Genomic DNA, 57,671 nt, shown 5'->3' on the forward strand with positions numbered 1-57,671 from the left:
TTGAACGAGGGTGTATTCACATTGTGATACATCCTCTTTTGCATTATTTAACTATGCGATTTAGTTAAATAACTATATTGAGTAGTTTTACAACTAAAAATGTTAGTTATATTTGCGGCATTGATTATAAAAGTGGAGTATAATGAAAGAATTGACAGCAAAAGAGGAAGAGGTGATGCGTTATTTTTGGGACAAGGGGAGGTTGTTTGTGAAACAGCTCCTGGAGTTGTATCCCGATCCAAAACCACATTTCAACACACTATCCACCTACGTGCGTTCACTCGAGGAGAAGGGTTTTTTATCACATGAGTCGTTTGGTACAACTTATCGTTATTTCAAGGTGATCAGTGAAGATGAGTATCGCAATGGCACGCTGAAAAATGTGGTGAAAAAGTACTTCGGTAACTCATACCTGAGTGTGGTCTCATCGCTGATCAAGGAGCAGGATCTCACTGTGACAGAGGTTAGAGAGTTGTTGGATGAAGTGGAGAAGTTGCACAATAAACAGTGATTGCCATGGAAAATCTTCTCTATTATTTGCTTCGTGCATCAGTTTCAATGGTCCTTTTTTATAGTTTCTACAAACTGTTTTTCGGTAAAAACACCTTCCACGCTATCAATCGTTTCGTGTTGATTGCGCTAGTGCTGTTAACAGTTCTGCTTCCATTGTTCCGATTCAATTTACTCCCTGAATTGAGCAGAATGACTATTTCTGATCATCCAACGTGGGATTTGTCAAACATTCCCATAACCGAGTTTTCAAGTATGACAGCGACACAGCCGATGTTCCCCTGGAGAACGTTGCTTCTTGTTGTTTTTGTGGTTGGTTTTTTGTTTGCTGTTTTGCGTTATCTGATTGGATTTTTACAGATCATCGGTATTATTCGGAATTCGCACAAAGTAAAATTGTATGATGGTTCAACTCTCTGTTTGAGTGCCAGAGAGATTGCACCCTTCAGTTGGGTGAATTATGTTGTACTCCACTGTAAAGATATCCCGGAGGAGAATCGGGCAATCATTCAACATGAACAGGCGCATATACATTTAAAACATTCATTCGATATGCTATTTATAGACCTGTTCACCTCATTTTTCTGGTTCAACCCTTTTTCCTGGTTGTTGCGCCGTGAGATACGGTCGGTGCATGAATATCAAGCAGATGCGCAAGTGCTTAATGAAGGTGTCGAAATGAAACAATATCAACTACTATTAATCCGCAAGAGCGTGGGTGAACAAAAGTTTGCACTGGCAAACAATTTCCGTCAGCGCGATTTGCACAAAAGAATTCAGATGATGATGAAACAGAAAAGTGACAAACAGACGAAATGGAGTTATGTGGCAGCATTCCCCCTGTTGTTCCTGGTAATGGTCGCACTCTCCGTTCCGAAATTAAATGCAAGTATTCCCGATAAAGCAATTGAGAAATCACATGAGAAAGCAGTGAAGGAAGGTGAATCAATTATTCTGTCGGAAGATTTTGTTGAATTCTCCAATGGTTCTCTTGAATTGGGGAAGGTGAGAATTGTAGCAAAAGACTCAATTTCAGTATCGGGTAAAGTGAGAGATCAGGCAGACTCAACCCATACCCAGGAGATTGAGATCGAGCATACAAAAATGGAGGATGTGAAAGTGATCGGATATGGATTGATGAATCAGAAAGATCCGATTTCAATTGTCTCGGTTGATGGAGAAGGTGCTCAACCGCTATACATTCTGGATGGCGAAGAAGTTGAGTCGGTCAGTGAAATAAACCCTGACCTGATTCAGGCAATTGAGGTGCTCAAAGATTATGCTGCTACTGAGAAATTTGGCGAAAGAGGCAAAGAGGGTGTCATCATCATCACTACAAAAAAAGATGTGAAAAAGACATTTGACTTCAATGATGAAAATAATCCGCTTTTGATTCTGGATGGTGTGATTCAGGATGCTGCATTTGAACTGAATTCCGTTTCACCCGATGAGATTGAGTCGATAGAAGTGCTCAAGGGAAATTCTGCAGTGAAACTCTATGGTGAGAAAGGGAAGAATGGTGTCATCCTGATTCACCGTAAGAAAAAGGTCGAATGATGTAGTAGGTTGCCGATGAGTTCTGCAACCCCATTGCAGGACTTTGCAGGGACTTTGGCTGGTATCCCCTCATTATCCCCTCATACTTTCATGAGGAGATAATGAGGGGATAACGAATGTAGATAGGCCGAATCCTTGCCAAGAATAGGTGGATTACGCACAGCTCAAGAGGATGTCACAATTTTGCCATGGGCGTATAGGCATCGTGGTAAAAGATCAGCGTGCGTTTCTCTTTTTTTGCCTTGTCGAGGAACCGTTTCTTTTCCTCCATTGCGACAGCCACACTGTTGTCGTAGGCTGAGAGCCAGCTGAGTGCGATGTTGAGTGAGGTGGGCACCACGTCACCCGGGAAGGCATACTTCTCTCCCTCTGTTTCGAAGAGCACCACGATCTGTCCCGGTGTGTGGCCGTCGTAAAGTTCCAGCCGAATCTGGTCATCCAGCACTGTGTCTCCCAGCACGAACTGCAGCTGCCCTGCATCGTAGACCGGTTCGATGTTCTCCGCAAAGAAGGAGCCCTTTTCGAAGAGGGTGGGGTTGCGGTAGTTCTTCCACTGGGTGAGGCTCACCCGGTAGGTGGCGTTGGGAAAGGTGGGAACAGCTTCATTTTTTTCATTCAACACTGTGCTGGCACCGCAGTGGTCGAAATGGAGGTGGGTCAGGATCACATCGGTCACCTCTTCCGGTTCGTAGCCGATCTTCCGGATCTCCTCCACCATGCTCTTCTGGTTGTAGGGTTGAAAGAATTTCAGCCGCGCCTCATGCTTGTCCCCCAGTCCGGCATCCACCAGTATCCGCCGGTTGTCGGTCTCGATGAAAAGGCAGCGCAGCGACATCTCACACATGTTCTTTTCGTCCACCTTGTACTTGGCCGACCAGTACTTTTTCGGCACGGGACCGAACATCACGCCACCATCTCCCAGAAAATAACCCGATTCAATGATATGAAACTTGAGCATATTGTTGTATTTTTGTGGCAAATTTAGTGAAAAGTTTCGGGTGCATTGACACCCCTCCCCAAAACCCTCAGGAATGAAGATCCCCGACAAACAGGAAAATATAGCCGAGTACCTGCTCTACATGTGGCAGACAGAGGACCTGTTGCGTGCCTGCAACCTGGATATCGATCAGGTACAGCGATCACTGATTGATTCTGCCTATGCCACCGATGAGGAGCGGGCGAATGCGCGCGACTGGTACGAGGGACTTATCATGATGATGAAGAGTGAAGGGGTACAGCAGGAGGGTCACCTTCAAATTAACAAGAACCTGATCATCGACCTGACCGATGTGCATCTGCGGCTCCTTAAAGATCCCAAAGAGTCTGAGTACATCGCGCTTTACTACCACACGTTGCCGCACATCGTGGCTTTGCGGGCGAAGGCGGGCGACAAGCAGCTCCCGGAGCTGGAGACATGTTTCACAGCCCTCTATGGTTACCTGCTCTTGAAGCTTCAGAAGCAGGAGATCACTGGAGAGACGCAGGCTGCCGTGGCTCAGATCACCTCATTGTTGCGACTACTGTCAAAAAAGTACCAAACAATTGACCAACAGAAAGAGGAGTAAGCGATGGCCATATTCACCGGAATGAGCAAAGCGTTGGGCGGCACTGAAAAGGAGTCGCAGAAGGAACAGTACTTCTACGGGCTGGTGCAGCTAAGTGTGCTGGTCACCGGCGGTGACGGACAGCTGGGCAGTGCACTCAGGGCACTCACCGGAAGGATGAATTTGCCATTTCGTTTTTACTTCACCGATGCGGGAGAGCTGGACATCACAGATCGGTCGCAGATTGAATCATTTGTGGAGGGGCAGCAGATTCGCTATATCCTCAATTTTGCCGCCTACACGGCTGTCGACAAGGCAGAGAGTGACCGGGAAAAAGCCTATACGATCAATGCCGCCGGTGTGGAAAATATCGCCCGGGTGGCGAAACAGCATGGGGTGAAGGTGATTCATCTCTCCACCGATTTTGTGTTCGACGGCCAATCCTCAGTTCCCTACAGTGAGGAGTCGGAACCCCATCCCTTGTCGGTCTACGGTGAAACGAAGCTGAAAGGGGAGCAATTGTTGCAGGATGAGGGTGGTGAGTGGATCATACTGCGTACCTCCTGGCTCTACTCGGAATATGGTTCCAACTTCGTGAAGACGATGCTCCGGCTGATGCGGGAGAGAGAGCTGCTCAACGTGGTAGACGACCAGTGCGGCAGTCCCACCTATGCAACCGATCTGGCAGAGATGATAATTCATATCCTGCAACAGAGTGAAGCGAATGGTTGGAAGAATGGGCTCTTTCACTTCTCTAACAGGGGCCAAACCAGCTGGTACGGTTTGGCCGATGCGATCAGGAGAATGGCCGGTATCGAAAACTGCAAGGTGGTGCCGGTAACCACGGAGGAGTATCCCACTGATGCGCGTCGCCCGACCTACAGCGTGATGGATCTCACGAAGATCTGTGATAGCTTCCGGGTGGAGATACCCACCTGGGAAGAGGCCCTGCAGCGTTGCATCCAAAATATAAAACAAAGCTTATAGCTTATTGCTTATAAAGAAATGTCATTGAAAAAAGAGATAGAACGCCGGCGGACCTTCGCCGTGATCAGTCACCCCGACGCGGGAAAAACAACCCTGACCGAAAAGCTGTTGCTTTTTGGTGGTGCCATCCATGTGGCGGGTGCTGTCAAGTCGAACAAGATCAAGAAGACAGCTACTTCCGACTGGATGGAAATCGAGAAGCAGCGCGGTATATCCGTGGCCACCTCGGTGATGGGCTTCGAGTATGAGGATTACAAGATCAACATCCTTGACACCCCCGGTCACCAGGATTTCGCCGAAGATACATTCCGTACGTTGACAGCGGTGGACAGCGTGATCGTGGTGGTCGACGTGGCAAAGGGTGTGGAGACCCAGACACGCAGGCTGATGGAGGTGTGCCGCATGCGCAACACCCCGGTAATGATCTTCGTGAACAAAATGGACCGTGAGGGCAAAGATCCTTTCGATATCCTGGATGAACTGGAGGAGGAGTTGCAGATTGCCGTACGGCCGTTGAGTTGGCCCATCGACATGGGAGACAGGTTCAAGGGTGTCTACAACCTCTTTCAGAAAAGCCTCGACCTTTATCAACCCAGCAAGCAGGTGGTTACAGAATCTGTGAAGCTCGGTATCGATTCTACAGAACTGGAGAAACATCTTGGCGAAGAATTGTCGGAAAAGCTGCGTGACGATGTGGAGCTGATCACCGAAGTCTATCCCGATTTTCAAAGGGAAGAGTACCTTGCCGGGCGACTGGCTCCGGTCTTTTTCGGGTCGGCACTCAACAACTTTGGTGTGAAGGAACTTCTCGACTGCTTCGTGGAGATCGCTCCATCGCCCCGACCGGTGAATGCGGAAGAACGGACAGTGGAACCTCTAGAAGAGGCGTTTAGCGGTTTTGTCTTCAAGATACACGCCAATATGGATCCCAACCACCGTTCCTGCATCGCTTTTGTAAAGGTCTGTTCCGGCCGGTTCGAGCGGAACGTCAACTACAAGCATGTCCGCTATAACCGCATGATGAAGTTCTCTTCACCTACCGCCTTTATGGCCCAGAAAAAGGAGATCATGGATGAAGCCTTCGCCGGCGACATCGTGGGGCTGCCCGACAACGGTAACTTCAAGATCGGGGATACCCTGACCGCTGGTGAGGAGCTTCACTTCAAGGGGTTACCCAGCTTTTCACCCGAGATGTTCAAGTACATTGAGAATGCCGACCCGATGAAGTCGAAGCAACTGCAGAAAGGAATCGAGCAGCTGATGGACGAGGGGGTGGCACAGCTCTTCACCAACCAGTTCAACGGGCGGCGCATCATCGGTACGGTGGGACAACTGCAGTTCGAGGTGATCCAGTACCGATTACTGCATGAGTACGGTGCACAGTGCCGCTGGGAGCCGATCAACCTCTACAAAGCCTGTTGGATTGAGAGCGATGATGCGGCGCAGCTCGCCGACTTCAAGAAGCGCAAGTTCCAGTACATGGCGCACGACAAAGAGGGGAGGGATGTCTTCCTGGCGGAATCGAACTACATCCTGATGATGGCGCAGCAGGATTTCAAGGGTATCCGATTCCACTTCAACTCGGAGTTTTAATCCTTCGCCATGTGAACGGTCATCTGCGGGAATGGGATGTTCAACCCATGTGCAACCAATGCTTCGTAGGCCTGTTCATTCAGGTCGAAGGTGACCGGCCAGAAGTCGCTCCCCTTTGCCCATACCTTCAGCGTAAAGTCGATGGAGCTGTCATTCATCTTCACCATCCGGGCGGTAGGCTCAGGATCGTTCAACACCTGCGGGTGTTTCTCCGCGATATCGAGCAGCAGCCGTTTTACCAGTTCCACATCCGAACCATAGTCCACATTGACGGTCAGATCCACACGACGCGTGGCCTGGGTGCTGTAGTTGACGATGTTGCCGGTGGAGAGGGGGCCGTTGGGAATATGGACCGTCTTGTTGTCGAAAGTGGTGAGAGTGGTGTAAAGAATTCCCACCGATTGCACGGTGCCCGCCACGCTTTGTGCCTCGATGTAATCACCACCCCTAAAAGGTTTGTTGAAAAGCAGCATCACCCCGCCTGCAAAGTTGGCCAGGTTATCCTTCACTGCCAGACCCAGTGCCAGACCGATTGATCCGATCAGTGCGACCAGAGAGACGGTCTTCGATCCCACGATGTTGATGATTAGTATAATCAGTGTGGCGAAGAGTGCGAAGTTGAAGATCGTTAGCAGGAAGCTGCGCAGAGCACTGTCTTCCACTTTTTTATTGAGTATTTTTCTGACAAAAAGCTTGTCGATTTGTTTGATGATCCATCTTCCCAAATAGAAGATCAGCAGAGCGATTGCTACCTTTCCGAGCAAGTCGATGCTGCCGGTGAGAAACTGATCAAGCAGTTCCTCGAACTGTCCTGTTTTGATCAATTCGGCTGCGGTGGGTGATTGTTCAACGACTGGGGTTACTGACTCTGTTGTGGCGGTTTCCGCCTGTGCGAATAAGATTTCGTTGGGCATGTAGAATGTTCTTTTTGATTTTACAGTGATTCAAACAAAGATAACAATTTTTTGTTTACATTTGCCCTGATAACGTCACTTCAACCCCTCTATGAGAAAATATTATTCACTGATTATACCCTTTTTATTTTTTACTGCTTCACTTACAGGGCAGGACTACCAAGCTTGGGTGGACCATGCCGCACGCCACATCGAGGCAGACCGGCTCGACAGTGCCGCGATATCGTTGCAGCGTGCCATGTCGCTCGATCCGGTGAATGAGAACAATCCGGTTTTGCTGCTCAACCTTGGAATCATCCAGCGACAGCTGGGGCATACCGATGATGCCTTTGTCTCCTTTACGGCTGCACTGGCAAACAACCCGATACCGGAGGTGGTGCTGCACCGCAGGGCGTCGCTGCTGAGTGAGATGGGCCGCTATGATGAGGCGATTGAGGATTACAGCTCTCTGATTCATCGCTACCCTGATGATGTGGAAGCCTATTACAGGAGAGGAGTACTCTATCTGGAGCAGCATGACAGGCTCAAGGGGGAGGCTGATTTCGTGAAGGCGAATGAACTTGATCCCGATCACTTTTTCACGCATTTAAGCAAGGCACTGCTCTTCAAACTGGAGGACAACTGGGAAGCTGCGGAAAAAATCTACAGTGGGCTGATTGATTCAGAACCCAATCCTGATCCCAGTATTCTGCTCAATCGTGCCGAGTGTTACGTGCATACCGGGCAGACCTTTCGGGCATCGGCCGACCTGCGCAGCGTGGAGCTCTCACAGCGTGACAACCCCTATTTCTACTTCCTGCGGGGCCGCGTACGCCTTGATCAGTTCGACAAGGTGGCGGCCAGGGCAGATTTTAACAAAGCCAGGGAGATGGGATACGATCTGCCCCTGGTAGATGAATGGATCCAAAAAACCAAGTAATTTTTGTCACATGAAATGGATTAACCGAAACGACAGCGAAGCCAACTACGAAGATCGCAGGGGCAGGGGGCACGGGAAACGAAATGCAGCCGTAGGGGGGCTGGGGGCAATCGTGATCGCCATCATCGCCCTGCTGCTGGGACAGAACCCTTTTCAGGCAATTGACATGGTCAGCAGCATCGCACCCGGTGAATCGACCGAGATGGTAGATCCCTCACGTGCGAACGAGAATGAGGATCTGAAGGTCTTCACCCTGGGGGTATTCAACAGTGCCAACGATGTGTGGGTGGAAATCTTCCGCACACAGTTGAATGAGAATTACATCCGCCCTACGCTGGTCACCTTCACCGATGCCACGGTATCGGAATGTGGGGGTGCCACAGAGTCGGTGGGCCCCTTCTACTGCCCGGCGGACCAGAAGATGTACATCGACCTGGACTTTTTCCACCAGCTTAAATCGGAGTTCGGTGCCAAGGGCGACCTGGCGATGGCCTACGTCACCGCCCATGAGGTGGGGCACCACGTGCAGAAGCTGCTGGGGATCATTGACCAGATGAACCAGTACCGTGGTCGTATCAGTGAGACCGAATACAACAGGCTGAATGTGAAGCTGGAGTTGCAAGCCGACTTCTTCGCGGGAGTGTGGGTGTATCACGCCCAGCGGATGAACATGATCCAACTGGAGCCGGGCGACCTGGAATCGGCCATCAGTGCCACCACGGCAGTTGGAGACGATACCATCCAGAAGCGCTCCATGGGCTACAGCGTACCTGACTCATTCACCCACGGCACGGCGGCACAGCGCACCTACTGGTTCCGCAAGGGAATGGAGACCGGTGATATCCGCCAGGGTGACACCTTCAACGAACCGGGACTACTTTAATTGATAAATCAGTAAACATTCTGATTGGACTCTCTTTCCCTGCTGGTTGTCAGAAAGCATGTAACAGAAAACCCATATGGCTTGCCATATGGGTTTTCTGTTACATTAAAAGTACACCCGGCGAGAATCGAACTCGCATCGTCGGAACCGGAATCCGGTATTCTATCCATTGAACTACGGGTGCCTGAATCTTTATCTTAATCTGAAAGAGCCGTTTTCCCATTCAAAAAGGAGCGTATCACTCACCAGAAATGGTTTGATCTCCTCTGTTTGATCGTCGGTTAACCGCTCCCTGTAATACAATCTGAGCGTCAGATCTGATCCTGTTTTACCGAAGCGGGCTGAGATTGGAAAAATGTCCGGCAAAGATAAGGCATATTTGTAATTATCCGAATTTTTATTCGAAGATTTGAAGAAAATTTCTTTGGAAATCTCCGGAAGAAACAATTCCTGATCCAGTTTCTCCCAGTTAGTCGTATAAAATGAGATCCTGCTGTCGCACACCCCGGCACATACTGTATGGATGACTGAGACAATTAGTGAATCGCCGGAGAGAGGCAACAGCTTGAGTTGAAAATCAGCGACGCCGGAGGTGCGGAGGTGCAGGAAATCACTGCTCTCTGCAATCTTACTGATCTCACCCAGGGCATAGGGGACCGAGGTGTTACCGCTGTCCACCAGGAGCATGGTCTTGTTGGCTTCTGAAACACCGGGTAGCATCTCTGAGGGCATCGACCGAAACAGGTCAGCGGTTGTTTGTCCAGTAGCGGATATCGAAAGCAATAGCAAAAAATTGGTTATTAATCTCTTCATTCTGTCATGTTCAACGTTTAGTATCACTCTATTCAGGATTCTATTCTGTGGACCGGATTACTCCTGATCAACAGCAAGAGGAGGTGCAAAATAGGCCCCCACTTTAAGGATGTGTGCGATATCCCTTGTTCCGTGAATCGTCACCCTTATCTTTTCCGGTGCTACATCACCGAAGCGCAGCAAACGCTTGTAACCTATTGTGGTCCCTTCGGCCAGTGATGACCACTCTTCATTGATCCAGCCTTCAACAGTAAAAGATTCCACTCGTTGTCCTTTTCTGATATCCTCCTGCAGCATCACCGTGTTGATTGTTTCCCCCTTCCTGACAATGTATTCTCTTGAAGCACCCGTGCGGGCCTTCCATTCCAATTCACCGTCAATAAGCAACTCATTTTCGAATAGTATGGAGAGGTAGTTGCCAAACTGCCTGAGCCGCTCTACATCATTTTCATGTATTCTTCCCCGAGTGTCGGGGGGCACATTCAGAAGGAGCACCGAGTTCATGCCTACCGACTGAAAATAGATATCAATCAGTTGTGAAAGACTCTTCACCTTGTCATCCTCCTCGGGGTGGTAAAACCATCCCGGACGAATTGATACGTCCACTTCAGAAGGATTCCAATAAAGGCTTTTTGACTCCTTGATCAGTTCCCTGCTGCCCAGATCTTCAGCAGTATGTGAGATGTTCAATCGCTCATTTTCACTTTTGATTGATTCGTTTATTTCGGGATAAAGGGGAGTGACACTCCATTCAGTTTCACGCCCCAGACCGTTTTCGTTTCCCACCCAACGCACATCATCACCCATGATTGCTTTTACTGCTGTCGGTTGCAGGCTGTCAATCACGTTGTAAAAACGTACCCAATCATACTCCTGTTTCTTCCCGTTGGGGCCTTCTCCATTGGCACCGTCAAACCAAATCTCATCAATGGCACCATATTGGGTAAGCAATTCGGAAAGCTGTTTGACAAACAGCTCGTTGTATCTTGGAGAGTCACCATAGCTCTCGGCATTGCGGTCCCACGGTGAAAGATATACGCCGAACTTCATGTCAAATTTGTTGCAAGCATCTCTTACTTCGCGCACCACATCTCCCTGACCATTGCGCCATGGTGATGCTGCAACTGAATGTGAAGTGGTTTGGGTGGGCCAAAGACAAAAGCCATCATGATGCTTGGCGGTAAGGATGATCATTTTAAGTCCGGCCTGTTGTAAGACAGTTACCCATTGCTCTGCATTGAAATCGGTGGGGTTAAACAGTGCAGGATCTTCATTGCCGTCACCCCATTCTTTTCCTGTGAATGTGTTCATTCCAAAATGAATGAAGGCTGTTAATTCCAGCTGCTGCCATGCATACTGCTGCTGCGTAGGAACGATGTATGCCGATAGCTTGACTTTCTGATCGGAGGTGAGAATATCGGGAAAAGTAAGTTTCTTCTCAAAGTAGGTATTGGCTTTTTGGTTGCAACCTGTGGTCAGCAACAGCAATGACAGTAATCCAAACACGAAATTATTCCTCATATGGCTCATGATTCGTTCAACAGAGAACAAAGTTACGACATTTGATCTAATATCGTACAAAAAAAAGCCACCCCTGGTGGGATGGCTAAGCCGATCTGTTGTTTTTCAGCTTATTGATTTTGTTAAATCGGCAGCTTACTCAACAACTTCTACAAGACTGTCGGCAGCAGCGACGGCAGCCGCTTCTGCAGCTTCGATAGCAGCCTGGATGCTGTCAGCCTGTACTTTCGCAATGCTGTCCAGACGAGCAGCTTCAATCAGACTATCTTGTCTGGCTTTTTCGGCCTGAACCTGAGCATTGTTGCAAGAAACCAACCCCAGTGTTGCTACAACGGCAACCAAGAACAATACTTTTTTCATTCTTTAATGATTTTAAACGATAAATAAATTTGTTTCTCAAAAAACGATGCAAATGTACAGCAAAAACATGTTATGCAACATATTCTCGTGGGAATTTATAGTTAAATATCATTAAATAACGAGTTGTTGTCACTTATTCGTTCCAATTAAGCTCAGAACCATCAAAAATAATTCATTTAACTGTATAAAAAACGCTTGATGCTTTTCTTGGGTGTTTTTTCAAATTCATTCTCTACCAATTCTATATGGCTGATTTTTTCGTAGTTGGCAGCCGATTTATTGAGAGTGACCCTGTTTTCTTCCATGATTGAAGCAAGCTTTTCCCGTGTGATCTGGTCGGCAGTGATAGCTGCCATATCGGGATAGACCAATGCTACAAGACGGAAGTCACGCAGTACTACCACACTTTCAGCTACATAAGGCAGGTTGTTGAGGCGCGATTCTATCTCTTCCGGATAAACATTCTGACCGTTGGCAGTCAGTAACATCGTTTTAATTCTTCCCTTGATGAAAAGTCGCTTGCCCACCATGATGCCGGAATCGCCTGTCTTCAGCCATCCGTCGTCAGTGAAAGCGGCAGCTGTTGCTTCCGGGTTCTTGTAGTAACCTTTCATCACATTCTCACCACGTACCTGTATCTCTCCCGGTATTTTATCCGGTTCCGGTGAATCGATGCGTGCCTCCATGATCCCTTCCAGGACAGACCCGCAGGAGGTGGGGATAAAATCGTAATGGTGGTCGTAGGAGATGAGTGGCGCGCACTCCGTCATGCCGTATCCCACGGAAAAAGGAAATTTCATCTTATGAAAGAATGCTTCCACCTCCGCATTCAGTGCAGCTCCACCGATGACCACCTCGCGGAAGTTACCCCCCAATGAGTGAACAAGGGATTTTTTGATCTTCGATAAAATCAGCTTCTCCAACCCCGGGATTTTCATTGCGACCTTCACGACCGGTTTGTCAATGATCGGTAGGATCTTCTTCTTGTATATCTTCTCAAAAATCAAAGGTACCGACATGATCAATGTGGGTTTTACCTCCTGCAAGGCACTAATCAGGTTCTGAGGGCTGGGTATCACTCCGAGCATGGTGCTGTGAACCCCAGCAGAGAGTGCATAGAGAAAATCAAAGGCACATCCGTAGACATGGGCCATGGGTAGAAAGGCAAGGTTTCTCTCACCGTTGAAGAGCAGGTCCAGCTTGTGTGCGTAGGTTACATTGCCGGCGAGATTGTTGGCCGTGAGCATGACCCCCTTGCTGAATCCGGTGGTGCCTGAGGTATAGTTAATGCAAATCACCTCCTCGTTGCTCACGTCTGCATAACGAATATCATCTTTGCTAAAACCTTTCGGGTAATTTCTCGTGAACAGATCATCGAGTGAATTGATAATTTCGCTCACTTCCTCACGCTCAGATTTGAGCAGCGAGAAATGGGGTATTTCAAATACCGGCACCTTGATATGCTCCTTATTCAGTTTGTTCCAGAGTGATTCGTTTACAAATACAAGGCGTGAATCTGAATGTGTGATGATCTCCTGCATGCTCTCCGGGCTGAACTCGTGGAGGATGGGAACGATGACCGCTCCATAGGTGATGGTTGCCATGAAAAGAATCGACCAGGAGGAGTGGTTCTTACCAATCAGTGAGATCTTATCTCCCTTCTCAATTCCCAGTTCCCTGAAAAGAAGATGCAGCCGTGCTATTTCACGAGCCAGCTCACCGTAGCTGTAGGTGGTGTTTTCCTTGAAATCGGTCAGGGCAGGCTGTTCCCAATTATTTTTAAAGCTATTCTCGTAAAGTTGAATGAAATTTTGTTCAATCATGATTGCACATTTATGCTAAATATGTGCAAAAGTACAACCTGAATTTCAGATTACAAAACAAACTGGTGTCGAAATGGCAATAAAAATTGTAATTTTGTGGGCTGAAGTACCAAAAAAGTGAAATTATCCTGTTCGGAGGGTCTATCACAGCTGATTCCAGTCGGACATTTTTTACGATTATGATCGATCAAACAGTTTTTCAAAATAAGAGAGCAGCATATTACACGCTCGGGTGTAAGCTTAATTTTGCCGAAACATCGGCCATCGGACGGCAGCTGCTGGATGCGGGTGTAACCCGTGCACGCAGGGGCCAGCAGGCAGATATCTGTGTGATTAACACCTGTTCAGTAACCGAGTTGGCCGATAAAAAGGGACGACAAGCCATTCGAAAGGCTATTCAGGAGAATCCATCTGCATTTGTGGTGGTTACAGGTTGTTATGCACAGCTCAAACCGGAGGAGATCGCTCAGATTGAAGGGGTCGACCTGGTGTTGGGTGCGGAGCAAAAGCTCGATGTGGTGAAGTATCTCGATGATTTGCACAAAAAGGAAAAAGGGGAGGTTGTCACCTCCAAGACACACCGCATTCGTTCTTTCGTGCCGTCGGTCTCCGCCGATGACCGCACGCGTTATTTCCTGAAGGTGCAGGATGGGTGTGACTACTTCTGCTCCTTTTGTACCATTCCCTTTGCCAGGGGGCGCAGCCGCAACGGCTCCATCGCCGATCTGGTGAAGCAGGCTGAACAGGTGGTTCAGGAGGGTGGCAAGGAGATTGTGCTCACCGGTGTCAACATTGGTGATTTCGGGCGTACCACCAAGGAACCCTTTATTGATTTGCTGCATGCGCTGGACAAGGTGGAAGGGATCGAGCGGTTTCGTATCTCCTCCATCGAACCCAATCTGCTTACCGATGAGATTATCACCTTTGTGGCTGGCTCCCGCCGTTTTGCGCCTCATTTCCACATGCCGTTGCAGGCCGGATCAGATGCCGTGTTGCAATTGATGAAACGCAAATATGACACAGCGCTCTTTCGCCACAAGGTGGAGATGATTAAACGCATACTGCCCGATGCTTTTATTGGAGTAGACGTGATTGTAGGTGTGAGGGGTGAAACAGATGACTACTATGAGGAGAGCAAAAGGTTTATCGAGTCGCTCGACATGTCGCAGCTACACGTCTTCACCTACTCCGAGCGTCCCGGTACGCAGGCGCTGCAGATCGATTATGCAGTAGATCCCAGGAAAAAGCACGCACGCAGCAAGATGCTGCTGGATATCTCAGATGAGAAGTTGCATCGTTTTTATGCTTCCCAGCAGGGAACACCGAGAAAAGTGCTTTTTGAACATACGAAAAGGGGGGGCAAGATGCATGGCTTCACCGAGAATTATGTGAAGTTGTATGTTGATTATGATCCGTTGCTTGTAAACCGTATTACTGAGGTCACTGTTGGTGCATACAACGATGAGGAGATGGCCATGGAAGCGATTTTCTGACGATGGAGGAGCAAAAGGAAAATATCGGTGTCCGGTTGTTGGTAGCAATAGCAAGTTTTCTTGCTCTGCTTCCTTTTCCGCTGCTCTATTTTTTATCTGATCTGCTCTTTCAGGTCGTCTATCATCTGGCAAGATATCGACGGAAAATGGTGCGAAAGAACCTCTGCAATGCATTTCCGGAGAAAAGCGAGCGAGAGATCATCATCCTGGAGAAAGCTTATTATCGTCATCTCTGCGACTATTTTGTGGAGACAGTGAAAACCCTTCAACTGTCGGAAGAGGAGATGAAGGAGCGAATGCACTTCGAAAACCCGGAGCTGCTGAACAGACTGATGAAGGATGGTTCTTCCTGTCTGGTATGCCTTGGGCACTATGGCAACTGGGAGTGGGTGCCCTCCATTCGGCTGCATCTCATGCCTGGGGTGGAAGCGGGGCTGGTCTACAAGCAATTGCATTCTTTACCCTTCGATCAACTGTTTCGTCAGATCAGGGGACGATTCGGTTCCTTGCCCATTGAGAAGAGGAGTGTTTTACGCACGCTGGTACGTAAAAAGAACGAGGGGCAGACAATCGTGGTGGGATTCCTTTCCGATCAGCGCCCTCCCCGCGTCTCAGACAAGTACTGGACGACCTTCCTGAACCAGGATACACCGTTGCAGACCGGGATGGAAAAGATTGCAAAAGGCCTCTCCATGTCGGTGGTATACCTTGACATTGAAAAGAGGAAACGTGGTTTTTACACCGGACGGTTTGTGACGCTTACGGAGGATGCCTCTCTCGAAGTGAAAGATTCCATCACGGAAGCATATGTGCGGTTGCTCGAGAAGACGGTACTTCGTGCACCGGCGTTCTATCTCTGGTCACATAATTTGTGGAAGTTCAGAAAAGATGAATAAAACATCGGTCATCATACTCAACTGGAACGGTAAGAAGCTGCTGCAGCAGTTCCTGCCCTCTGTCGCTGCTCATACAACAGGGGAGGATTGCCGTCTGATCGTGGCCGACAATGGATCTTCCGATGATTCAGTGGCGTTCCTTCAGGCAGAATTCCCCCATGTTGAATTGATATGCTTTGATCACAACCATGGCTTCGCCGAAGGGTACAACAGGGCGATAGAACAGGTCGACTCCGAATATGTGATCCTGCTGAACTCAGATGTGGAAACAACAGAAGGCTGGGTCCAACCTTTGGTGTCCTATCTCGATGCCCATCAGGGTGTCGCAGCCGTTCAGCCGACGATACGTTCGTTTCATCAGAAAAGTCACTTCGAGTATGCCGGTGCCGCAGGTGGTTATATCGATCGTTACGGTTATCCTTTTTGCAGGGGACGAATTCTGGAGACTGTTGAACCTGACCGGGGTCAGTATAGGGATGAAATCCCTGTTTTTTGGGCCTCGGGTGCCTCTCTTTGCATCAGGAGAAGTGATTATTTAAATGCCGGAGGACTCGATGGTCTCTTCTTTGCGCACATGGAGGAGATCGACCTCTGCTGGCGACTCAATGCTCGGGGCAGGGGGGTGGTCTCTGTACCCTCTTCCGTGGTTTACCATGTTGGAGCTGCTTCGCTCAGCAAGGAGAACCCGCGAAAGTTGTACCTTAATTTCCGCAACAACCTGCTGATGCTTTACAAGAATCTGCCCCGCAAGAGATTGATCCCCACATTTTTTGTCCGGTTCATCTTCGATTTCATGGCTGCTGTTCATCTGCTGATACAGGGAAAGTTTCGGAGCAGCATCTCTGTCGTGAAAGCTTATCGTGATTTCCTGACAATGAGATTTTCCTACAGCCATAAACGGAGGGAAAACATGCGCCTGACCACCAATATAAACCTACCGGGAACCTACCGGAGCAGCATCCTGATGGCATATTACCTCCGCAACAAGCGCACCTATGGATCGCTTTTCAGCAAGAAATAAAATGCTATTCGAAATGAAAGCTGAGGGTGATCATCCGCTGGGTGGCCTTCGTGAGAGATAAGGTATATTTTATCAGATCTTCTTCCTTGAGGTCGCTGCGTTCTCTCTCCAGTATATCGGTCAGTCCGAAGCTGAACTTCAGCTCGGGCGAAAGTGTGAAGAGGGGAAGGTAGAAGCTGCATCCCGCACCAATCTCTACTCCTCTGTCGAACGATTCAAGCAGTACCGCTCTGTTTTTCTTTCTTGCAAGCTCGATACTGCCATATCCTCCCAAAAGGAGGTAGGGTTTGTAATTGTTGATTCTGATCCCGGCGATCTTCAGGTGAACGGGCAGGGTGAGGTAGTTGTTGCGAAGGCTTTCCTTATATTCTTCCCCCGATTCCTGTTCACGAAAGAGCAACTCCTTGCTGCCCAGGTTCAGTGTGGGAAGCATTCTCAGATTCAGGTGCCGGGAGAGATAGAGATCACCGATGATGCCTACCGTAAAACCGGGCGTGTAATCCGGAATCTCCGAAAACCATACCTCACCATCCCCGCTTTGGTATCCGGACTGCGTGAGAATCAGATCCTGGGTATGCATGCCTACGGTGAATCCCAGGTGGAACAGTTGTTGATCGGCATAGGGCCGGTGCTGCAGGCTTCGTTGCTGACCGTAAATGATCAAGGGAACAGAGAGCAACAAACTTAATATGAAAAGGTGTAAGGCTATCTTCATACCTGGTTTAAACGAGTGGCCCGGACAGATATTGTGTGGTGATGTGGAAAGATATGGGGATTCTTTTTTCATTATTCAAAAAACTTTCTACCTTTGCAATAACAATCAAATCCAATTACATTAACTTAACTAATTATTCATTATGGCTTACGTTATTACTGAAGATTGTATTGCTTGCGGAACATGTATCGACGAATGCCCTGTTGATGCTATCTCGGAAGGTGACATCTATGTGATTGATCCCGAAATCTGTACTGACTGCGGTTCTTGCGCAGAGGTATGCCCCACCGAAGCAATTCATCCGGCATAAATAGACGGATATCTTATCTGTTAGGGAAACAAAAAGAGGCTGTCTCATCATAAAACATGAGAGGGCCTTTTTTTTGTTTTAATGTATTTTCTGTTTATCCCATTTTTAGGACGAGACAGGGTTCTCGGTGCCTCTAGCCTTATTGCACCTTTATACCACCCTTATACCCACTCCAATATTTATGGGAGTGGGTATAAGGGTACAATTAGCTTAGAATAAAAGAAGAGCTTCCAAAAACAGGTGGAAAACCTGCAATTCTGAGACGGCCTCATTGTTGCATCAGCCTGAATGGACAAAAAAAAGACGCCCCCGAAAGGGGCGTCTTCCTATTGATAGTGTATGGTTATGCATTCACAGTGTTCATGTGCGCTACCAGGTCGAGCACCTTGTTGGAATAACCCCACTCGTTGTCATACCAGCTGATCACCTTCACGAAGGTGGGGCTGAGCTGGATGCCTGCCTTCTCGTCGAAAATGGAAGTGCGTGCATCACCGATGAAATCGCTTGATACCACATCTTCGTTGGTGTATCCGAGGATGCCTTTCAGTTCGCCTTCAGAAGCTTCCTTCATGGCAGCACAGATCTCAGCATAAGAAGTCTCTTTGGCCAGACGTACGGTCAGGTCAACTACTGATACGTTGAGGGTGGGAACGCGCATGGACATACCTGTCAGCTTGCCGTTCAGTTCAGGGATCACCTTGCCTACAGCCTTGGCTGCACCTGTGGAAGAGGGGATGATGTTGGCAGAAGCTGCACGGCCGCCTCTCCAGTCTTTTGCAGAAGGACCGTCAACAGTCTTCTGGGTAGCAGTGGTAGAGTGTACGGTGGTCATCAATCCTTCCAGTACGCCGAACTTGTCGTTCAGTACCTTGGTGATGGGAGCCAGGCAGTTGGTGGTACAAGATGCGTTCGATACGAACTGCTCACCCTTGGTGTAGGTCTTTTCGTTCACACCGCAAACATACATGCGGGTGTCATCCTTTGAGGGAGCAGACATCACCACATACTTGGCACCTGCGTCGATGTGACCCTGGGCCTTGTCCTTTGAGAGGAAGAGACCGGTTGATTCTACCACATATTCAGCACCAACGGCGTCCCACTTCAGATCAGCCGGGTTTCTTTCAGCAGAAACACGGATGGTGTTTCCGTTGACAACCAGGTTGCCATCTTTCACCTCTACCGATCCATTGAACTGGCCATGGATGGTGTCGTATTTTAACATATAAGCGATGTAATCTACATCGAGCAAGTCGTTGATACCTACAATCTGGATATCATTTCTGTTTTGAGCTGCACGGAACACCAGGCGTCCAATGCGACCGAATCCGTTAATACCTACTTTAATCATACTTTATTGAATTTAATTTGTAAAAGTGTTCTTGTCGAAAGTCGTTTATATTTTAGACATAATACAACAATGTTTGCGATATTATGTACTTACCGGTGGTCTGAATCGATCCTAAAAACCATCTTATTGTTTGCGTTACAAAAATACAAAATCTTTTCTTTTTAACGAAATATTTTTGCCAAAAAAGGGTAAAATTGCAGATTGCCGCAAAAAATGTAACCCCTTGGCAGCAAATGGTGAACAAAATGGGAGGCAGAATCATTTAAAGGAGACCAATGCGAGAATGAAGAAGTGGTGCGTAACACTTTGTTATTAATTTACACATGACTAAAAACCGTCTGAACGTGAAACAACTGAACCTGAAACAGAAGCTAAGGGTGAATGATGATACCCGTAACTTCTACAACGGGGTTTTTATCGATCTGGGTGAGCTGGTGATCTTCACCGGCAATGTAATCAGGCAGTTGTTTCAACCTCCTTTTGAGCACCGTGAACTGGTGAAACAAGGCTTTCTGCTTGGCAACAAATCTTTCGCTCTGGTAGTGGTCACCGGCTTTATCATGGGCCTGGTACTCACCATGCAGATGAATCCCATACTATCCGATTTTGGCGCACAGACACTGTTGCCGGGGGTGATTGCCGTTTCCATGGTGCGGGAATTGGGGCCGGTAATCACGGGACTGATATGCGCCGGCAAGATCAGCTCCGGTATCGGCGCGGAGATAGCAGCCATGCGGGTGACGGAACAGATTGATGCGATGGAGGTTTCCGGTACACGTCCCCTCAGTTACGTGGTCGCCTCACGTGTGCTGGCTACCACCATTGTGGTGCCGGTACTGGTGATTCTTGCCGACGCATTCAGCCTCTTGGGGGCCTTTTTAGCAGTCAACATCTTTGAAGAAACTTCGACCACGCTCTTCATGAACCGTGCTTTCTCCATGCTGGGATTTATCGACCTTTTCCCGGCCACGCTCAAGACGGTGCTGTTTGGTTTTTTTATCGGTCTGATAGGTTCCTACAAAGGTTATACCGCCGGCAGGGGTACCGAGTCGGTTGGACAGTCTGCTAACTCAGCTGTGGTGGCCTCTTCGCTCACAATCTTCGTAATTGACCTGATCTTTGTATTAATCACCAGTATCCTGTAACATCTCATGGAGAAAGAAAAAGTAATTGAAATTGAGAAGCTGTACAAATCATTCAGGGAGAAGCATATCCTGAGGGGTATTGACCTGACACTGCACAAGGGTGAGAACCTGGGGATCGTTGGTAAGTCGGGTATTGGCAAATCGGTGTTGACCAAGTGTATTGTGCGACTGATCGAACCTGATGCCGGTCGTATCAACGTCCTCGGAACGGATGTAGTGACCTGTGACGGGGAGGAGCTCAATGAACTCCGGAAGAAGGTAGGATATCTCTTTCAGGGAGGGGCGCTTTACGATTCAATGAGTGTGCGCGAGAACCTTCTGTTCCCGGTGCGAAGGACCCAGTTTGTAGACCGCAAGCTTGATACGGAAGAGCTGATTGAACGATCGCTGCGCAGTGTGGGTCTGCTTGATGCCATCGACAAGATGCCCTCGGAACTATCGGGAGGGATGAAAAAGCGTATTGCCCTGGCGCGGACGTTGATCCTGAAACCACAGATCATCCTTTACGACGAACCCACTACAGGGTTGGATGCGGTTACATCGGGTGAAATCAGTGAACTGATCCAGCAGATACGAGAAGAATACCAGACGGCTGCCATCATCATCACCCACGACATGAAGTGTGCGCGGATTGCCACTGACACGATCCGCATCATGAAAGAGGGCCTTTTTCTAACCGAAGGAACTTACGATGAGCTGAGTCGCTCTGATGATAAAGAAATACGGAACTATTTTGTATAACATAAACCATAACATATCATAAGATGAAAAGAACCAAACAGGCACTGAGGCTTGGCATTTTTGTGGCATCAGCACTGATGTTGTTTGTAGTGGCGATATATCTGATTGGAAGTAAGCAGAACCTATTTTCATCCAATACCGACCTGCATGCTTCCTTTAAAGACATCCGCGGATTGATGCCGGGCAACCTGGTTCGCTTTGCGGGCATCAACATCGGTACGGTAAAGGATATCCGCATCGTAGCGGATTCCTCCGTGGTGGTCACCCTCTCCGTTCGTGACCAGTATACTGACTTCATCTATAAGAATTCGCAGGTGCAGATTGGACAGGAAGGGCTGATGGGAGGTAAGATCGTGCTCATCTCCACGGGTGATCCGGCCACAGGTAAGGTGGAAAAAGATGATTACCTGCCGGTAGCCGATGGCCTCGACATCCAGGCAATGATCGCCCAGGCAACCGAGATGCTGGAAGAGGCAAAAGAAACGGTGGCCAGCCTACATTCAATTGCAGACAAGATGGATCATGGGGAGGGGGATATCGCACGTTTACTCAATGAAAAGTCGCTCACCACCGGATTCGAAACAGCCACGAACCGACTGAACGAGTCACTGACAGATATCAACAACATAACAGGTAAGATCAGCAACGGTGAAGGTGATCTTGGAAAACTGATTCAGGGTGATTCCATCACCACGGAGGTGAATCGTATCATGGCCGGCCTGAGTACTACAACCCGGAGGGCAGACTCGTTGGTGAATGAGTTACATCAGACTTCTTATTCGCTCAATCATGGTGAAGGCGTATTACCACGGCTTCTGCACGACAAAGAGATGGGTTTGAATGTGGATACGGCGATAGCAAAGGTTGATCATGGAGTTGTACAGGTAACGCGTGCGGCTGAGACCATTGCCAACAGCTGGATCTTTCGCCTCTTCTCCAAGAAGCGAAAAAAACAACCAGAGGCAGGTACTTCGTTAGAGGAGATACGGGTGAAGCCTGGTGATACCCTTCTGATAAGGCATGAGGGGACGGTAGCCGCAGAGAGCAATGAGTAATATCCTGTTAATGGTGAATATGTTTAAACAATTTTTAGCATAAGTGTGTTATATAGGGTAAACTTGGTAGAAACTTTTTCTTACACTAAAATATCATTGTTATGGGAATTTTATCTTGGATTTTATTGGGGCTCATTGCCGGTGCAATCGCAAAGGCAATCCGTCCGGGCAAGGATCCCGGAGGCTGGCTGGTAACCATTCTGATCGGTATCGTGGGAGCTTTTCTCGGCGGTTGGATTGGTTCTTTCCTCGGATGGGGTACAGTAGATACGTTCAGTTTGAGAACGCTTCTGCTGGCTATTGGCGGATCATTGATCGTACTCTTCATCTACGCGGCCATCAGCAAGAGACGCTGATACATAACAGGTGAATCATTGAATTGCACCAGTCGGCATTACCGGCTGGTGTTTTTTTATTGAAGAAGGTCAGACCACTCCTTTTTTATCTCCAGGTTTATGCAAGATGACCTCAATCTTTTCAGTGGTCACCAGGCACCCGTATCTTACCGAGTCCAGGATTGGTTTAATCTGCTCAATGAACCGTAAAATATCAATCTCTTTGTCTATGATTTCGATTGCTACCGGCAGTTTATCACCCAATTCCCAAAACTTGTATGAATGAATGACCGAGCTGGTGCCGTACCCAAGGATACCTTTCAGCACGGTTGCACCTGAGAGACCCTCTTTTCTGGCCTCGAAGACGATCTGCTCATAGAGCAAACCATTCCCGTATCTGTCAGTGCTACTGAGATAGATACGCAATAACAGTGCAGTTTCATTTTTTTCCATGTCAGATTGATTTGATGATGAGACGTCCCAAAAAGACTGCGGTAAGTCCCAGGAAGAAGCTGAGCCCCGAGTAGGTGGCGAACCGCATGAACTCGTTGTTCTGTAGGAGGATAAAGGCATCGTTGGAGAAGGTGGAGAAGGTGGTGAAGCCACCGCAGAGACCCACGGTGAGGAAGATGCGCCACTCGGGGGTGAGCAGGTTGCCTCTCTCAGAGAGTCCGTATAAAATGCCAATAAGGAAGCTACCCAGGATGTTCACGGTAAAGGTGCCCCAGGGAAAGAGACTCTCCATATGCAGTTGGAAATAGCGGGATACAAGGTAGCGGAGAGCTGTACCGATAAAACCTCCCAACCCGACGATCAGTAATGATTTGATCATTTCACTTCTTTTTTATAAGGATGTCTATTCCCAGTTGAGTAACCGCCGCTCACCCGTGAGCCCCCTGATCTCCGTCACATCCTGGCTCACCTCCACAACCCCTTTGTAGGAACCATTAGCACTTCTCAGCGCGAAATAGCGGATCAGCACGAAACGACCCCTCATGGTGATCCAGAAGTCGGCATGGTCGCGCTCTCCTTTGCGGAAGGCTTCAATGATCTGTTCCACCACGTGCACGCTTTCCGGCGGGTGGCAGTTCTGTACCAGTCGTCCCACGATGGCCGGTGAACGGGGAAAGAGACGATCCTCTCCCCGGTTGAAATACAAGACTTTGTCATGCTCATCTACCACCGTAATATCGACCGGCAGGTTGTTGAAAACCAGCAATGCCTGCCCGGCAGTCATCCTGCCGGTCTCCGAAACGATGGAGCCTGGAATCTCCGGCAATGGCTGACTTTCGGTCTCCATTGCGTGAAGGTCTGGTTTTTGGGGTGGATCGATAAAGGGGAAGGGGTAGTCAAAGCTCTGCAGCATCATCTTCTGCCAGACAGGTGTATCCACAGTTTCCGATGCTACAGGGAAGATGATGCTATCCTCTTTCTGGATCATTCTGAATACGAGGGAGTAATATTTTCCCAGCAAGCGGTTGAAGTCACTCCATTGCGAAGCCTCCTCCTCCAGCATCGCAATCACCTCTTTCAGGGTTCTCCTGATGTCATCATGCAGCGACCACATCACCTGCAGGGGACGATAGCTCTCCCACACCTCTTCCAGGTAGGGAAAGAGGATGTTCTCTTTTTTTATGTAGTGTGCATCGAAAGCCTGAAACTCCCGGAAACGGGGCAGCAGCTCTGTCTTCATTCGGCTGAACGCTTCAGCCTCCATACCGCGGCAACCTTTCAGAATTTTCTTCACCCGGTTCAGCCGGAAGGCGAATGCTTCATTTTCGAGCATCAGCGTGTAGAGAAAGGTGCCCTCAGATGGTTTTTTCCAGGGATAACTGTTCAGTGATTTCGTGAAGACATTGATCACCCTCTCCACATCCTGCTTGATCTCACCCGGTGTGATGCCCATCTGAAGTTGCTTTTCCTCCATTTTTAGCATGTCATGCGGGGTCATGTGATCGATGGCATCCCTGTATTTCTCAATCAGTGCCTTGCCATCCTCACCGTTCATGATGCCCAGCGAGAATGCCAGCAGGTCGCTCAGTCGTTTCTCAGAATTGTTGATGAATTCAGACATAAAGACATTCGTTTTTGTTGGGTATGGCTACTTTACAGTTGATACAAAGGTAATATGAATCTATTAAAATGATACAACGAGGTTAATTAAATTGAACATGCCTTGACGGACTTTTTCATTTTACAATTCGTATATTTGCCTCACGATAAGTGTTTGTTCAATATTAACCATCATAAAACATTTCTCCATGCAAGTTCCAAAAGTGTATCTCTACGGCACAATCCTCCTTTTTGCTCTTCTTTTCAATTCATGTGGCAATGGGGGTCAGGCAGAACCAAAACTGACTCCCATTGATTCCATCCGGTTGAGCGACCCGTTTATCCTGGCAGACAAGGCTACGAATAGTTACTTTATGACCGGAACAGGAGGAATGGTGTGGAAAAGCAGCAATTTGAAGATGTGGGAGGGGCCTTTTCATGTCACAGAGGTGGACAGTAGCTCATGGATGGGCCCCCGGCCGATGATCTGGGCGGCTGAACTGCATAGCTACAAGGACAAGTATTACTATTTTGCCACTTTTACCAATACCGACATCAAGATTGATACTGTGGCGGGAAACGTGATCGACCGACGTGCAAGTCATATCTTGGTCGCAGATAAGGCTGAAGGGCCTTACAAGCCGATGAGAGATTCGGTCTACCTGCCTGCACACATGCCAACACTCGACGGTACATTCTGGGTGGATGCTGATGGAAAACCTTATATGGTATATTGTTACGAGTGGCTCCAGAACCTGAACGGAACAATTGAAAAGATTGAACTGAAACCGGATCTGAGCGGTTCAGTGGGTGAGGGACAACTGTTGTTTAAGGCCAGCGACTCACCCTGGAGCCGGGAGAAGGATGAGGATGGCCAGGATGTACCCAACAAAGTAACAGATGGCCCTTTTTTATTCCGGACAGGATCAGGCAGGCTGGGCATGCTGTGGACCAGTTGGGTCTACGAGGTTTATACACAGGGTGTGGCTTATTCGGAAAGCGGAACACTCGATGGCACCTGGATCCAGGAGGAGGAACCGGTGACACCTCCCAACTTCGGCCATGGAATGCTCTTCCGGACATTTGAAGGTGAAACGCTCATGGCGGTACATAGTCACAAGGAGGTAAATGGCAGATACCACCGCGTACCCCGCTTGTTCCAGGTTGATCTTTCCGGTGACAAGCTTGTGGTAACGGGAGAGTTTGTGCCATGAGTTGAACCAAACCGGATATTTGTTTGTTTCGTTTACTGTGCCGGGCTGAAAAATGCCCTCTCCCAAAACTTTTGACAAATGAGCAATATCCCGGTTTCCCCTCCCAAAAAAGGTTTTATAGGTTTCATCGAAAAAGGCGGTAACGCCTTGCCTCACCCTGCCATCCTCTTTGCAATCTTTGCCCTGCTCACTCTTTTTGTATCAGGTGTCGGGTCATGGCTTGGCTGGTCCGGTATACACCCTGCAACGGGTGAGTCGGTTGACGTGGTGAACCTGCTCTCGCGGGAGGGGTTGCATCGTATCCTGCTAGAGATGATCGACAGCTATACAGGCTTTGCCCCGTTGGGCATTGTGATGGTGGCGATGCTCGGTATTGGTGTGGCGGAAAGCAGCGGACTGATCGGCACCGGTGTGAAAGCACTTCTGGTGAAGGCACCCCGCAGCATCATCACCCTGATGGTGGTCTTTACCGGGGTGTTGTCGAATATGGCTTCCGACATTGGTTACATCCTGATCATCCCACTGGCAGGTACCATCTTCCACTCGCTGGGCAGGCATCCGCTGGCCGGCATGGCTGCCGCCTTTGCCGGTGTGAGCGGAGGCTTCAGTGCCAACCTGTTGATTGGTACCATCGACCCTCTGTTGGCGGGCCTCTCCACAGAGGCAGCCAACATCATCGACCCCGGTTACTACGTGATGCCGACGGCCAATTATTATTTCATGGCTGTCTCCACTTTTCTGATTACCTTCCTGGGTGCCTGGGTGACCAATCGTTGGGTGGAGCCGCGATTGGGTAAGTACCGCGGCGAGGTAGCCCCGGAAGAGATTAACCCACTCACGGATGCGGAAAGAAAAGGTTTGCGCAACACCGGTATCGCGGCTTTGCTCTGGGGGGGGCTCATCCTGGCAGGAATCCTCCCGGAGAATGGTCTGTTGAGGGGTGCCGACGGTACCATCCTTCACTCACCGCTGCTGAAAGGATTCATTGCCTTTCTCTTTCTGAGTGCCTCCTCCCTGGGTGTTGTCTATGGTTACACCGTAGGTGTTTTCCGGAAATCGGGCGATGTGATCGACGGGATGAGCAACAGCTTCAAGTCGCTGGTATCCTTCCTGGTGCTGGTCTTCTTCGCGGCACAGTTTGTCGCCTGGTTTCAGTGGAGCAACCTGGGGGTGCTGCTGGCAATCAACGGAGCCGATATCCTGCAAAGCCTGAACATCGGCTTGATACCGCTGGTGATTCTTTTCATCCTCTTCTCCGGTTTTATCAACCTCTTTATGGGGAGTGCCTCCGCAAAGTGGGCCATCATGGGACCGATTTTCATTCCCATCTTCATGCTGCTGGGCTACTCTCCCGAGCTTTCTCAGGCGGTATTCAGGGTGGGGGACAGCATCACCAACATCATTTCGCCAATGATGAGCTTCTTTGCACTGATCATTGTCTATTTCCAGAAATATCAGAAAGATAGCGGCTTCGGAACCATCATGGCCAACATGTTGCCCTATTCCATCGCATTCTTTGTGGGATGGGTGCTGCTGATGATTCTCTGGGTCATCCTGGGACTACCCCTGGGACCTGAGTCGCCAATCAACTACATCCCCTCCTGAATCAGTGCAACTGCTGCTTTCTCACCGGTGGGAGCATATCACTCTTTATCTCCAATCACCGGTGGAAGTAACCGGTCTTGTCTGAGACAAAGTGCAGGTCGATCTGCGGGAAGGGGATGGAGATTCCGTGTTCAATAAACTTTTCGTTGATGATCTTGCGGATGTCAGACTTCACGTTCTCGATGCGGAACACGTTGTCGCTGAAGAAGAGCAGTTCAAAGTCGAGCGAGGAGCTTCCGAAATCGACGAACCGGGCAATGACAGACGATTTGTCAGAGATGTCCTTGTGATCAAGGGCGCTCTCCCTGAGTACTTTGATTACCAGGTCCACATCGCTGCCGTAGGCCACTCCCACCTTGATGCGAAACCTTGTTTTGCGGTCCTGGTGGCTCCAGTTGACTACCTTGTTGGAGGTGATCAGCGAGTTGGGTATGATCACCGAAATGTAATCACGGTCTATTGCTTTCGATGTTCGAAGTCCGATCTTCTCGATCTGCACAACATCATCGTCTATCTCCAGCACATCCCCCACGTGAATCGATCCCTCAAACAGGAGGATTATGCCCGATACAAAATTATTGAAGGTGGTTTGAAGACCCAGGCCGATACCCACAAGCAGTGCTGCTGATCCTGCCAGGAGCGCGTTCAGTTTGACTCCCAGCTCCTCCAGTACGATCAGGATTGCTACAATCCAGACAAAATACTTGATGATCTGAAAGAGGGAGTAAAGGTTGCCCCTGTCGTAGCGGTTCTCGATCTTCTTGCGGAACAGCAGCTTCCTGATCAACGAGAGGATACCCATGGTAGCCAGGATGATCAGTGCCATGGTGATGATCTTACTGTTGGTAAACGAGTACTCCCCGATGCGGAAGATCTCATACTCAATAAAGTCGCGTAACTTTTCCATCCTGTTTGTTTGTTGTTTATCGGTTACATGTTCAAAGGCACCGGCTGAAGAAATTTCTTATCACGCAGTAAATATAGTGAATAAATTCAAAAACGACTGTGTCATTCAATATTCCATCCTTTTCACTATCTTTGTGCTCCGTTTTAGGGGTCAGTGTGAAGAAGTTGATTTATAAGTATTAAAGCCGGTGAATGACACTTCTGCTTTCCGGACCCCTAATCTGTCATAGCAAGAAAACAACAAAAAATAGATTCAATGTCAGACGATAAAAAGATTATTTTCTCTATGGTGGGGGTCAGCAAGACTTTCCCGCCCCACAAACAGGTGTTGAAGGATATCTACCTCTCCTTCTTTTACGGTGCCAAGATTGGCATCATCGGGTTGAATGGCTCCGGAAAATCGACCCTGCTGAAGATCATCGCCGGTATCGAGAAGGAGTACCAGGGTGATGTGGTTTCCGATAAAAGCTTCTCGGTTGGGTACCTGGAGCAGGACCCGAAGCTGGACGACAACAAGACGGTAATCGAAATCGTGCGCGAAGGGGTGCAACCCATCATGGACCTGCTGGCAGAGTATGAGGATATCAACCTGAAGTTCGGCCTGCCGGAGTATTATGAGGATGAGGAGAAGATGAACAAGCTGTTCGATCGTCAGGCGGAGCTGCAGGATAAGCTGGATGCTGCCGATGCCTGGAGCATCGATAACCGCCTGGAGCGAGCCATGGATGCCCTTCGCTGTCCTGCTGAAGAGGAACCGATTCGTCACCTCTCAGGAGGCGAACGTCGCCGTGTGGCACTCTGTCGCCTGCTGCTGCAGGAGCCGGATGTGCTGTTGCTCGACGAACCTACCAACCACCTTGATGCCGAGTCGATCGATTGGCTGGAGCAGCACCTCCAGCAATACAAGGGTACTGTGATCTGTATCACGCACGACCGTTACTTCCTCGATCATGTGGCGGGCTGGATCCTTGAGCTGGACCGCGGTGAGGGGATCCCCTGGAAGGGGAACTACACCTCCTGGCTGGAGCAGAAGACCAAACGGATGGAGCAGGAGGAGAAGCAAGTGAGCAAGCGCCGCAAAACATTGCAACGTGAGCTGGAGTGGATCAACCTGGCTCCCAAGGCGCGACACGCCAAGGGGAAAGCACGTCTTAACTCCTACGAGCAGCTGCTCAACCAGGATCAGAAAGAGCGGGAGGAGAAGCTTGAGATCTTCATCCCCAATGGTCCCCGCCTCGGCAACAAGGTGATTGAGGCCCAGAATGTGGCCAAGGCATTCGGCGACAAGCTGCTGTTCGACAACCTCAACTTCATGCTTCCTCCCAACGGCATCGTCGGAGTCATCGGTCCCAATGGTGCAGGTAAGACCACGCTCTTCCGCCTGATTGAAGGGATGGAACAACCGGATAAAGGAACCTTCGAGGTGGGTGAGACCGTGGTAACCGCCTATGTGGATCAGCAACACGAGGCGATAGATCCCAATAAAACAGTATACCAGGTGGTTTCCGACGGTGCGGAGTTCATCCGCGTTGGCGGTAAGGAGATCAATGCACGTGCTTACCTCTCCCGCTTTAACTTCACCGGTGCCGACCAGGAGAAGCTCTGTGGGGTGCTCTCGGGTGGAGAACGCAACCGTCTTCACCTGTCACTCACCCTCAAGGCTGAGGCCAACGTGCTGCTGCTTGACGAACCTACCAACGACATTGACGTGAACACCCTCCGTGCGCTGGAAGAGGGGCTGGAGAACTTCGCCGGTTGTGCCGTGGTGATCTCGCACGACCGCTGGTTCCTGGATCGTATCTGTACCCATATCCTCGCGTTTGAGGGGAACTCCGAAGTATTTTACTTCGAGGGATCCTACAGTGAGTATGAGGAGAACAAGAAGATGCGTCTCGGCAACGTGGAGCCGAAGCGTGTACGCTACAGGAAACTGTAACATATTGTTTATTATCTTTGTGGCTTCTGATCTGAACCCATTCGTGCTACTGAACAGTTGAGTCAGGAATAGTACGAAGCGTAAACCAAAAAGAATGAGAAAATCGATATTTGTTGTACTGATTCTTTTATTTCAGACGACACTCTACGGTCAGCATACCCTTTACAAGGGAAAGGTGATTGATGCGGTCTACCGCACACCGGTACCCTATGCCTCTGTTTTTGTTGAATACACCCAGTTTGGTGCGGTCACCGACAATGTGGGTGAGTTCTCATTCCGGGTACCCGATTCACTCCGCCACCACCGTATTGTAGGCGTAGGGGACGGATATCCCATTGCCTACTTCTCTTCCAATGTGGATGAACCTGCAGCCATGATCATCGCGTTGCAACCAAGTGGTGCAGCCAACGGTGCTGTATCACCATTGGGCGGAAACCCGGGGGAACAGGGCGCTTTTGGTTCTTTACTCAACAAGGCGTTGCAGATGGTGCTGAACGACTGGATACCGCTCGGTGATCCTGAGACCAACAAGTTCGATTTCGGACGTATCCAGACCTTTCCCACCTACAACCCCATAGAGGGTGTGCGTCTCAGAGCAGGTGTTGCCTCCAACTCCCGACTCAGTCCCCATCTCTTCCTGAAAGGATACCTGGCCTACGGTTTTGGGGATGAGCAATTCAAGTACCGTGGTGAGGCCACCTGGTCGTTCGACAGAAAAGCCTACCACGAGGAGGAGTTCCCCAAGAACAACCTCAGCCTGGTATACGAAAATGATCTCTACTCACCCGGTGAGATGCACCCCCGTTCACCGAACAACCTTCTGCTCATCACCTACCGCCGTTCGGAGAATCAGGCCACCTACCGCAACTTTGCGGAGCTCAACTACGAGAGAGAGTACAAGAATGGTTTTGCCCAGACGGCTTGGGTGAGAAGGACAAGGATGGTGCCGCAGGGTAGCTTACAATTCGAAAACCGGATTGACAATTCGTTTATTCAGGACGATGCGTTATTAACCTCCGAGTTGGGCGTGCAGCTGCGTTTTACTGTGCGTGAAGCATACCGTCAGCAAAAACGCAAACGACGTCCCATCGAGATGACCAGTCCCGTTTTCTTCTTCTCCCACACAGTGGGGCAGTATGAATCCATGGGTGAGGAGAAACCCTATCATCGCTCGGAGTTCTCTGCACAAAAAAGGTTCCTGCTGGGAACAGCCGGTCGCCTCGATGCCGTGGGAGAGGTGACGAAGATATGGAACGGGGTGCCCTTCCCATTGTTGGTCTATCCCAACCAGCGACAGCGCCACCACATAGAGAACAACGCATTCTTCCTCAACCGTGCCCTCGAGTTCATGGCCGATGAACAGGTCACCCTTCGTACCACCTTTGTGGGTGAGAATCTGTTGCTCGCAAGAGTACCCTTCCTCGACAGGCTGGGACTCCGTGAGTTGCTCTCGCTAAGAGCTTCCTACGGACGGCTGAGCGACAAAAATGACCCTGAACGTACACAGGAACTATACAGGTTTCCCGCAATATCGCATCGTTATGGTTCCGTCCCATACATGGAGGGAACCATCGGCATCACCAATATTCTGGGACTGTTGCGTGTGGAGTATGTGCACCGCTTTACCTACCGTGATCACCCTGAAGCACTGCTTGGCAAGGTGAGGGTAGATGTAACCCTGTAATGCAGTATCAAACTAATCATTTGCAGACACGCATGAGTATCCGGGTCAACAACATCAGAAGAAATGTTGGTTCCATCTGGAGCAACCTGTTCTGGAAGAACCCGCCCCATCTCTGGGCGCTGAAAGTTTCTCTTTCCATTGCCTTCCTGCTGCTCCCGGCAGAGTTGCTTCTGCACAACTCCTTTGTAGGCACCACGCTCGCCCTGGGTGTCGTGGCCATGGCCCTGGGCGAGACCGACGTCCACCCACGGGGCAGGATGAAGTCGGCTGGCATCGCACTGCTGCTCTTCCTGCTCACCAGTGTCATCACAGAGTTCACCCTCCCTTATCCTGCACTCTTTACCATCGTGCTGGGCATCATGGCGTTTGTCCTGGTGCTGGTCGGTGGCATCGACTCCCGTTTACAAGGAGTCACTTTCGGAGCCTTGCTGATCCTTGTCTACACCATGCTGGGTGCTGGCAACAGCGACAGTTGGTTTCACCAGCCGCTGCTTCTCACCGCCGGGGCACTCTGCTATTCGGTGGTCTCAATCCTGTTGCTCTATCATCGTCCCTACCGGTTGTTGAACGATCATCTCTCCTACGGCTTCCGCTACCTGGCGGAGTATATCGAACTGAAAGCAAGTCTCTTCCCCAGCAACCCCACGATGCAGCGTTCCATCCGCACCCAGCTGGCACAAAAGAACACCCGTCTGGCACAGCAGATTGAGGTTTGTAAGAATGATCTTTACAGCTATTCTGAAGAGAGCAGCCCCGAAACACAACCGCTGTTGAGCGATTATTACAGGAAGTGGTTCCTGCTGCAGGAGATGCAGGAGCGGGCCATCTCCAGCCACGAGCAGTATGACCTGCTGTCGGAGCAGGTGAAGAACAACGAGCTGATTGAGGGCTTCGGACAGTTGATGCGGGAACTGGCAAAAGCGATTGCTCAATATGCGGAATCAATAATTAGTGGGGAAGCATACCGCCATCCGCTGTCGTTGCGGTGGACCGTCACGGCCATGCAGCGGATGCTGGAGGATGACAAGGATGAATCGCATTATCTGACACTCTCCCTGCTGATGCGTAACCTTACCGGACTGGAAAAGAGCCTACGGGAGGATCCGGGGACGGTTTCCCCAACCGATCTTTCCGCTTTCTACAACCGCAAACCTGAGAGAAAAGGGCTGCGGGAGCTCTTCACACCCACCCACCCGCGCTTTCGGTTTGCCGTACGGCTCACCCTCGGGTGGCTGCTGGGCTATGGGATGATGCAATTGCTCCACTTCGAGAAAGGAGCCTGGATCCTGCTCACCTCACTGATCGTTTTTCAACAGACCTACAGTGCCACCCGCATGCGTCTTTTCCACCGTGTGCTGGGCACACTCCTGGGTGTCATCCTCGGGGTAACCCTGGCACAGCTGTTGCCCACCCAGGCAGGGCATATATTGCTGTTGCTTGGGTCCATCTATACTTTTTTCTACTGGCTTAGGAACAACTATACCATCGCCGCCATTTTCATTACCACCTTCGTCCTGGCGGTCTTCAACCTACTCACCAGCCAAGGGGTGGAGGTGATGCTGCCCCGAATCATAGACACCCTCATTGGCGGAGCAATTGCCTACCTGGTAGTTCGTTTCGTTTGGCCCGACTGGCAGTACAAACAACTTCCAACATTGCTGCATACGGCGGTGGTGAAGAACAAACGCTATTTTGAAAGCATCTATGACGGCTCTGTCAGCGAAGAGGAGTATCAGCACAACCGGCGTACCGCCTACAATGCCGACAACGCGCTCACCTCCGCCTGGAAAGGTATGCGCCTGGAACCAAAGCATACCCGCCTGTACCAGGAACGGGCATTCAACCTGACCAACCTGAACCATGCATTGCTCTCCTACATCTCCGCTTTCGGGGTACACAAGCATACCGAAGATCTCACAGCGCAAGAACGATCATTCTGTCACAATGTGAGCCGGGTACTGCATCACGCCTCGGACCTGCTGACAGGCAATGTAGACCAAACGGAGATGGAAGCACTGCTTCAGGAAGCCAACTGCTGGGAAGAACGCATCGAGGAGCTGCAGCAGGACAAGGCCAACCGCAGGGCAGGGTTAATCTACAACATCGCCCATGTCTCCCGTGAGCTGATGATCGAGACAAAATCAATCGTGAAAGAGGAGAAGTGAAACATTGGATGATTTGAATAGACAACCGCACGCGCGCCTTTCAGCGGCTGAGGTTTTAAAAGCGTTTCGTTGTTTCAGGGCGAAACGTTTTTTTGTGTTATCTTTGTATCTTCTTATGAACATTTGCAGATGGTAACGATATTAGGCATAGAATCTTCCTGCGACGACACCTCAGCAGCGGTGATACGCGATGGGGTGATCTGCTCGAACGTGATTGCCGGACAGGCCGTGCACGAGCGCTATGGAGGCGTGGTGCCCGAGTTGGCATCGCGTGCACACCAGCAGCACATCATCCCGGTGGTGCACGACGCCTTGCAGCAGGCGGGAATTGCCAAAGAAGAGGTGACGGCTGTGGCATTTACCCGCGGACCTGGATTGCTAGGTTCACTGCTTGTGGGTACCTCTTTCGCAAAAGGGTTCTCCTCCGCACTTGATATTCCGATGATTGAGGTGAACCACCTGCAGGCACACGTGTTGGCACACTTCATCAAGGAGGATGAAAACGATGCCGACCAGCCCTCCTTCCCATTCCTCTGTCTGCTCGTCTCGGGTGGCAACTCGCAGATCATCCTTGTGAAGTCGCACAGCCAGATGGAGATCATTGGACAGACCATCGACGATGCCGCCGGTGAGGCGTTCGACAAGTGCGCCAAGGTGATGGGACTAGGCTACCCCGGGGGGCCGGTGGTCGATCGCCTGGCGAAGGAGGGCAATCCGAAACGGTTCACCTTCAGCAAGCCCAACATTGCCGGCTACGACTACAGCTTCAGTGGACTGAAAACCTCATTCCTCTATTTCCTGCGGGATGAGCTGAAGATGAACCCCGATTTCATCGAACAAAACAAGAACGACCTTTGCGCCTCATTGCAGCAGACCATCATCGACATCCTGATGAACAAGGTCTACCATGCCGCGAAAGATCTACACATCAAAGAGGTGGCAGTGGCAGGTGGTGTCTCGGCCAACTCGGGACTGAGAAGTGCCTTTGAAGCATACAGCAGGCGTTACGGCTGGAAGATTCATATTCCCAAATTTGCCTTTACCACCGACAATGCCGCCATGGTCGCCATCACGGGTTACTACAAGTATCTCCGCGGTGAGTTCTGCGGACCGGAGGTGTCACCCTACGCGAGAGTCTCCATTTGATATCAGCAAACAAACAATTATCCAGATAGTATGACTGAAAAAGAAAACAATGTCGTTGAGGAGAACAAGAAGAGCCTCAATTTTATCGAAGCGATGGTAGAAAAAGACCTGGCTGCAGGGCGTAACGATGGTCGTATACAGACCCGTTTCCCGCCCGAGCCGAACGGTTACCTGCACATCGGCCACGCCAAGGCCATCTGCATCGATTTCGGCATTGCACAAAAATATGGAGGGGTCTGCAACCTCCGCTTCGACGACACCAACCCGGTAAAAGAGGATGTGGAGTATGTCGATTCCATCATGGAAGATATCCGGTGGCTCGGCTACAAGTGGGGCAACGTTTACTACGCTTCCGACTACTTCCAGCAACTGTGGGATTTCGCCGTGAAGCTGATCCGTGAGGGCAAAGCCTACGTCGACGAACAGTCGGCCGAGGAGATCGCCCGCCAGAAGGGTACACCTACCGTGCCCGGCACCCACAGTCCCTATCGCGACCGCCCGGTGGAGGAGTCGCTTGCCCTCTTCGAGCAGATGAACAGCGGCGAGATCCCCGAGGGGAAGATGGTGTTGCGTGCCAAGATCGACATGGCTGCCTCCAACATGCACTTCCGCGACCCGATCATCTATCGCGTGATCCACATCCCGCACCACCGTACAGGTACCACCTGGAAAGCCTACCCGATGTATGACTTCGCCCACGGGCAGTCGGATTACTTCGAAGGGGTGACCCACTCACTCTGTACGCTCGAGTTCGAGGTGCACCGTCCCCTCTACGACTGGTTTATTGACCAGTTGGCCGACAGCGAGTACCGTCCCCGTCAGACCGAGTTCAACCGACTCAACCTCACCTACACCGTGATGAGCAAGCGCAAGCTGCTCCAGTTGGTACAGGAAAAGCTGGTCTCCGGATGGGATGATCCCCGCATGCCCACCCTTACCGGGATGCGCCGCCGCGGTTTCACACCTGAGGGAATCCACAACTTCATCGACAGGATTGGCTACACCAAGTATGATGGCATGAACGATATCTCTCTGCTGGAACATGCCGTGCGTGAAGACCTCAATAAGAAGGTGATGCGTGTCTCCGGTGTGATCGATCCCGTGAAGCTGGTGCTCACCAACTACCCGGAAGGGCAGGTGGAGGAGATGGAGGCAATTAATAACCCCGAGGATGACTCAATGGGCAGCCGCAGTGTCAAGTTCACCCGCGAGCTCTGGATTGAACGGGACGACTTCATGGAGGAGGCGCCGAAGAAATATTTCCGCCTCACACCGGGTAATGAGGTGCGCCTCAAGAATGCCTACATCGTGAAGTGTACCGGCTGCAGCAAAGATGAGCAGGGCAACGTCACCGAGGTGTACGCCGAGTATGATCCACAAACAAAAAGCGGAATGCCGGAAGCCAACCGCCGTGTGAAGGGTACCATCCACTGGGTATCCATTCCACATAGCCTCGATGCCGAAGTGAGGCTCTACGACCGTCTCTTTATGGTGGAGGACCCCTCGGCCGAGAAAGAGAAAGATTTCCGCGAACTGATGAACCCCGAATCGCTGATCGTCAAAACAGGCTGCAAGGTGGAGGCATCCCTGAAAGAGGCGAAGCCACTCGACAGCTTCCAGTTCCAGCGCATCGGCTACTTCAATGTCGACAGGGATTCCACTGACGGCAACCTGGTGTTCAATCGCACCGTGGCGCTCAAAGACTCCTGGAAGAAACAGAATGGCTGAAACGCCTGAACGGCTCTTACGAGCCATAAACAGAAGATAAAGCATGGATGAGAACGATATCGATATCACTGACCTGATTGAGAGGTACGAGCAGATGCGCGCACTCGGCAGGAAAATCTACCTCGATGCCGATGAGTTCGCCATCCTGGCGGAGTATTACAACGCTGAGGGTGACAATGACGAGGCAGAGCAGCTGATCCGGGAAGGACTGTCGATACACCCCGGAAATCCCGTGCTCATGCTGCTGCGAGCCAAGGCACTGGTCTTCGCGGAGCTTTATGAAGAGGCGCTCGACTACCTGCGGTTGATTTCAGATGAGGGTGGAGTAGAATATGCCCTGCTCCGCATCGAATCACTGATGCATCTGGAACGGTTCGACGAAGCGGATGAGCAGATAATGGATACGCTGGGCGAGGAATTGATGGCCGAAGAGCATAACTACTTCATCACCGAGTTGGCATACCTGTACAACGATGTGGATTTGTACAGCTTTGCAATTTACTTCCTGGAAGAAAGCCTAAAGTTCGATGATTCCAATGTCGATGCCATCGTTGAACTGGCATACGCCTACGAGATGACAGGTGAACTGGAAAATGCCATCTTGCAGACCAACCACCTGCTTGACATTGATCCCTACTCCTACGACGCATGGTCCAATATCGGCAAGCTCTACTCCATGAACGGCCAGTACGACAAGGCGATCGATGCGTTCGACTTTGCCCTCACCATCGTTGAAGATGACCTGCCGGTGATGAAGATGAAAGCACTGTCGCTCTACCTGAACGACAACACGCCTGAGGCGATAGCCATTTTTCAGCAGTGTCTGCAAAAGGCGCCCGACGATGAGTCACTCTATGACTCCCTCTTTGAAGCCTATGAGGTGATGGGGCAGTATGATGAGATGATGAAACTGATGGACATGAAAGCGGCTAACTTAGGGTTGCAAGGAATTCCCGCCAAACGTGCTTTCGTACATCTAAGCCGGGGGGAGACCGACAAGGCCAGGGAGTTGTTTGAGCAAATCCCCGAAAGCGACAGAGAGACCCTCGATTATTACATGCTGGAGGGTGAACTGGCATTCCACGACGATGATTTTAAACGTGCCGAAACAGCCTACATGAAAGCGGCACTCATCTCTGAGGGGAATGAGGAGATCCTCGACCGCCTCGCCAACATCAGCGTGGCACAGGAGAAGTTTGAACAGGCGGCTGCCTACCTGGTGGAGTTGCTGGAGATCGCACCTGATTTCCCCACTGCCAAGTCGCGACTGGCATTCGTCCGCTTCGAGATTGGCTCCAAGGAGCCATTTGATCAGATCATGGCGCAATTCTCAGATGAGGAGCTCCGTTCCCTTCTCACCCTTCTCTCCGGCAGTGGTGCTGAGGAGTATCCGTCGTACAGCCGAGAGAAGATGCTCACCCGCCTGAATGAGGCACGCGAAAACCGGGTGCTCTTCAAAAACATCAAATACTAGCTTTTTTTTTATTAACTCTACGTGTTATGAGGTTTGTAACCCCATTTTCCTTTTTGTGTCTCTTGCTCATCACATTTTCCTGCAAACGGAATGTTGATACCGTTGATCGGCACTCTCTCCCGCTGATACCGATGCCGAACAGCGTAACCCTTACCGGCGATTCACTCGATGTTGCCCGGGGGTTTAACCTCCTCAAAGCGGAACTGCCGGAAGAGCACGCCTTAAACATACGCTCCTACCTTGAACAGATTTCTTTCCCGTTGAGCGATAAGGGAGTACCTGTCACACTGGTGATCACAGCGCATCACCCTGAGTTTGCTTCAAAAGAGGGATATGCACTGACAATCGACCGTGGTGGGCTAAAGGTGGAGGCCATCTCCCAGGCAGGACTCTTCTATGGCCTCCAGACTGTGATACAGCTCTCCGGGACAACCAACCTGTTGCCAACGCTGGAGATCACCGATGAGCCACGCTTCCCCTACAGGGGTTTCCATTTTGATGTCTCGCGCCATTTCTACTCCATCGAATTTCTGAAAAAACAGATAGACCAGATGGCACGGCTCAAACTGAACCATTTTCACTGGCACCTCACCGACGGGCCCGGCTGGAGACTACAAATCAAACAGTATCCGGAACTGACCGGCATCGCTGCCTGGCGCACCCACGACTCCTGGAAGGAGTGGTGGGCATCCGGGCGGAGATACCTCCCCGAAGGTACCCCCGACGCATATGGTGGTTATTATACCCAGGAGGAGGCGCGTGAGCTGGTGCACTATGCTGCCGAGCGGCAGATCACCATCATCCCGGAGATTGAGATGCCGGGTCACTCCGAGGAGGTGCTGGCGGTATACCCCCATCTCTCCTGTACCGGAACCCCTTACAGCAGCAGCGAGTTTTGTATCGGCAACGAGGCTACCTTCAGCTTCCTGGAGGGGGTGCTGGATGAGGTGTTGACCATCTTCCCCTCCCGGTATATCCATGTGGGGGGCGACGAAGCTTCCCGTGAGCACTGGAAGCATTGCTCCAGCTGTCAATCGAGAATGAAGCAGGAGGGGTTGAAGGATGAGGCAGAGCTGCAGAGCTACCTGATACGTCGTGTTGAACAATACCTGCACGCCCACGGACGGAAGCTGATTGGCTGGGATGAGATCCTGGAGGGGGGTGTCGACAGTAGTGCCGTGGTGATGGCCTGGCGTGGCGAGGAAATCGGTATCAGGGCCGCAGAGAAAGGTCACCGGGTGATCATGACCCCCGGTGCATATGCCTATTTTGACAGCTACCAGGGTGAACCGGCGAGCCAGCCGGAGGCGATCGGCGGTTTTCTCCCCCTGGAGAAGGTCTATGGTTATAATCCGGTGAGTGACACGCTCTCCGCGATCACTGCCGGCCGTATCAGCGGGGTGCAGGCGAATCTCTGGACTGAGTACATCGGCAGTGAGGAGCATGCGGAATACATGATCTACCCACGACTGTTGGCGATGGCCGAGGTGGCCTGGACCCTTCCCGTCGGCAAGAACTGGGAGGGTTTTCGCAGGAGGGTGAACAGGGAGATCCCGCGACTGAAGCAACGGGGGTACCATCCCTACGAACTGAGCCGGGAACCGCATGTGACCTTGATGAACGACACCTTGCAGCAGAAAATCCTGATCGATCTCTCCTCGGAGCTCGATCCGGTGGAGATTCGTTTTACAACCAACGGGGAGACACCCGATGCGGGCTCAATACTATATGAATCACCCATTGAGGTAGGCGACTCAGCCTTTCTGCAGGCACAGCTCTTCCGCAACGGAGAGGCAATCGGTGATGTCGTCTCAGGCCGCGTGGATTACCACAAGGCGATAGGCAAGAAGATGATCTACCACACTCCCTTCAGTCGTTACTACCCCGCAGGGGGCGTAAAGGCACTGATCGACGGACTGCCCGGGGGGTTGTCACACGGCGACGGACGCTGGCAGGGGTTCAACCTGCAGGAGATTGATCTGGAGATTGACCTGCTGGAGGAGCTTCCCCTGCACTCACTGCAGCTGCGTTTCCTCCAAAATGGCAATGCCTGGATCTGGTTTCCCCGCGAAGTTACACTACTTGTCTCCGGTGACGGTGAAACATACCGGGAGCTGCAACGGTTTGAGAACAATCTTTCCCAAGACCTTGAGGGAACACATTTTCAGCCGTTCCATTGGAGCGGCACCACCACGGCACGCTTTATCCGGCTGAAGGTCTTTTCCAACGGTAACCCCGGCGGCTGGATCTTCCTCGATGAGATCGTTGTCTGGTGACGATGAATGGTTCAAGATGGTGGTGAAAGGTTACTGACCCGCCGAAGTGAGCTGCTCCTGGCTTTCTCTGGTATGCACCCACATGGTTACCGTTCCTTTTCGTACTGGTACACCGCCTTCCGGATTCTGTCCATGATGGCTCTGCCCACGCCATGCTCCTCAACCGGCTCAATGTAGATCCGGCTGATTTCAGGGTCATCTTCCATCGCATGCAACGCGGAAAAGAGATGGGCCGCCACCTCCAGGTAATTGTGGTCGCCCGAGGTGTAGATCAATCGTTGGCAAGCCGGTAGTTGCAACGGAATTCCATGCAGGATTACCCCGGACGAGGGCGACAACTCCTGCTGCTGCTGCGGATTGAAAAGATAAAGCGGTTTGGTGGGTGAGTAGTGGCTTTTCAGCAAACCGGGAGCAACGATCTTCTCTGTCTTGCCCTCCTGTAGCACAAACTGTCCGGGAAAAGCGGCTTCAATATCCTGCAGGGTGATTCGGCCCGGCCGGAGCAGTGTGCAGTGGTTCCCCTCGAGCGAGACGATTGTCGATTCGATGCCCACGGTAGTCTTCCCTCCATCCAGTACCTGATCCACCTCCGGCAGCTGCTTCCTTACATGGGCGGCGGTCACCGGACTCAAATGGCCGAACTTGTTGGCACTGGGGGCGGCTACCGGACAACCGGCGCTGCTAATCAGGGCCAGCGCTACCGGGTGATCCGGCATCCTGACGGCCACCGTCCCCAATCCCGAGGTAACGATATCCGGAACCCGCTCGCTCTTGGGCAACACCAGCGTAAGCGGGCCGGGCCAGAACTTGCCGGCAAGTCGCCTTGCCAGGTCGGTAGGTCCACTGGTAAGCAGCTCCAACTCGTCTATTGAGGCGATGTGCACGATCAGCGGGTCGAACGAGGGACGCTCTTTCGCCGCGAAGATGCGCGCTACGGCAAGTGGATCGAGAGCATTGGCACCAAGTCCGTAGACTGTTTCTGTGGGGAACGCCACCAAACCACCCTCACGGATGATGGCGGCAGCCCTCTCAATCTCCTCACTCTTCATCATCACCATTTACATAGGTATATTGGTAATCCATCGGGATGATCTCAAGGTACTCCTCCACGCTGCCACCCCGCAGGCAGGTCTCGATGATCCGCCGTCCGGTGGGATGAAGGCCCGGTACTAGGTATTTCTGCAGCTCCGTGCGGAAAAAGTCGTACAGGATCTCGGCACCCGCATCGTAACCCGCGTTCTCCACCTCCGTCTGCTTGTGCACCTGCAGGAAGCGGGAGGGGATCTTGGCCCCTTCAATGGTGAGGTAGTTCAACTCAAAACCGAGCAGCGGACAACGGGCCGCCTGGTACTGGTCGTGACGCAGCTTGGCATTGCCCCTGCGGGTGAGGTATTCACGCATCAGCAGCTGCGGTTTGAAGCCCACCTTCCAGGCGCCGATATACTGGTTGGGGGTCAGCGTGTAACGCACGCGGGGAGTGTGGATGATCTGCTCCAGCAGCAGGTTGGCGTGGGTAATCATCTCTCCCGTGGCGAAGGGCCAGTAGGAACCGACACCCTCGCTTCCCATTCCGCCACCATCCACGATGCTGGGGTTGGCATGACCGCGCGGTGCTGCCAGTCGCCAGAGCCATGCCAGGGCAGGGGGGAGGATGTGGAACAGACCCACGATTCCGTAGGTGGGGTTCTCTTTTGTACAGGGCGGGGTGCGTACTCCGAAGCTGCGGATGTCAACCGTCACGGGTTGACCCACCACGTTGGGCACTATCTCCCTGGGCACGATTACACGAGGGTTGGGACAACGTTTGCCGGGACTGTCCTCCGTATGATCCCAGATCAGGGCGGTGCCGCCGGGAATTGATTCGATGTTCAGGAAGAGCAGCGGCTCCTTGGGTTTGATTGTCAGCTTCTCCAGAAACGGTTCATCGCCATAGTCGGTGATGCCGTCCACACGAATGAACCAGCCGTTCTCTGCATCGGTGACGGACAGCTTGCCATTGTTCTTCTGCAGGGAGGGGTGACACAACGCCATATCGTCGGTCACCGGGTTGAATGAGCAGAAGAGGGGGAAGTTGATCAGTCGCCTTTCGCCGGTGAGACTGTTGGAGCCAATCAGCACTTGTCCATTTTCCTCCCGCACGATGTTCTGCAGCATCTCGCTCTTGCCACCGCCGCTGGCACCCTCGTGCATGAAGGTGGTGATGTTGTCGTAGGGACTCACAACCTGCACCGTGGAGCAGTGGGCGGTGATCCACCCTTCCCGCTCACCCTTGGTCAGCAGGGCGCCGTAGAGCCCCTTCTTGGCGCTGGGTCCCGGGTAGAGGTTGTAAGAGAAGATCTCGTGCAGCTCCTCGGAGCGCTTGTGTACCACAATCTGCTTTCCCTGGAAATGGGTGTGGCGGAAGGTGGGTGCCACATAGATGGCCGATTCGATGGCAAACCCTTCAGGCAATTCCTCAAGTGGGATGATCTGTTGCAGCATGGCCAGTCCCAGGGCAAAGAAACCGGCATTTGCCGGAACGATGGCAACCCCCCCCGTGCCGATGCCGTCGCGTCCGGCGAAGTAGAAGAAGAGAGCCAGGTCCTGCGACTGCAGCCAGGCGATGGTCTCCTTTCGCAGCAGATCAAAGTCGTAGCCCATCTTGTCGCTGAACCGCTCCTTGTCGCTTGGCAACTTGTCGCCGATCAGCATGGTGTCGGGATCTCTGCGGCGCATGTAGGGTTCGGTATAGTTCGCCGAGACACCGTTCGAGACCCTGTGAACCACCGCTTCGGTCACACTGCCGCGGTCCGGCAGGCTGTATGCTACCTCAAAACTCTGGCTGTCACTGCCACCCACGGCGGCAGTGGCCAGCTCTGTCGTATTGTTGAAAACCTGAAAAGACCTGCATCCCGTGAGAATTTCCACAGCGTCTGCAGGCAAAGCTATGTTTTTTGTTTCCAGAAGTTGAAATAAATGATTCATCGTTTGTAATTTGAGGAGTTGATAACCTAAATATTGGCTGTAAAGATAGTGATGATAGTTTATTAATTAAGCGATGCTTAATTTTTGTACTCCATGTTTCAGAAGTTTGCCGGCGATTGGATCCAGAGCATCTCGCTGATTCCGTCGTGATTGTTGACAGCATCCCTGGGAGTCTTCGCGCTGAAGCTGATGCTGTCCCCCTGATTCAGGATATATTGCTTCTCGCCGAGGGTGAATCTCACCTCGCCGGTGAGTAGGTGACAAAACACCTCTCCATGGGTGCCGGCGAACAGTTGCTCTATGCCCGATCCCTTGGCGAACCGGAGCAGGTAGGAGTCCATCTGCTTGTTGGTGTCGTTGTGCGAGAGCATGTAGACATTGGTGCCGGAGCTGTTCCCTTCGCTGTGTTTCATTTCGCTGCGCTTCACAACAGGGTTTTCCGCGCTCGCTTCATTCTCGCCAATCAGTTCGCCGACGGTGGTGCGGAGCTGTTCTGCAATGCTCTTCAATGTGATGACGGAAGGGAAGGACTTCGATTTTTCAATCTGTGAGAGGGCGCTGGCGCTGATGCCCACCCTCTCCGCCAGCTCCCCCAGGTTGAGGTTGCGCAGTTCTCTTTTTCGCTTGATTCTTTCGCCGATACGGTTCATGTTTGAAAATTTTGTGCAAAGTTACACTTTAAATTATTAAGTACAGCTTAATTTGATGGATTATTTTCGATGTTTTTGCTCCTGAGTGCAATTTCGTGGTGACATTCACGCTTTATTTAGAAAAAATAACAAATTCTCATGCAAGGAATTCCTCCTCTCCTGCTTTTATGATTGAAACAAATGAATTCGTAACATTTAAAACAACAAGATTATGAAGATTACCCATTTACTTTTTGCAACGGGAATATTGCTAACAATGTTAATCCTGCCCTCGTGTCTGGACGACGACGATGATGTGAGTCGTCTCTATCCCAACGCCCTCGTGACTGTAAAGGAAGCAGCAGACGAAACAGTCTATTTCCAGCTGGATGAGACTACCACCCTGCTGCCGGTGAACATCACCTCACACCCTTTCGACTCAAAAGAGGTGAGGGCTCTTGTCAATTACGAGGAGGTGGACGACTCCAGTGAGGAGTATGATCAGGCCGTCAAGGTGAATTGGATCGACAGCATCCGGACAAAACCGATGGCACCCAATCTGGGAGAGGATAATGATAATGAATATGGCAATGACCCCGTGGAGATCGTATCCGACTGGGTGACAATAGCTGAAGATGGCTATCTGACCCTTCGTTTCCGAACAATGTGGAGCCAACTGGGAATCACCCATTACGTGAACCTCATCCCCACCAACAATCCCGAAAACCCCTACGAGGTGCAATTCAAGCACGATGCCAATGGCGATGTATCCGGCAGGGTAGGAGACGGACTGGTCGCCTTCAGGCTGGATCAGCTTCCCGATACGGAAGGAGAAACAGTGAAGCTGAAGCTGATATGGGATTCGTTCAATGGAGAGAAATCGATGGAATTTGATTACCGCACTCGCACTGCCACACCGGCATCTTCAGCCATTGCCGCCGCGAGAAGCGTGATACCCCTGAAGTAAACCGATTGCTGAAAGGGATAGACCTTTTCAGCATCCTTAAATTTTTTTATCACAAAAAAATGAGGGTTGGTTGTACATTTGCACCATGTGCAACCAACCCCTTTCATCGGTTGAGGGGCACCAGTAATCAGTCCGGAGAAGATTGGTCAATGATTGAAAAAGAAAACAGTGAGCGGGAACTTGTTCGACAGATCGTGCAAGGCAACAGATTTGCCATGAAGCGGTTTTACGATGACTATGCCGGGTATCTTACCGCGGTATCTGCCCGTTACATCTCAAACAGGGATGATATCAAGGATGTATTGCAGGATAGTTTTCTGAAGATTTTCAACGCCATACATATGTTTGAATACAGGGGAGAGGGATCGTTGCGGGCATGGGCTTCACGCATCGTGGCAAACGAATCACTGAGGCATCTCAGCGCAAATGAAAAGATGCAGTTCATGAGTTTACCCGAGGAAGAGTTGCCCCTTGCGGCAGAGGAACCGGAGCCGGACTTCGACGACATTCCCCTCCCGGTCATTCAGGAGATGATCCATTCGCTTCCCCCCGGCTATCGTACCGTCTTCAACCTTTATGTATTCGAGCAGAAGAGTCACAGGGAGATTGCTTCCATGCTGCACATTGCAGAAAGCAGTTCCGCTTCGCAACTGCACAGGGCCAAGGGCATACTGATGAAAGAGATAGAGTTGTACCGCTTAAAGAAAAAGCACGATGAACGATCAATGGCAAGATAAACTGCGCAACCGGATGGTGCTGCATGAAGAGCCTGCACCGGAAGGGTTGTGGGAAGGGATTGAGCAGCGCATCCCTGTCGGGAAGATGCCCGTGGCAGGTGTAGTCGGCACCCGCCGGCACCTGTGGCGATGGCGTGCAGGAGCAATGGCCGTTGCCGCTGCCGTTGCCATCCTGCTGATATTCGTCGTGCGCTTCAACACTGCTGACAACCGGACCGGCGAGTTATTTACCGAAGAGAAGGTGACCACTCCGCCGCAGGTGCAGCCTACCACAGTGGAGATCACACCTGTTGAAAAGAAGGCGGAACGATTCTTCGTCTCAGCTCGAAGCAGACCTGCAGCCACACCTGAAACAGCCTTGGCTGAAACCGAACTTCCTGTTGACGGGCAGCCAACCGAAGAAATCGCGACGAGTGATAGCGAAAATGAAAAGAGCACCATTGAAACTGAAGAAGAGGAGGAGATCAGTTTGGGTACCGACCAGTTATTGGCAATGAATGAAAACAGAGATCAACAACCATCCTCCAAATGGCAGAGCGGCCTCTCCATGTCCAATATCCCCGGCGGTACATCTGATACCTATACCGGATACGGTACCCTTGCCCTGACAGAAACGGTGGAAGAGCAGTATTATTTTCTTGCCAACGACACCCGGGAGCGGGCATACACCGATGTGAGACACCATCAACCCATTACCCTCGGGCTCACCTTGCGGTATAATATCAACGATCGATGGAGTGTGGCCAGCGGGGTAACCTATTCGCTGTTATCATCGGAACTCCGCGCAGGAAGCGGCAATTATTATTACGACGACAAGCAGACGTTGCATTTCATTGGCGTTCCCCTGAATTTAGCCTATACCTTCTGGCAGAGTCCCAAATTATCGGCCTATCTCTCAACCGGCGCTCTTGTCGAGAAGAACGTTGCCGGACGCCTGACCTCAAAATACTACATCGACAATCAGCTGGAAACCACTACCCGGGAGAAAATATCAATGCATCAACTGCAATGGTCCGCCAATGCCGCCATCGGTCTGGGATATCGAATTTCGAACCATGTAGGGCTCTATGCCGAGCCCGGCATCTCCTATTATTTCAGAAACGGAAGTCATTTAGAGACCATTTACAGTGACAACCCGTTCAACTTCAATCTCCAGATCGGTCTGCGATTTACATTGGGAGAATGATATTCTGTTCAAACGGCTCATATTCTTTTTCAAGGCAGGATGAATCCTGCCTTTTTTGCCCCTTTTGTAACCGTTCAAAGCCTGTTCTTGTTCTAATCTCGTTCTAATCTCGTTCTAATATGGTTCTAATCTCGTTCTAATATGCGTCTAACAGCTTAAAGCAAGAAAGGACTCAATTCCGAACGAAATAAGAACTATTCAGGAACCGTCACAAGCGAAGAATCTTTGTCAATCGCTGTTACCAACAATCAATGCCATGTATGCCCATTCGCGGACTTTGACGGACAATGACGGACAATGACGGACAATGACGGACAATGGCGGACAATGACGGACAATGGCGGACTTTGACGGACAATGGCGGACATTCGCGGAAAAACAGGGATTTTGACGGACAAATGAAGCAAATCAAACCCTTTTCTTGGATTTCTGAAAGGTGTTATTTTACTTTGTGTTTCAACAGTATCTGTTTGACAATGAGTAATTATTTATAAACCTATTAAAAGAGATGAGTTATGGCAATTTCAAAAAATGGTTTAACGGGCGGTGTCTCCGGTAAAATTGGGAACGTAGTTGGCGTAAATAGAAATGGTAGCTTTTATTTTCGCAGTATGCCAGTTGAGACAAATGATCCTAGGACGGAGAAGCAGGTTGTGCAACGGAGTAGATTCTTAGTGACCCAGTCGTTTTTGCGCACTTTCTCACCCTTTCTTCGGATAGGCTTCCGTTTCGAAGCAATGGGAATGAAAAGCACCTTCAATGCCGCCATGTCTGTCAACATGCAGCATGTCATCAAGGATGAAGACAACGGTTATGCAGTTGATTATCCGAATATCCTTGTCTCGAAGGGGCTGCTTGGGGCATCTGAAATCACAGGGGCTACCGTCGCGGAGGGGGTGCTCAATGTGACGTGGAGCCGTGTCAGAACCGGCAATGCAAGCTATGACGATGAAGTGATGATGCTTGCCTACAACCCTGAAAAAAATGTTGCAGTATACGACCTGCATGCCGGCAAAAGGGAGCACCTGGAGGCTCGGCTTGCCTTACCGATGAGTTGGGCAGGCGACCGCGTGGAGAGCTATGTCGCATTCACGTCGGCCGATCTTACGCAGGTTTCTGACAGCCTCTACGCCGGCCGGCACCCGGTTGAGGTGTAACTGTAGATGGGAAGGCACCATACTCTATTATGCGCTTTTTTTCTTTAATATTTTGACAATTCGGCTATAAATGATTTCTGCTAAATTCCAGTCATAACCATTAAAATTAGTTGTATTGTTGAATTGAATAACAACCATATCCAAGTCTTTGTAGTATCTTGCAATGCTCTGATAGCCTGGAAGTAGCCCGGTATGTTCATAAACGTAAATTGAAGAATAAATTTCCTGTTCACCTTCATTAAACACCGAGCCATCATTTAATGCACGTAAGAATATGCCCACATCTTTTGCTGTAGCAAGCATTAAGCCAGTATTTTCATATTTAAAATCTGTTTCAACACCAACATAATAGCCGCTCATTACATCATCCATGTTTACTTCATTAAGCGAACCAAAAGTGTTTTTCAGCCCAAGTGGAATCAATATTCTCTCCTTGATATATTCTTGGTGGGAATAGCCCAAAGTCTTATCAATAAGGTCCTCTATCAACATATAATTGGTATTTGAGTAACCATAATCTTCACCTGGTATAAAGACGGCTGGCAAATCCAGGGCGTATTCAAGAGTTTCTTGTCTGTTTTTTGGAGGCTTTGTCCAATAATCAGGATGGTCAACAAAATTTGGAATGCCACTCCGATGCTGCACCATCATTCTCAAAGTAATCTTGTCTGAATATTCAATACTTTCCGCAAGTTCCGGAAAGTATTCCGCAAGTGTCTTATCCAAAGACAAACGCCCTTCTTTAACTAATTTTGTAGTAGCAACCGCGATATATAATTTTGTAATACTCGCAATTTTGAATAATGCTTGCGGGTAGGCAGGTATTTTCTTATTTCGGTCATGCCAGCCAGCTGCAAATAACTCAGGAGGTTTTCCTGTTTCGTCCACATAAACAATCATTCCATCAAATCCATAATTTATTCCTTCGTTGAGTTGTTCTTGAACTGTATCAGGTAGTGGCATTATCCATGCTCTTACCAAAATCCATGGTACGAAGTATAATGAGCTTATGCTGGCAATAATAAATAGGATTCTGAGTATTCGTTTTATCTGTTTCTTTTTCATAATATCAGTCTATTTCAGTGCAATGCCGTTTGTTAAATTGCGCATAACGGTTGGCGGTATAAAATCGTTGTGCATTTTGTAACAAAACCTGTCATCACGCTAAAGTGCTGAATATATGCTATATAGTTCAAACATATCACTGTCCGCACAATGATTTAGGACCAGGTGTTTGTAACAGTTGTTCCTTATAAGTTCTCATGAATAGAGTTTTCAATATCCTGTATATCAAAAGGTTTTTGAAAATACTTTTGAATTAGTCCCGCCTGTAGCGCATCCTGGATTTCTTCCGTTATTTCAAATCCTGTCAAAATATAATACTTCTTTTCAGGGTATTTTTCTTTCGCTATCTTTATGAATTCAATCCCGGTCATTTTAGGCATCTTCATATCACTGATGACGACTTTCACATCCGGATGTTTATCTAACAACTCCAACCCCTCAAACCCACTAGAACCTGAATAGACTTCAAAATTAACGGAGAAATTAATTTCAAACAGCATCACATTCACCTCTTCGTCGTCAACATAGATAATCTTTGCTTTCTTGCTCATGATATATTGGCTTTGGTATTATAACTTTTACTGTAGTTCCTTTTCCTTCTTGCGACTCAAATATAAGTTTTCCTTTGTGCTCCTTAATAATATTGTATGTGATTGACAAACCTAATCCCGTACCTTCTCCGGGAGCTTTGGTTGTAAAGAATGGATCGGTGATATTTTTCAGGTTTTCTTTGGGAATACCCAAACCGGTGTCGGCAATGGCTATTAAGACATCAGATTCATTGTCTTCCGTTTTTATTGTAATTTCGCCTTCTGATTCAATTGACTGGACTGCATTTACTATTATATTTATAAACACTTGATGTAAATGCCCTACATTTCCTTGAATCACTATTTCAGATGCTGAAAAATCTTTTTTGACAGTAATATGTTGTTTTATAAGGTTATTCAACATAGTCAGGGAGTTCTCCAATATCTCATGCACATTACATTTCTCGGTATACGAATCGCTTTTTCTACTGAACTGATTTAATCCATGAACAATAGCAGAGGAACGGTCAATGCCAATCTTCATAGCGTCGATCAATTTCCCTACTTGCTCAGGGTTATCTGAAAACGTATTTTCCCTATAATGGCGCAGCAAACCGACATAAGAACCCATAATATAATTCAAAGGGTTGTTAATTTCATGAGCGACCCCCGCAGTTAATATACCCAATGAAGCCATCTTTTCAGAATGTAACAATTGAGCTTGTGTCTCCCTGAGGTGTTTTATGGCTGTTTCCAGTTCCTCCGTACGAAGTTTGACCATCTTCTCAAGCTGATTCTGGAATTCCTTCAATTCTTTTTCTAAATTTCGACGTTTATTCAGATGCTTTTTTATGAAAAAAAATAAACCTATTGCGGTAATAATTACATAAAACCATCCTTTATATGTTTGGAATTCGCTTAATCTGCTACTTTCATTTATCAGTAAATAGAGTATCTTATCTGAGAATATTATCCACAAACCTCCAATCAGCAGGTATAAAATGGTAATGCTGTATTCAAATCGAAGTAACTTCATATAATGATAAATTTTCCCCAAGGTACAACTATTCTTGCAAATTACATTTTTTATTCATTTGTTATTTTAACACAATTTTTTTTCAGTTGGTGGAAACGGTTGGCGGTATGCGCAGTTGCCGCTTTGGAGCGCTCGCTTGTCGAGTTACTAGAAAGATTGTCGAGTTAACAGAAAGATAGCTAAACGACCCAACATTAGCATCCCTTCGGCCAGGCAATTGTGTATGACTGCTAATTGTGTACATGGCATTTATTTATTTCATCTCTTTTAAAATCTAATCCTTTGTCACTGGAAAATCTTCAAGATCCAATATCATGGAACATATCTCTATGTCAAACCATTCTACAAACATTTTGTATGTTCTATTATCAGGCCATGCTTCTTCGTCGGTATACCAATCATTTAGTTCATTTATAAATATTTTCTCATAGTTTCTTCTGACCCACCTTAAAACCGCTTCAATGTTATCCATTTCTCTCACTAAATAGATATTATTCTCATCCTTAGACGATGTTGGTTTATCTTCAGGAAATACAGAATTCAACCAATCGTAAAAAGGTTTTTTTGGTCTTACTATTATCGCATTTCTATCTATGGAATCATAAAAATACGGTATTGGTTCAAAATCCATAATTGTGATTTTTTTAGTTGCAAGTTTCTTTTTTTGCCTTGAGCCTAACGGTTACGTATATGAAACGTTTGGTATTTCGAAGCGATTTCCTGTCAAGATACAACAAATTTTAATACGAGCTAAAAAGCTCGATAAACCACTGACTGCCAAATGTTTTATATACGATGTGTGCGCCCTGCATGAGCAGAGCGCACCTGCTGCAAGCAACAGTAAAATTTCAAAATTACAAATAATTTTGGTTAAACAATGCTCTAAGCAGGTGTATTTTTCCAGAGGGTGTAAGTCCCTTATGCACGGGGTCGTGCCCGAAGCATTAGCAAGTCGCAAGCTGGTTGTTGGTGACGACAGCAGTGAAGGAAGCGAGACTGCAAAATCCGGTACTGACGAACAGAAACGGTATATGAGGCATAATTGTCCTGGGTAAGCAACCACATCATTGTAACGCCCAAAAGGTAGTTTGTGGACAGATATGTAGATACCGCAGGGATTGGAGGAAGGAAAAAGCTCTTACCGGGGGAGATCTCTAAGCAGTAAAATGTAATGAGAAGTCAGCCGAGGTCATAGTAATTACGGAAAACGAGCCGGCAAGTGATAGAAATCCAGAGAGTCGGAGGTCTCACGAACGTAATGAAGGACTGAACGTTAAGAAGTTTTTAATGCGACATGGATTTTCAGCAATGAAATAGCCTGTAGCAAGCGAAACAGGGCAAGAGAAGATGATTAAATTAGCAAACAAAAACGAAATGGAATTGATCGAGCAAGTGATTAACCGTCACAACATGATGCGTGCATTGCAACAGGTCAGGCAGAACAAAGGTTCGGCAGGAGTTGACCGGATGCCTGTAAGCGAACTATACGACCACCTGACAAAGAACAGGGAAAGTATAGGGCAATCATTGTTAAATGGCACTTACCTGCCACAACCCATTTTGGGGGTAGAGATACCCAAGGGAAATGGGAAGACACGTCTTTTAGGTGTGCCTACCGTGGTTGACCGAATGCTTCAACAAGCCGTAGGGCAAGTTTTAGCCAACCGGTTCGAAATGGAATTTGAGGATTACAGTTATGGATTTCGCCCGAATAAGAATGCCCTGCAAGCGGTACTCAAAGCATTGGAGTATATAAACAATGGTTATCAGGATATAGTAGACATTGACCTGAAGAGCTTCTTTGACGAAGTAGACCACTGCATTTTGCTGCAATTGTTGTATCGCAAGGTAAAATGCCCGCTTACGCTGCGTCTTATCCGCAAATGGCTGCGAGCGCCGATTTTAATCAACGGGAAGTTAGTCAAACGCCGAAAAGGAGTACCACAGGGCAGTCCGCTGAGCCCGATTCTCTCCAATATCATGTTAGATGAATTGGATAAAGAATTAGACAGACGTGGATTAAAGTCTGTCCGCTATGCTGACGACTTTAGCATTTATTGCAAAAGCCAATGGCAAGCCCGCAAAACAGGCAACGAGATCTTTCTCTTTCTAAAGAGTAAACTACACCTGCCTATTAATCGGGAGAAAAGTGGAATCCGTCGCCCCGTAAACTTTTCGCTATTAGGATATGGTTTTGTGCCCACTTACAAAAAGGGGGAAAAAGGCAAATACCAGCTGGTGGTAAGCGGCAAAGGATGGAAAAACCTGAAACTAAAACTCAAAGCCATCACCCGAAAAACCACACCCGCCAGTTTCGATGAGCGTATCCACAAACTGAAAGAAGTACAGCGAGGCTGGCTTCAATACTACCGCATGGCAAGTATCCAGGAAAAACTCAAAGATGTGGATGGGTGGGTGCGTAACCGGTTACGTTGCTGTATCTGGAAACAATGGAAGAAATCCGAACGAAGACGGAAAAACCTGATACGTTTGGGCGTTGACCTTGAACACGCATACAGCCACAGCCGTAGCCGAATGGGTACATGGGCGGTCGCCTGTAGCCCTATTTTGAAAACCACCATCACGGTGGAACGTCTGCAACAACGCGGTTACGAACCTATGTTTACTTATTATCAGAAAATTGCTCCATTTCTTAACGAACCGCTGTATACGTGAACCGTACGTACAGTGGTGTGAGAGGCTCTCCCCGTCAGCCAAGGCTGGCGGGGCAGTCTACTCGATTGGGGGGCTGGGCTTTATTGTTCAAGTCGGTTAATTTCAATCCTTATTTCTTTAATAATTTCAGGATTCATTATCACCTTTTTACCATTTGCTTTAGACGAGAAAATGTAAAATACTTTGCCACCAAATTCCTTTTCAAATTTTTCGTGCGTTTTTTGCTGCAACCCTTTCTCCTTAAAAATTTGGGATAGTTGAATTCCTTGATTTACGGGCTTAATTTGTAAACCAATATACTTTTCTTTAATTTTTATGAAAAAGTCAACATTGTAGAGTCTGTCCCATTTGTCCGGGGCTGGTTCTATTTTGTAACTAAGTTCTTGTTCGAGCTGACCATAAATTGTTTTAATTTCAGTCCAATAGCCATCAAAGGTTCTGTCGATTACGAGTTGAAGCATATAGTCTATACAATCTTGCTCTGTGATTTCTTCAACTTCTGCTGAAATTACTTCTGTGATTTTAATGTAAAGTTTTTTTCCAAGTTCGATAATGTGTTCTTTTGAACGAACATTTGAAAAATAGTATTCTCGCCACTCTTCCAATGTTTTTGGCTCGCATTGTCTTATGCTTTCTGATGTTGGTCCAACATTTCTTTTAAAGTTCAGTTGGAAACGATTCATCGCGCTATTTAAAATCCATTCTTTTGCCATTATTATAAGTTTGCTTCTAAATTGTTTGCTCTATCATTAATTTTTTGTGCTCTACGTCTAAGAGACTGAACATATCTCCTTATCTCATCAGGATTATTTTCAATCCAATAACCTGCTGGATTAGCCGTAGAGCTTTTTATCAAATGTCCGTGTTGTATAGCAAAAGAAATAAGACCACGAGCAGCAACTTGATTTCCTGTAATTGGAAAACCGTGCTGCTGATTCAGTTGGCGTTCAATTGCAAAAGCTGTTTGTGCATGAGCTCGCCCTACTCTAAGTATGGCAATCAAATTATTAATATCATTCTGTGTGTATGCCATTTGAGTAAGATAAAAATTTGTCTTTGTATTTAAAATCAATTTGTGTATCAGGTTCAGCAAAACCTTCTTTTATTAAATGTGCATTCAAAAAAGTTTTATTCTTTAAATATAGGTAACACATTAAATTATTCTGTTCATCATATTTTTTTTCGTCAAATTTCATAAAAACCTTTTGCCCTTTTGTCTTGTCGTAAAGAAACTTTTTGGCAGAACCATTTGAAGTCTTGTTTTCTTTTACCCCAATAAGTCTGACTACAAGGTCGTTATTGAGTTTAACTAACTCAGGACTAATGATTTCTTTTACCGTGTAATAATCTTCTCGTTGCCCACTATTTTTATCGATTTTTGAGCCAAATTGAAGCTTTTTGGGGTCAATCTTTTTATCAAGGTTTTGAAAATCAACGAATCGATAAGGTAAGTTTTTAAACTCCTTTTCTGTGTCAATGTTGATGATATCTTTTAAAAACTCATATGTTGTTCCTGCAATATCAGCTTGGTTTATGTTTAATTTGTTTTTTGCAACTTCAATAAATTCAGGATTAATCTCATAACCAATTGAGTTTCGTTCCAAATTCCTTGCAGCCAAAGAGGTTGTTCCACTACCCATAAATGGGTCTAAAACGGTTTCGCCTTTAAAAGCAAACATTTTTATTAATCTTTTAGGCAACTCTTCTGGAAACATAGCGATGTGTCCATCTTGTTTTGCTCCACCAAAATTCCAATGACCTGCGAAATATTCTTTCCATTCTTCGGTAGTCATTTTAGATTGTTCTTTTATCTCTTTGGATACCTTTGATTTGGAAGTGCCTAATTTTTTAAAAATTAAAATAAACTCATAGTCAATAGAGAGAATTCCATTTCTTGGTGTCGGAAAACTTCCCATTAATGATGCTCCACCAGTTGTATTTGTAGTAGTTTGTTTTTGCCAAATAATAGCTCCCATATAATCAAATCCGATACTCTCACAGAATTTAATTATTTCAGTCCGAATTGGAATAACTTTATAACGTCCATAGTATACAGCCCTTGCAAATTGGTCACCTATATTTACACATAGTCTGCAACCGTTGTCAAGAATCCGGTAACATTCTTTCCAAACAAGATTGAGGTTATTTATATAGGTTTCATAATCTTCGTGATAGCCTATTTGATTCTCTGTTCCATAGTCCTTTAGCTGCCAATAAGGTGGCGAGGTTATGACTAAATGAACAGATTTGTCGGGGACAAGATTCATTTGTCGACTGTCTCCATTTATTATTTTATGTGTCGTCTTCACTTTAAATTTCTTTTTAATTGTTGTTGTCTGCAAAGGTAGTCATAATATAAAGTTTTCTGCTCGATTTCTCGGGTTTCTTAGCCTTGCACCCAACGGTTGGGTATATGAAACGTTTGGCATTTCAAGGCGATTTCCTATCAAACCGTTGCTATGTTTATTAAATGTACCGTCCTTAAAATCAGCACTATCCGCCAAATGTTTTATATACCGTGTGTGCGCCCTGCATGAGCAGAGCGCACCTGCTGCAAGCAACAGTAAAATTTCAAAATTACAAATAATTTTGGTTAAACAATGCTCTAAGCAGGTGTATTTTTCCAGAGGGTGTAAGTCCCTTATGCACGGGGTCGTGCCCGAAGCATTAGCAAGTCGCAAGCTGGTTGTTGGTGACGACAGCAGTGAAGGAAGCGAGACTGCAAAATCCGGTACTGACGAACAGAAACGGTATATGAGGCATAATTGTCTTGGGTAAGCAACCACATCATTGTAACGCCCAAAAGGTAGTTTGTGGACAGATATGTAGATACCGCAGGGATTGGAGGAAGGAAAAAGCTCTTACCGGGGGAGATCTCTAAGCAGTAAAATGTAATGAGAAGTCAGCCGAGGTCATAGTAATTACGGAAAACGAGCCGGCAAGTGATAGAAATCCAGAGAGTCGGAGGTCTCACGAACGTAATGAAGGACTGAACGTTAAGAAGTTTTTAATGCGACATGGATTTTCAGCAATGAAATAGCCTGTAGCAAGCGAAACAGGGCAAGAGAAGATGATTAAAAGAGCAAACAAAAACGAAATGGAATTGATTGAGCAAGTGATTAACCGTCACAACATGATGCGTGCATTGCAACAGGTCAGGCAGAACAAAGGTTCGGCAGGAGTTGATCGAATGCCTGTAAGTGAACTATACGACCACCTGACAAAGAACAGGGAAAGTATAGAGCAATCATTGTTAAACGGCACTTACCTGCCACAACCCATTTTGGGGGTAGAGATACCCAAGGGAAATGGGAAGAGACGTCTTTTAGGTGTGCCCACCGTGGTTGACCGGATGCTTCAACAAGCCGTAGGGCAAGTTTTAGCCAACCGGTTCGAAATGGAATTTGAGGATTACAGTTATGGATTTCGCCCGAATAAGAATGCCCTGCAAGCGGTACTCAAAGCATTGGAGTATATAAACAATGGTTATCAGGATATAGTAGACATTGACCTGAAGAGCTTCTTTGACGAAGTAGACCACTGCATTTTGCTGCAATTGTTGTATCGCAAGGTAAAATGCCCGCTTACGCTGCGTCTTATCCGCAAATGGCTGCGAGCGCCGATTTTAATCAACGGGAAGTTAGTCAAACGCCGAAAAGGAGTACCACAGGGCAGTCCGCTGAGCCCGATTCTCTCCAATATCATGTTAGATGAATTGGATAAAGAATTAGACAGACGTGGATTAAAGTCTGTCCGCTATGCTGACGACTTTAGCATTTATTGCAAAAGCCAATGGCAAGCCCGCAAAACAGGCAACGAGATCTTTCTCTTTCTAAAGAGTAAACTACACCTGCCTATTAATCGGGAGAAAAGTGGAATCCGTCGCCCCGTAAACTTTTCGCTATTAGGATATGGTTTTGTGCCCACTTACAAAAAGGGGGAAAAAGGCAAATACCAGCTGGTGGTAAGCGGCAAAGGATGGAAAAACCTGAAACTAAAACTCAAAGCCATCACCCGAAAAACCACACCCGCCAGTTTCGATGAGCGTATCCACA

52 protein-coding genes and 1 tRNA gene (1 of these 53 only partly in view) are annotated in these 57,671 nt (G+C 48.8%); 30 read left to right on the forward strand and 23 right to left on the reverse strand.

The genetic code is table 11. From position 1 onward, the window contains the following. Positions 1-142: 142 nt before the first annotated feature. Both JS578_12180 and JS578_12185 read left to right on the forward strand, forming a co-directional pair. A complete protein-coding gene (locus JS578_12180; protein ID QRX63597.1) occupies positions 143-511 on the forward strand; it encodes a BlaI/MecI/CopY family transcriptional regulator in 369 nt (122 codons plus the stop codon). A gap of 5 nt (positions 512-516) precedes the next feature. Then, complete coding sequence (locus JS578_12185; GenBank protein QRX63598.1) at positions 517-2,067, forward strand: TonB-dependent receptor plug domain-containing protein; 1,551 nt, start codon at positions 517-519, stop codon at positions 2,065-2,067. A gap of 175 nt (positions 2,068-2,242) precedes the next feature. On the opposite strand, the gene JS578_12190 is transcribed toward JS578_12185, so the two are convergent. After that, a complete protein-coding gene (locus tag JS578_12190) occupies positions 2,243-3,025 on the reverse strand; it encodes an MBL fold metallo-hydrolase (GenBank protein ID QRX63599.1) in 783 nt (260 codons plus the stop codon). Between the two features lie 73 nt (positions 3,026-3,098). Here JS578_12190 and JS578_12195 point away from each other — a divergent pair, with 73 nt between their 5' ends. Genes JS578_12195 through JS578_12205 form a run of 3 tightly spaced genes read left to right on the forward strand, consistent with a single transcriptional unit; the run spans position 3,099 to position 6,191 of the window. Beyond that, a complete protein-coding gene (locus tag JS578_12195) occupies positions 3,099-3,632 on the forward strand; it encodes a DUF4924 family protein (protein ID QRX63600.1) in 534 nt (177 codons plus the stop codon). A gap of 3 nt (positions 3,633-3,635) precedes the next feature. Continuing rightward, positions 3,636-4,598 carry a dTDP-4-dehydrorhamnose reductase gene (gene rfbD, locus JS578_12200; GenBank protein ID QRX63601.1) on the forward strand — a complete coding sequence of 321 codons (963 nt, stop codon included), beginning with the start codon at positions 3,636-3,638 and terminating at the stop codon, positions 4,596-4,598. A gap of 18 nt (positions 4,599-4,616) precedes the next feature. Beyond that, a complete protein-coding gene (locus JS578_12205) occupies positions 4,617-6,191 on the forward strand; it encodes a peptide chain release factor 3 (GenBank protein ID QRX63602.1) in 1,575 nt (524 codons plus the stop codon). On the opposite strand, the gene JS578_12210 is transcribed toward JS578_12205, so the two are convergent. Continuing rightward, positions 6,188-7,105: a mechanosensitive ion channel gene (locus JS578_12210; GenBank protein ID QRX63603.1), complete on the reverse strand. Its 918-nt coding sequence runs from the start codon at positions 7,103-7,105 to the stop codon at positions 6,188-6,190. The two genes, JS578_12205 and JS578_12210, sit on opposite strands and share 4 nt — an antisense overlap. A 91-nt stretch (positions 7,106-7,196) precedes the next feature. On the opposite strand from JS578_12210, the gene JS578_12215 reads away from it, so the two are divergent. Further along, entirely contained in the window at positions 7,197-8,024 is an 828-nt protein-coding gene (locus JS578_12215; protein QRX63604.1) for a tetratricopeptide repeat protein, read from the forward strand. Between the two features lie 10 nt (positions 8,025-8,034). Then, a complete protein-coding gene (locus JS578_12220; protein ID QRX63605.1) occupies positions 8,035-8,907 on the forward strand; it encodes a zinc metallopeptidase in 873 nt (290 codons plus the stop codon). Between the two features lie 112 nt (positions 8,908-9,019). Here the strand turns inward: JS578_12220 and JS578_12225 are convergent. From JS578_12225 to JS578_12245, 5 genes are all read right to left on the reverse strand, one after another. Then, positions 9,020-9,091, reverse strand: a tRNA-Arg gene (locus JS578_12225). A gap of 8 nt (positions 9,092-9,099) precedes the next feature. Further along, positions 9,100-9,720, reverse strand: coding sequence for a DUF3256 family protein (locus JS578_12230; protein QRX63606.1), 621 nt, complete (start codon positions 9,718-9,720; stop codon positions 9,100-9,102). A gap of 57 nt (positions 9,721-9,777) precedes the next feature. Further along, positions 9,778-11,241 (reverse strand): alpha-L-fucosidase, encoded by a 1,464-nt coding sequence (locus JS578_12235; protein ID QRX63607.1) that lies wholly within the window; start codon positions 11,239-11,241, stop codon positions 9,778-9,780. Between the two features lie 135 nt (positions 11,242-11,376). Next, positions 11,377-11,601 carry a hypothetical protein gene (locus JS578_12240; protein ID QRX63608.1) on the reverse strand — a complete coding sequence of 75 codons (225 nt, stop codon included), beginning with the start codon at positions 11,599-11,601 and terminating at the stop codon, positions 11,377-11,379. Positions 11,602-11,777: 176 nt separating this feature from the next. Next, on the reverse strand, positions 11,778-13,424 hold the full coding sequence (locus JS578_12245; protein QRX63609.1) for an AMP-binding protein: 1,647 nt from the start codon (positions 13,422-13,424) through the stop codon (positions 11,778-11,780). 179 nt (positions 13,425-13,603) lie between these two features. On the opposite strand from JS578_12245, the gene mtaB reads away from it, so the two are divergent. The 3 genes from mtaB to JS578_12260 are packed head-to-tail and all read left to right on the forward strand — an operon-like array spanning position 13,604 to position 16,834. Then, positions 13,604-14,917, forward strand: coding sequence for a tRNA (N(6)-L-threonylcarbamoyladenosine(37)-C(2))-methylthiotransferase MtaB (gene mtaB / locus JS578_12250; GenBank protein QRX63610.1), 1,314 nt, complete (start codon positions 13,604-13,606; stop codon positions 14,915-14,917). A 2-nt stretch (positions 14,918-14,919) separates the two neighbouring features. Then, the gene (locus JS578_12255; protein ID QRX63611.1) at positions 14,920-15,813 is read left to right on the forward strand and encodes a lysophospholipid acyltransferase family protein; all 894 of its coding nucleotides are present in this window, start codon (positions 14,920-14,922) and stop codon (positions 15,811-15,813) included. Next, positions 15,806-16,834 (forward strand): glycosyltransferase, encoded by a 1,029-nt coding sequence (locus JS578_12260; protein QRX63612.1) that lies wholly within the window; start codon positions 15,806-15,808, stop codon positions 16,832-16,834. The genes JS578_12255 and JS578_12260 overlap by 8 nt, the downstream gene beginning before the upstream one ends. A gap of 4 nt (positions 16,835-16,838) precedes the next feature. Here the strand turns inward: JS578_12260 and JS578_12265 are convergent, their stop codons facing one another. Beyond that, complete coding sequence (locus JS578_12265) at positions 16,839-17,549, reverse strand: PorT family protein (GenBank protein ID QRX63613.1); 711 nt, start codon at positions 17,547-17,549, stop codon at positions 16,839-16,841. A gap of 142 nt (positions 17,550-17,691) precedes the next feature. Between JS578_12265 and JS578_12270 the strand changes: the two genes are divergently transcribed. After that, positions 17,692-17,859, forward strand: a complete 168-nt coding sequence (locus JS578_12270; protein ID QRX63614.1) for a 4Fe-4S binding protein — start codon at positions 17,692-17,694, stop codon at positions 17,857-17,859. A gap of 343 nt (positions 17,860-18,202) precedes the next feature. Here JS578_12270 and gap read toward each other — a convergent pair whose 3' ends face one another. Then, a complete protein-coding gene (gene gap / locus JS578_12275) occupies positions 18,203-19,207 on the reverse strand; it encodes a type I glyceraldehyde-3-phosphate dehydrogenase (protein ID QRX63615.1) in 1,005 nt (334 codons plus the stop codon). 323 nt (positions 19,208-19,530) lie between these two features. Here gap and JS578_12280 point away from each other — a divergent pair, with 323 nt between their 5' ends. From JS578_12280 to JS578_12295, 4 genes are all read left to right on the forward strand, one after another. After that, positions 19,531-20,352 carry an ABC transporter permease gene (locus JS578_12280; GenBank protein ID QRX63616.1) on the forward strand — a complete coding sequence of 274 codons (822 nt, stop codon included), beginning with the start codon at positions 19,531-19,533 and terminating at the stop codon, positions 20,350-20,352. A 6-nt stretch (positions 20,353-20,358) separates the two neighbouring features. After that, the gene (locus JS578_12285) at positions 20,359-21,093 is read left to right on the forward strand and encodes an ATP-binding cassette domain-containing protein (GenBank protein QRX63617.1); all 735 of its coding nucleotides are present in this window, start codon (positions 20,359-20,361) and stop codon (positions 21,091-21,093) included. Positions 21,094-21,116: 23 nt separating this feature from the next. Continuing rightward, a complete protein-coding gene (locus JS578_12290) occupies positions 21,117-22,148 on the forward strand; it encodes an MCE family protein (GenBank protein ID QRX63618.1) in 1,032 nt (343 codons plus the stop codon). Positions 22,149-22,249: 101 nt separating this feature from the next. Continuing rightward, complete coding sequence (locus JS578_12295; protein QRX63619.1) at positions 22,250-22,504, forward strand: GlsB/YeaQ/YmgE family stress response membrane protein; 255 nt, start codon at positions 22,250-22,252, stop codon at positions 22,502-22,504. 69 nt (positions 22,505-22,573) lie between these two features. Here the strand turns inward: JS578_12295 and JS578_12300 are convergent, their stop codons facing one another. The 3 genes from JS578_12300 to JS578_12310 are packed head-to-tail and all read right to left on the reverse strand — an operon-like array spanning position 22,574 to position 24,557. Next, positions 22,574-22,936: a DUF190 domain-containing protein gene (locus JS578_12300; protein QRX63620.1), complete on the reverse strand. Its 363-nt coding sequence runs from the start codon at positions 22,934-22,936 to the stop codon at positions 22,574-22,576. Position 22,937: 1 nt separating this feature from the next. Then, positions 22,938-23,315 (reverse strand): fluoride efflux transporter CrcB, encoded by a 378-nt coding sequence (gene crcB, locus JS578_12305; protein ID QRX63621.1) that lies wholly within the window; start codon positions 23,313-23,315, stop codon positions 22,938-22,940. A 24-nt stretch (positions 23,316-23,339) separates the two neighbouring features. Continuing rightward, positions 23,340-24,557 (reverse strand): DUF438 domain-containing protein, encoded by a 1,218-nt coding sequence (locus JS578_12310; protein QRX63622.1) that lies wholly within the window; start codon positions 24,555-24,557, stop codon positions 23,340-23,342. Between the two features lie 187 nt (positions 24,558-24,744). Here JS578_12310 and JS578_12315 point away from each other — a divergent pair, with 187 nt between their 5' ends. Beyond that, positions 24,745-25,749, forward strand: a complete 1,005-nt coding sequence (locus tag JS578_12315; GenBank protein ID QRX63623.1) for a family 43 glycosylhydrolase — start codon at positions 24,745-24,747, stop codon at positions 25,747-25,749. A 78-nt stretch (positions 25,750-25,827) separates the two neighbouring features. Next, entirely contained in the window at positions 25,828-27,354 is a 1,527-nt protein-coding gene (locus JS578_12320) for an AbgT family transporter (GenBank protein ID QRX63624.1), read from the forward strand. Between the two features lie 55 nt (positions 27,355-27,409). Here JS578_12320 and JS578_12325 read toward each other — a convergent pair whose 3' ends face one another. Continuing rightward, on the reverse strand, positions 27,410-28,261 hold the full coding sequence (locus JS578_12325) for a mechanosensitive ion channel (protein QRX63625.1): 852 nt from the start codon (positions 28,259-28,261) through the stop codon (positions 27,410-27,412). A gap of 255 nt (positions 28,262-28,516) precedes the next feature. On the opposite strand from JS578_12325, the gene ettA reads away from it, so the two are divergent. The 7 genes from ettA (at position 28,517) to JS578_12360 (ending at position 40,669) form a co-directional block, all read left to right on the forward strand. After that, a complete protein-coding gene (ettA, locus tag JS578_12330) occupies positions 28,517-30,196 on the forward strand; it encodes an energy-dependent translational throttle protein EttA (GenBank protein ID QRX63626.1) in 1,680 nt (559 codons plus the stop codon). Positions 30,197-30,290: 94 nt separating this feature from the next. After that, positions 30,291-31,880: a hypothetical protein gene (locus tag JS578_12335; GenBank protein ID QRX63627.1), complete on the forward strand. Its 1,590-nt coding sequence runs from the start codon at positions 30,291-30,293 to the stop codon at positions 31,878-31,880. After that, complete coding sequence (locus tag JS578_12340; protein QRX63628.1) at positions 31,880-34,045, forward strand: FUSC family protein; 2,166 nt, start codon at positions 31,880-31,882, stop codon at positions 34,043-34,045. Before JS578_12335 ends, JS578_12340 begins: the two co-directional genes overlap by 1 nt. A 129-nt stretch (positions 34,046-34,174) precedes the next feature. Then, positions 34,175-35,191 (forward strand): tRNA (adenosine(37)-N6)-threonylcarbamoyltransferase complex transferase subunit TsaD, encoded by a 1,017-nt coding sequence (tsaD, locus tag JS578_12345; protein ID QRX63629.1) that lies wholly within the window; start codon positions 34,175-34,177, stop codon positions 35,189-35,191. A gap of 30 nt (positions 35,192-35,221) precedes the next feature. Further along, the gene (locus tag JS578_12350) at positions 35,222-36,919 is read left to right on the forward strand and encodes a glutamine--tRNA ligase/YqeY domain fusion protein (GenBank protein ID QRX63630.1); all 1,698 of its coding nucleotides are present in this window, start codon (positions 35,222-35,224) and stop codon (positions 36,917-36,919) included. A 43-nt stretch (positions 36,920-36,962) separates the two neighbouring features. Further along, on the forward strand, positions 36,963-38,393 hold the full coding sequence (locus tag JS578_12355; protein QRX63631.1) for a tetratricopeptide repeat protein: 1,431 nt from the start codon (positions 36,963-36,965) through the stop codon (positions 38,391-38,393). A 131-nt stretch (positions 38,394-38,524) separates the two neighbouring features. Then, positions 38,525-40,669: a family 20 glycosylhydrolase gene (locus JS578_12360; protein QRX63632.1), complete on the forward strand. Its 2,145-nt coding sequence runs from the start codon at positions 38,525-38,527 to the stop codon at positions 40,667-40,669. 86 nt (positions 40,670-40,755) lie between these two features. On the opposite strand, the gene JS578_12365 is transcribed toward JS578_12360, so the two are convergent. From JS578_12365 to JS578_12375, 3 genes are all read right to left on the reverse strand, one after another. After that, on the reverse strand, positions 40,756-41,721 hold the full coding sequence (locus JS578_12365) for a threonylcarbamoyl-AMP synthase (protein QRX63633.1): 966 nt from the start codon (positions 41,719-41,721) through the stop codon (positions 40,756-40,758). Next, complete coding sequence (locus tag JS578_12370; protein QRX63634.1) at positions 41,708-43,633, reverse strand: DUF4914 family protein; 1,926 nt, start codon at positions 43,631-43,633, stop codon at positions 41,708-41,710. Before JS578_12370 ends, JS578_12365 begins: the two co-directional genes overlap by 14 nt. Positions 43,634-43,731: 98 nt before the next feature. Continuing rightward, a complete protein-coding gene (locus JS578_12375) occupies positions 43,732-44,283 on the reverse strand; it encodes a helix-turn-helix transcriptional regulator (protein ID QRX63635.1) in 552 nt (183 codons plus the stop codon). Positions 44,284-44,494: 211 nt separating this feature from the next. On the opposite strand from JS578_12375, the gene JS578_12380 reads away from it, so the two are divergent. The 4 genes from JS578_12380 to JS578_12395 all read left to right on the forward strand — a co-directional run bounded on the left by JS578_12380 (position 44,495) and on the right by JS578_12395 (position 48,309). After that, the gene (locus tag JS578_12380; GenBank protein QRX63636.1) at positions 44,495-45,229 is read left to right on the forward strand and encodes a NigD-like N-terminal domain-containing protein; all 735 of its coding nucleotides are present in this window, start codon (positions 44,495-44,497) and stop codon (positions 45,227-45,229) included. 149 nt (positions 45,230-45,378) lie between these two features. Continuing rightward, entirely contained in the window at positions 45,379-45,966 is a 588-nt protein-coding gene (locus JS578_12385; protein ID QRX63637.1) for an RNA polymerase sigma factor, read from the forward strand. Beyond that, positions 45,944-47,152 carry a porin family protein gene (locus JS578_12390; GenBank protein ID QRX63638.1) on the forward strand — a complete coding sequence of 403 codons (1,209 nt, stop codon included), beginning with the start codon at positions 45,944-45,946 and terminating at the stop codon, positions 47,150-47,152. Before JS578_12385 ends, JS578_12390 begins: the two co-directional genes overlap by 23 nt. Before the next feature lie 737 nt (positions 47,153-47,889). Then, positions 47,890-48,309, forward strand: a complete 420-nt coding sequence (locus JS578_12395; protein ID QRX63639.1) for a hypothetical protein — start codon at positions 47,890-47,892, stop codon at positions 48,307-48,309. A 27-nt stretch (positions 48,310-48,336) separates the two neighbouring features. Here JS578_12395 and JS578_12400 read toward each other — a convergent pair whose 3' ends face one another. The 4 genes from JS578_12400 to JS578_12415 form a co-directional block, all read right to left on the reverse strand. Further along, the gene (locus tag JS578_12400; GenBank protein ID QRX63640.1) at positions 48,337-49,374 is read right to left on the reverse strand and encodes a beta-lactamase family protein; all 1,038 of its coding nucleotides are present in this window, start codon (positions 49,372-49,374) and stop codon (positions 48,337-48,339) included. Positions 49,375-49,559: 185 nt separating this feature from the next. Then, positions 49,560-49,925 carry a response regulator gene (locus JS578_12405; GenBank protein ID QRX63641.1) on the reverse strand — a complete coding sequence of 122 codons (366 nt, stop codon included), beginning with the start codon at positions 49,923-49,925 and terminating at the stop codon, positions 49,560-49,562. After that, positions 49,894-50,940: a GHKL domain-containing protein gene (locus tag JS578_12410; GenBank protein QRX63642.1), complete on the reverse strand. Its 1,047-nt coding sequence runs from the start codon at positions 50,938-50,940 to the stop codon at positions 49,894-49,896. Before JS578_12410 ends, JS578_12405 begins: the two co-directional genes overlap by 32 nt. 274 nt (positions 50,941-51,214) lie before the next feature. After that, on the reverse strand, positions 51,215-51,571 hold the full coding sequence (locus JS578_12415; GenBank protein ID QRX63643.1) for a hypothetical protein: 357 nt from the start codon (positions 51,569-51,571) through the stop codon (positions 51,215-51,217). 749 nt (positions 51,572-52,320) lie between these two features. Between JS578_12415 and ltrA (JS578_12420) the strand changes: the two genes are divergently transcribed. Then, a complete protein-coding gene (ltrA, locus tag JS578_12420; protein QRX65013.1) occupies positions 52,321-53,616 on the forward strand; it encodes a group II intron reverse transcriptase/maturase in 1,296 nt (431 codons plus the stop codon). 80 nt (positions 53,617-53,696) lie between these two features. Here ltrA (JS578_12420) and JS578_12425 read toward each other — a convergent pair whose 3' ends face one another. From JS578_12425 to JS578_12435, 3 genes are read right to left on the reverse strand one after another with little or no spacing between them, the layout of a single operon-like run. Beyond that, entirely contained in the window at positions 53,697-54,329 is a 633-nt protein-coding gene (locus JS578_12425) for an MjaI family restriction endonuclease (protein QRX63644.1), read from the reverse strand. A 2-nt stretch (positions 54,330-54,331) separates the two neighbouring features. Then, positions 54,332-54,649: a hypothetical protein gene (locus JS578_12430; GenBank protein QRX63645.1), complete on the reverse strand. Its 318-nt coding sequence runs from the start codon at positions 54,647-54,649 to the stop codon at positions 54,332-54,334. Beyond that, positions 54,630-55,883, reverse strand: a complete 1,254-nt coding sequence (locus JS578_12435) for a thermonuclease family protein (protein ID QRX65014.1) — start codon at positions 55,881-55,883, stop codon at positions 54,630-54,632. Before JS578_12435 ends, JS578_12430 begins: the two co-directional genes overlap by 20 nt. 836 nt (positions 55,884-56,719) lie before the next feature. On the opposite strand from JS578_12435, the gene ltrA (JS578_12440) reads away from it, so the two are divergent. Then, on the forward strand, positions 56,720-57,671 hold the 5' portion of the coding sequence (gene ltrA, locus JS578_12440; protein ID QRX65015.1) for a group II intron reverse transcriptase/maturase. 344 nt of this gene lie beyond the right edge of the window; 952 of the gene's 1,296 nt are visible here — the first part of the coding sequence; its start codon is at positions 56,720-56,722; its stop codon lies beyond the right edge, outside the window.

This window comes from Dysgonomonadaceae bacterium zrk40 (assembly GCA_016916535.1).
Lineage (GTDB): Bacteria > Bacteroidota > Bacteroidia > Bacteroidales > Dysgonomonadaceae > Proteiniphilum.

Coding starts and splice junctions, on each gene's coding strand:
- JS578_12385 (QRX63637.1), top strand. CDS start 45,379: ATGATTGAAAAAGAAAACAGTGAGCGGGAACTTGTTCGACAGATCGTG.
- JS578_12340 (QRX63628.1), top strand. CDS start 31,880: ATGCAGTATCAAACTAATCATTTGCAGACACGCATGAGTATCCGGGTC.
- tsaD (QRX63629.1), top strand. CDS start 34,175: ATGGTAACGATATTAGGCATAGAATCTTCCTGCGACGACACCTCAGCA.
- JS578_12290 (QRX63618.1), top strand. CDS start 21,117: ATGAAAAGAACCAAACAGGCACTGAGGCTTGGCATTTTTGTGGCATCA.
- JS578_12325 (QRX63625.1), bottom strand. CDS start 28,261: ATGGAAAAGTTACGCGACTTTATTGAGTATGAGATCTTCCGCATCGGG.
- JS578_12430 (QRX63645.1), bottom strand. CDS start 54,649: ATGGCATACACACAGAATGATATTAATAATTTGATTGCCATACTTAGA.
- JS578_12425 (QRX63644.1), bottom strand. CDS start 54,329: ATGGCAAAAGAATGGATTTTAAATAGCGCGATGAATCGTTTCCAACTG.
- JS578_12320 (QRX63624.1), top strand. CDS start 25,828: ATGAGCAATATCCCGGTTTCCCCTCCCAAAAAAGGTTTTATAGGTTTC.
- rfbD (QRX63601.1), top strand. CDS start 3,636: ATGGCCATATTCACCGGAATGAGCAAAGCGTTGGGCGGCACTGAAAAG.
- mtaB (QRX63610.1), top strand. CDS start 13,604: ATGATCGATCAAACAGTTTTTCAAAATAAGAGAGCAGCATATTACACG.
- JS578_12355 (QRX63631.1), top strand. CDS start 36,963: ATGGATGAGAACGATATCGATATCACTGACCTGATTGAGAGGTACGAG.
- JS578_12230 (QRX63606.1), bottom strand. CDS start 9,720: ATGAAGAGATTAATAACCAATTTTTTGCTATTGCTTTCGATATCCGCT.
- JS578_12195 (QRX63600.1), top strand. CDS start 3,099: ATGAAGATCCCCGACAAACAGGAAAATATAGCCGAGTACCTGCTCTAC.
- JS578_12205 (QRX63602.1), top strand. CDS start 4,617: ATGTCATTGAAAAAAGAGATAGAACGCCGGCGGACCTTCGCCGTGATC.
- JS578_12365 (QRX63633.1), bottom strand. CDS start 41,721: ATGATGAAGAGTGAGGAGATTGAGAGGGCTGCCGCCATCATCCGTGAG.
- JS578_12360 (QRX63632.1), top strand. CDS start 38,525: ATGCCGAACAGCGTAACCCTTACCGGCGATTCACTCGATGTTGCCCGG.
- JS578_12245 (QRX63609.1), bottom strand. CDS start 13,424: ATGATTGAACAAAATTTCATTCAACTTTACGAGAATAGCTTTAAAAAT.
- crcB (QRX63621.1), bottom strand. CDS start 23,315: ATGATCAAATCATTACTGATCGTCGGGTTGGGAGGTTTTATCGGTACA.
- JS578_12370 (QRX63634.1), bottom strand. CDS start 43,633: ATGAATCATTTATTTCAACTTCTGGAAACAAAAAACATAGCTTTGCCT.
- ettA (QRX63626.1), top strand. CDS start 28,517: ATGTCAGACGATAAAAAGATTATTTTCTCTATGGTGGGGGTCAGCAAG.
- JS578_12185 (QRX63598.1), top strand. CDS start 517: ATGGAAAATCTTCTCTATTATTTGCTTCGTGCATCAGTTTCAATGGTC.
- JS578_12270 (QRX63614.1), top strand. CDS start 17,692: ATGGCTTACGTTATTACTGAAGATTGTATTGCTTGCGGAACATGTATC.
- JS578_12375 (QRX63635.1), bottom strand. CDS start 44,283: ATGAACCGTATCGGCGAAAGAATCAAGCGAAAAAGAGAACTGCGCAAC.
- JS578_12310 (QRX63622.1), bottom strand. CDS start 24,557: ATGTCTGAATTCATCAACAATTCTGAGAAACGACTGAGCGACCTGCTG.
- JS578_12295 (QRX63619.1), top strand. CDS start 22,250: ATGGGAATTTTATCTTGGATTTTATTGGGGCTCATTGCCGGTGCAATC.
- JS578_12435 (QRX65014.1), bottom strand. CDS start 55,883: ATGAATCTTGTCCCCGACAAATCTGTTCATTTAGTCATAACCTCGCCA.
- JS578_12410 (QRX63642.1), bottom strand. CDS start 50,940: ATGAAGTTACTTCGATTTGAATACAGCATTACCATTTTATACCTGCTG.
- JS578_12400 (QRX63640.1), bottom strand. CDS start 49,374: ATGAAAAAGAAACAGATAAAACGAATACTCAGAATCCTATTTATTATT.
- JS578_12300 (QRX63620.1), bottom strand. CDS start 22,936: ATGGAAAAAAATGAAACTGCACTGTTATTGCGTATCTATCTCAGTAGC.
- JS578_12220 (QRX63605.1), top strand. CDS start 8,035: ATGAAATGGATTAACCGAAACGACAGCGAAGCCAACTACGAAGATCGC.
- JS578_12180 (QRX63597.1), top strand. CDS start 143: ATGAAAGAATTGACAGCAAAAGAGGAAGAGGTGATGCGTTATTTTTGG.
- JS578_12265 (QRX63613.1), bottom strand. CDS start 17,549: ATGAAGATAGCCTTACACCTTTTCATATTAAGTTTGTTGCTCTCTGTT.
- JS578_12190 (QRX63599.1), bottom strand. CDS start 3,025: ATGCTCAAGTTTCATATCATTGAATCGGGTTATTTTCTGGGAGATGGT.
- JS578_12280 (QRX63616.1), top strand. CDS start 19,531: ATGACTAAAAACCGTCTGAACGTGAAACAACTGAACCTGAAACAGAAG.
- gap (QRX63615.1), bottom strand. CDS start 19,207: ATGATTAAAGTAGGTATTAACGGATTCGGTCGCATTGGACGCCTGGTG.
- JS578_12210 (QRX63603.1), bottom strand. CDS start 7,105: ATGCCCAACGAAATCTTATTCGCACAGGCGGAAACCGCCACAACAGAG.
- JS578_12415 (QRX63643.1), bottom strand. CDS start 51,571: ATGGATTTTGAACCAATACCGTATTTTTATGATTCCATAGATAGAAAT.
- JS578_12285 (QRX63617.1), top strand. CDS start 20,359: ATGGAGAAAGAAAAAGTAATTGAAATTGAGAAGCTGTACAAATCATTC.
- JS578_12235 (QRX63607.1), bottom strand. CDS start 11,241: ATGAGGAATAATTTCGTGTTTGGATTACTGTCATTGCTGTTGCTGACC.
- JS578_12395 (QRX63639.1), top strand. CDS start 47,890: ATGGGAATGAAAAGCACCTTCAATGCCGCCATGTCTGTCAACATGCAG.
- JS578_12380 (QRX63636.1), top strand. CDS start 44,495: ATGAAGATTACCCATTTACTTTTTGCAACGGGAATATTGCTAACAATG.
- JS578_12315 (QRX63623.1), top strand. CDS start 24,745: ATGCAAGTTCCAAAAGTGTATCTCTACGGCACAATCCTCCTTTTTGCT.
- JS578_12255 (QRX63611.1), top strand. CDS start 14,920: ATGGAGGAGCAAAAGGAAAATATCGGTGTCCGGTTGTTGGTAGCAATA.
- JS578_12405 (QRX63641.1), bottom strand. CDS start 49,925: ATGAGCAAGAAAGCAAAGATTATCTATGTTGACGACGAAGAGGTGAAT.
- JS578_12335 (QRX63627.1), top strand. CDS start 30,291: ATGAGAAAATCGATATTTGTTGTACTGATTCTTTTATTTCAGACGACA.
- JS578_12215 (QRX63604.1), top strand. CDS start 7,197: ATGAGAAAATATTATTCACTGATTATACCCTTTTTATTTTTTACTGCT.
- JS578_12390 (QRX63638.1), top strand. CDS start 45,944: ATGAACGATCAATGGCAAGATAAACTGCGCAACCGGATGGTGCTGCAT.
- JS578_12240 (QRX63608.1), bottom strand. CDS start 11,601: ATGAAAAAAGTATTGTTCTTGGTTGCCGTTGTAGCAACACTGGGGTTG.
- JS578_12260 (QRX63612.1), top strand. CDS start 15,806: ATGAATAAAACATCGGTCATCATACTCAACTGGAACGGTAAGAAGCTG.
- JS578_12350 (QRX63630.1), top strand. CDS start 35,222: ATGACTGAAAAAGAAAACAATGTCGTTGAGGAGAACAAGAAGAGCCTC.